This window comes from Paenarthrobacter histidinolovorans (assembly GCF_014647595.1).
In the GTDB taxonomy this organism is placed as follows: Bacteria; Actinomycetota; Actinomycetes; order Actinomycetales; family Micrococcaceae; genus Arthrobacter; species Arthrobacter histidinolovorans.
In genome coordinates, this window is the sequence record NZ_BMPM01000004.1 from 229,161 (window position 1) to 286,157 (window position 56,997).

Here is a 56,997-nt window from a genome sequence, read left to right on the forward strand (position 1 = left end):
TGCTCTTCATTGAACTGGGCGGGCTTCTGCTGGGCCTGCGGGCCATTCATCTGCATGGGCATACGACCGGTACCAACCTGGAAGTCAACCGCAGCAGCACCAACACCGACCAGCGAGGGTCCGTCCTGGGTTCCGCTGGCACCCATGCCGTGGCAGGTGGCGCAGTTGGCGGCGAAAAGCTTGCCGCCCTCCTCTACGTCACTGGCGCTGTAGCTTGTGGTGTCGGCCTTGGCCTGGTTGACAGATGTGGCAACGGCGTACAGCCCACCAGTGAGGAGGAGGCCCATCAATAGCAGCGCAATGGCTGCCAGTGGGTGACGTCGCTTCTGCGAGAGTGCCTTCACGTGGTGGTTCCTTTATTCGATCCTGCGTCGGCTCCGTGAGCCGCTTCTTGAAATTCTGCCTCTTGTAGAAAAAGAGTCAAGCCGGGCTTACTTGAGGACGTAGATGACCAGGAAGAGGCCAATCCAAACAACGTCAACGAAGTGCCAGTAGTACGAGGTGACGATTGCCGACGTCGCTTCAAAGTGTCCGAACTTCTTGGCCGCAAACGCACGACCGATGATGAAGAGGAAAGCGATCAGGCCGCCGATGACGTGGAGGCCGTGGAAGCCCGTGGTCATGTAGAAGGCGGAGCCATAGGCATTGGAGGACAGGGATACGTGCTCGGAAACGAGCATGGCGTATTCCGTCGTCTGCCCGGCAACGAAGAAGGCACCCATGATGAAGGTGAGGGTAAACCATTCGGTCATGCCCCAGCGGGTGAACTGCAAGAGCCCGCCGGTGCGGCGGGGTTCGAGCCGCTCGGCGGCAAAGACGCCCATCTGGCAAGTAAAGGAACTTGCCACAAGGACGATGGTGTTGACGAGCGCAAACGGGAAGTTGAGCTTGGCCGTCTCCTCGGCCCACATCAGTCCTGATGTGGAGCGCAGGGTGAAGTACATGGCAAAGAGGCCGGCGAAGAACATCAACTCACTGGACAGCCAAACAACGGTTCCAACAGAAACCAGGTTGGGGCGGTTCAGCGTCGGGTGCGCCGGGGTACTGGGGGCATGGGTCGCAGATGTCACAAGGACATTATGTCTGTAAAAGTCCAGAGTTCCCAATGCAAACCACCGATTCGGGAGACTTTTTCTACAAAGACGCGAAATCGCGCGGAAAAGTTCCCGGCGCGGTTCACATTGGTCATCGGCGTGGCTGGCTCGATAGCATCAGGGAGTGACTTCTCCGGCATCGGCACCTGCAGCCAGCAATACCTGGCCAGGGCTCATCTCAGCACTGATCAACGGCGACGACCTTGCAGTGGGCAACACAGAGTGGGCCATGAACACGATCATGTCCGGAGAAGCTACTCCATCTCAGATCGCCGGCTTCCTTGTAGCACTGCGGGCCAAGGGCGAGACTGTGGAGGAGCTTGCCGGCTTGGTCGAAGCCATGGTCCAGCATGCCAATCCGATTTCGATCTCGGGCGAAAAGCTCGACATTGTCGGAACCGGTGGGGACCGGCTCAACACTGTGAATATTTCCACGATGGCCGCCCTGGTTGCCGCCGGTGCCGGAGCCAAGGTTGTGAAGCACGGCAACCGTGCTGCTTCATCGACGTCGGGCTCGGCTGATGTCCTGGAGGCGCTCGGGGTTCGACTGGATCTTTCGATCGACCAGGTGGCGCGCAACGCTGAAGAAGCCGGCATCACGTTCTGTTTTGCCCAGGTTTTCCACCCATCGTTCAGGCACACGGCTGTGCCTCGACGGGAACTGGCCGTTCCTACAGCGTTTAACTTTTTGGGTCCCATGACCAACCCCGCGCATGTCCAGGCATCCGCTGTGGGCGTGGCGAACGCGCGGATGGCGCCCCTTGTTGCCGGCGTCCTGGCCCGGCGTGGAAGCCGCGGCCTGGTGTTCCGCGGAGATGATGGGCTCGATGAACTCACGCCGACGGGACCATCCACGGTGTGGGAGATCAGGGATGGCTCCGTGACCGAACAGGTGTTCACTCCTGCGGAGCTCGGCATCAAACCGTCCACCGTGGCGGACCTTCGTGGCGGGGATGCCACAGTGAATGCAGGCGTCGTCCGTGAAGTGCTCGACGGCAAGCGCGGTCCTGTTAGGGACGCTGTGCTCCTCAATGCGGCTGCAGGTTTGGTGGCCTTCGACCTCCACGCTGACGGCAGCCTTTTGGACCGGATGCGGGCTGCTCTCGGCAGGGCGACTGAGTCGATCGATTCCGGTTTGGCTGCTGGAGTGCTGGCCAAATGGACGGCCCTGAGCCGAAGCTGATTCGGGTCACATTCCTGGCTGACGCACGCTCAGGGTTTATTCAAAGCCGAGGGCAAATGCGGCATCGAGGTCGTGCTGTGAGTAGGCGCGGAAGGCGATATGCGTGGTGGTATGGACCACTGAGGGCACCTTGGACAGGCGATCGGCAATGACGTCTGCCAGATCCTCGTGCTTGGACACCCGTGCAACAGCGATGAGGTCCCATTCGCCGGTGACTGAATAGACCTCGCTGATGCCTTGAATGGCCGAAATTTGCTCGGCCGTTTCCGGGATGCGTGAGGCATCGGTCTTGATCAGGACAAAAGCGGTGATCACGTAGGGCCTTTCCGGAAAAGCATCGTTGCGGACGCTTCCCAGCCTAGTGCATCCACTCCCTGAACGATCGGTTCACGCTCGGCGTTGCCGCCTTGCCGATACCCGACGAACCAAAGCAATCACTGCTCGGAAGCCGAGCAGGAAAACGCCCAGGCTGATCAGTGCCACAATGACAAAAGGCAGGACCACGGTCTGCCCTGTTGCGGCCCTCAACAGCATGCCGACGATCACAGCTGCGAGCCACACGGCCATCCCGGACGGCCAGATGGCGAACGGCGCACGCCACACGCGCAGGACCAGCCAACCAAGTAATGCGCCGGCCAGGAAAGGCCAGGCTGTCATGAAGGCGCCGGAGACTATGTCTCCGCGGGCATGGGCATCGCGGCCGATGGCAGCGAAGGCGAGTATCAGCACAAGGTCGCCTGCTGCGGCTGCAAGCCAGGTTTTCGAGGGTGAAGGCATGATCCTGACAATATCGGGATCAATGGCCCACCGCGAAGTCGCAGGAATCCGCTGGGCTATTGCGGATAGTGCGCCCTGCAGCCACGATGACTGACAGGGGCCAGAACGCCCCGCTTTGGAGGACGAATGAAATTGCTCCAGGTGGCCCAGCATGCCGATGACCTGCAACGGGCAGCTGCCTTTTACGCTGCATTGTTGGGCTCTGAACCCAGGGCGCTTTTCGACCCTCCCGGCCTCCTGTTTTTCGACGTGGGCGGTGTTCGGCTTCTCTTGGAGAAGGCCGCGCCTTCGTCGCTTCTGTATCTGGAGGTGGGTGACCTCCACGGTTTGGTGTCAGGTCTCAAGGCCCGCGGTGTCCGGGTCATTGCCGAACCCCACATGATTTTCGCCCACGAGGACGACCTTTTAGGCCCCGCAGAGTCTGAGGAGTGGATGGCGTTCATCGAGGACAGTGAGGGCAATGCTGTCGGGCTGGTCAGCCGGGTCAGGCCGTTGGGCGACTGACCGGTTTTGCTGGTGCGCCGCTGGTTTGCTGGTGCGCCGCCGGCGCGGTGGGACCCACGACCCTGTCTCCACCCGCCGTCGGGCATTGTTTGAGCGAAACGGGACCACTAGCCTCGTGTGGGGACGCCCGGTTCCCGAGACCTTTGGAGGGCTGGCAGGATGCAGAAGATATCCACATGTTTGTGGTTCGAGAGCGAAGCGGGGGAGGCCGCGGAGTTCTACACATCGACGTTCGACAATTCGTCCCTGGGGCAGTCAATGGCAGGTCCCGACGGCACGGTCATCATGGTGGATTTCGAAGTTGAAGGCCGGCAGTTCATGGCATTGAACGGGAGGCCTGGCTTCGGGTTCAACGAGGGGGTGTCCCTGGTGGTGAACTGCGAGAACCAAAATGAGGTGGACCGGTACTGGGACGCGCTGGTCGATGGGGGAGAGGAGGGCCGGTGCGGGTGGCTGAAGGACAAGTTTGGCGTCTCCTGGCAAATCATCCCGACCGCAATGCCCGAGTTCTTGAACGGACCGGACGAGGCCGGATCCCGCCGTGCCATGGAGGCCATGATGAAGATGGGCAAACTGGATCTGGCGGTGCTGAAAAGGGCTTACGACGGCGACTGAAAAGTTTGGGGGACAGGCGCCATGGGGCGCTGTTAGCATGGCCGCACGGTGACGTGCGCACCGACCACAATCATGAGGAGAACAGACTGATGACAACCCGCCTCAATCCGTACATCTCGTTCCGGGATAATGCCCGGGACGCGATCAATTTTTACGAATCCGTCTTCGGCGGCGAAAAGACCCTCAGCACCTTCGGGGACTATCAGGCCAGCCAGGATCCGGCAGAAGCCGACAAGGTCATGCACGCCCAGTTGACGACGCCGAACGGCCTGACGCTGATGGCGGCAGATACGCCCAACGGCATGGAATACAACCCGGGCAACAATATGTCTGTCTCCTTGAGCGGCGAAGCAGCGGACGAACCGGAACTGCGCGGCTATTGGGACAAGCTGGTCGACGGCGGCACCGTCGCCATGCCGCTCGAGAGCGCACCGTGGGGCGACACCTTCGGTATGTGCGTCGACAAGTTCGGCATCGCATGGCTGGTCAACATCGCAGGGGAGCAACAGGCCCAGTAACACCACTCGAATGCCTGCTGCGGCTATGGCATAGGAGGCCAACACAGGATGCCCGTCCGGGTTACCGGACGGGCATCCTTTTTGATTGCTGCTCCGGACAAGACTGACTCGCTTGTCACATAGTAAGTTGATAATGTCATAACAGACTCAGTACGGTCATAAATGAGATAACACTGTCAAGTAAATAACGCGCTAACTTCCTGTAACTGGGGCACTTGAAGCTTGTTTGGGTAGTCGCACGATGATACCGTTTCGCTGGCTGGACATATGGGGGATTCGGCAAAGCATTTGGGTAAAACTTTTACAGGCCCAATCATCACTTGAATTTCTTCATTCACCCAGGGGAAGCAAATGAAAAGAACTATTGCAACAATTGTGCTCGCAGGAACTGTCATGTTTGCTGGAGCCACGTCCGCCATGGCCAGTACCTACCCAGCGCCCGGCGATGAACAGGGAACCGTTTCGGACGGCACAATCGATCGTGGGGAAACGATCACTTTTTCCGGCAGCGGATACGTCCCAGGCGAGACCGTCAACATCACTTTTGAGAAGAGAGGTGGCCCGCGGGGGAGCGCCCCAGCCAATTTCAGCGTCATTGCCGACGGTAACGGCGCTATCTCGGCCAACATCACCTTTGAAGACGCCGGCAGCTACACGATCGCGGCCGTAGGCACCAAGTCCGGAAATGTTCGCTCGGCCCGGGTCGCCGTGAACAACGGCAATCACGGGCGCGGAAACAACGGCAACGGCAAGGGTGGTTCCGACTTCGTCGCCGTCTCCAGTGTTACCGATGCCGGGACAGTGGTCGGTGCGGCGGGCGCTGGTGCTGACTCCGGCATGGTCATATGGGGGCTGGTTGGTGGCGGCGTCCTGGCGGCAGGCACGGCTTCCGTGGTGGTCGCGCGTCGCCGGGCTGGTACCGGCGCGACAGACTAGAAGACTTTCATGACGCAGGGTGGGTGTTCCTCGAGGGTCACCCACCCTGCTCACTTTCTATTTTGGATCTAATTCCCACTTTTTGATTCTATTAATGCGTTCGTGCGAAGGCCCTTGGTGCACACTCTTAATTATTACTGATTCCGTCAATATGACCGGACGACTGTAGTGCCGTGCGAACCTGTGGTTGCCCAGCGTCGACTCAATGCGGCGCCTGGTGTCCCTGAACTTATGGTGGAACGGCCCGCTCAGTCCGCTTGCCACGAAGTCTATGAAAGGGCGTAACGGTAACTCCGGAGGTGCGGCACAGGCGCGATGATCGGAGTCGGCGGGGAGTGGAGAATCGTGGTCTTGCCGGACCCTCAGAGTGCTTACTTTACATAATGTAGATTATCGGCGTTAATGATGGGCTGATGGAAGTAGTTGAGGACGTCGCCAATGATGGCCTCTGAAACTGGTTTGTTCCGGGGCAAAAACTTCTCTAGATCCATTGGCCTTCCGCCAGCTCAGACCAGAAATCCACACGATGGCTGGGTGATTTTCGGTCGGGAATATTGAAGAACTCGCTTTGGAAGTCGGCGGCAAGATCGCTGCCGTAGTAGATCACATCGGCTTGATGCACGGAAAAGACAGGGCTGCCGGCGGGCGCAGGAGCTGCCGGCATGAAACGGTGCGAATAGATCGGAATCAGGGTTGCCACGGCGTCCAACTGCTCACGCGCTGTCTGAACGGCTTCCCGGACGTCAGGCGGCCGTTCGCCCCATCTCTCGGGCCAGAAAGCGTTCTCCCGAACGTCAAACAAAACGCCATCCCGGGGCCAGTCGAGCCTCTTCTGAATCCCAGTGGCATCGCCCAGCCAGTCAACCCATTCCGGGCCGATAGGCATAGCCAGGCTCAGAAACTGCGCATGATCAGGACTGAATTCGAACGAAAACCGGTCTTCAATCTCTTCGATTCGCCATGGTGATAGACCGGGAGCCAGCGGAACCTTGGCTGCGTATAGGACCTCTATGGCGGTTTCAACAATGGAACTTACACCATGAATCTAGCCGGTAGGACTACGGGCCCCATGCGGACGCCCGCCGCACGTCTGGGATGGGGAACCATCCACGCACTGAACTCGCACCCGTGGACATGGTCTATGGGGCCGGGTACTCCCCCGGAAACCTCGAACGATACGACACGAACTCAGCCGCCTACGCCCGCAAACCTCCACGGTGCTCCCCTAGCCGGCCTTGGCCCATTGGGAAGTGGTTTCCGAATGCCTGTCTGCAACACAAACTCCGATACTGCTCCACTAATCCTTTGGCGGTATTGCTGTGGTGACGTTGAGGAGATAAGTACGGTGGAAAGACAGCTGGTCGGAGACATTCTGCACATCGGGGTGTTGGTTCCCTGATGACTCGAGTTCTGGAATCAGGTCCACGAAACCATCTATGGGTTCGGCTCAGTGAATCTGTGGGTGCGTTGCTATGGCTGTTGTGGCGGCCGTCGTCCGTAACGATTCTCTTGGCATTGCTGGCGTTGCTGTTTCGCGTCTACGGCGTCCAGCAAGCCAATGATGTCTTCATTGACGAAGTGACGTACGCCGAGATGGCCCGGCAGATGGCAGACGGCCAACTTCCGTCCATCCTGGGGTCCCCATTCTTCCTTCATCCGCCCGGATCGTTTGCCCTCAATGCAGTCTTCATCCGGCTGTTTGGCCTGACGGGGACCTCGATGGATTTGGCGCTGCAGCTGCGGTGGGTCAACGCAGTTCTGGGAGTCCTGACCGTTGTGGTCTGTGTTGTGGTGGTGCGTCGCCTGGTAGGTCTGGCTCCCGCAGTGTTCGCCGGAGCCATCCTTGCAAGTGATCCGTTTGTCCTCCGGATGGATGGCCGATTGATGATGGAGACACCCGCGGGATTGGCCGTGCTCACAGGGTGGCTGATAGTCCTGCAGGCTTTGGGTCAATCGCCAGGTCGCCGGCGTGTGCTGCTGGAAGTCGCCGGTGGATTGGTCTTTGGACTGGCGTTGGTCACCAAGGACATGACGGTTATGTTCACAGTGGTTCCAATGCTGGCAGCCGTGCTGTGGCGCCGCTCGCTTCAGCCGCTGACTGCCGTGAGAGTGATTGCCTGCACCCTGGTCCCCTACCTGGTGTATCTCAGTGTGATTACGTCCGCAGGGTTGCTTCCTGACTTCGTGGACCAGAAGGCGGTAGGCGTGCTCAGGATTACTGGCGCCATGCAAATGACTGGCTTCAACTCAGTGACTGGTACGGACCTGGTTGGACGTCTGGTGGAACTCTCCGATCGCTTCGGCACCAGTTACATACTCCTGGCACTCTCGGTGGTTTCGGGCGCGCTGGCCGCCACGTCGCGGGTCCACATTCGCCGCGTTGTTGGTTTGTACTCGTTGATCAGCGGACTTGTTGGCACATATTCAGTGCTCTTCGGGGCCGCCGAGGAGCAGTTTGGCTATTGCGTGGTGCTGGCAGCCGTTGTTTCGACTCCAGTTGCCGCATTAATGGTGCTCGAACGGCGATACTCCGCCCGACGCCTTCTCGTCTCTGCAGCGGGTCTCATGACCGTCGTCAGCCTTGCCCTGGGGTTGCAGGCAAGGCTGGCTGTCGATGACGGGCTGCTGCGTGCACGTGACTTCCTGACCACCCGGCTGCCTCCCGACTCAAAAGTGGGGTTGACCACCGTAACAGGAGAATTCGCACTGCTGCCGCACGAAAGCTGGGAGGTCGCCCCTTCGCTGAAGTCACTGAGGGCCAAGGGTGCAGAATATGTGCTCACGCAGGGCAGGCAACTGCGCGAGGGCTACGGGTTCGCCGCTCCTGAGCTCATGGAATGGCTGCAGGCCAACGCCGAACCGGTCTACTCGTTCACTGGGGCGACCTCGGGCGACACAGTTGTCTGGCGCCTCGACCGATCGAAACTCGACGCGGCCGTAGAAGCCGGGCATACGATCCCTCCCGTAACTGGCGGGTATCCGTAGTACGGCAGGGCTGCGCCCAAGATCATCCGCCTACATAGGCGGCAAGGTGTTTGCCCGTCAGCGTTGCTTTTCCTGCCACAAGGTCAGCCGGCGTTCCCTCGAAAACTATCCTGCCGCCGTCGTGACCCGCTCCAGGCCCGAGGTCAATGATCCAGTCGGCGTGGGCCATGACTGCCTGGTGGTGTTCGATCACAATGACGGATTTCCCGGACTCGACCAAGCGGTCCAACATGCCCAGCAGGTTCTGGACGTCAGCCAGGTGCAAACCCGTGGTGGGCTCGTCGAGAATATAGATCTCGCCCTTCTCGGACATCTGCGTGGCCAGCTTGAGCCGCTGTCGTTCGCCACCGGACAACGTGGTCAATGGCTGCCCCAGCGTCAGGTAACCAAGTCCGACGTCGGCGAGCCGGTCCAGAATCTTGTGGGCGGCGGGCGTCCGCGCTTCTCCCTCGCTGAAGAAGCCTTCAGCCTCGTTGACCGACATTGCAAGCACTTCTGCAATATTGCGGTCCCCCAGCTTGTACTCCAGAACGGATGCCTGAAAGCGCTTTCCCTCGCATTCTTCACAAGTGGACTCCACAGTCGCCATGACCCCGAGATCCGTGTAGATAACGCCGGCACCGTTGCACGTCGGGCATGCGCCCTCGGAGTTCGAACTGAAGAGAGCAGGCTTCACTCCGTTGGCCTTGGCAAACGCCTTGCGGATTGGCTCAAGGAGGCCGGTGTAGGTGGCGGGGTTGCTCCTTCGGGACCCCCGGATGGCACCCTGATCGATGACCAGCACACCATCACGTTTGGCGACAGACCCGTGAATCAATGAGCTCTTCCCGGACCCAGCCACACCAGTCAGCACGCACAGGACACCGAGCGGAATATCCACGTCCACGTCCTGAAGGTTGTTGGTGGAAGCACCGCGGACTTCCAATTGTCCTTTTGCGCTACGGACGGTGGCTTTGAGGGAGGCGCGATCATCGAGATGATGCCCGGTAATGGTCTCACTCCCCCGCAGTCCGTCCAGGTCACCCTGGAAACACACCGTGCCGCCGCCGGTTCCAGCGCCCGGGCCAAGATCAATGATGTGGTCCGCAATCGCGATGGTTTCCGGCTTGTGTTCGACCACCAGCACGGTGTTGCCCTTGTCCCGCAGCTGGAGCAGCAACTGGTTCATGCGCTCAATGTCGTGTGGGTGCAGCCCGATGGTTGGCTCGTCGAACACATAGGTGATGTCGGTCAGGGACGAGCCCAGGTGCCGGATCATCTTGGTGCGCTGGGCCTCGCCGCCTGAGAGAGTCCCTGCCGGGCGGTCCAACGAAAGGTACCCCAAGCCGATGTCCGCGAAGGAGTCCAGGAGATGCTGGAGTCCTTTGAGCAGCGGTGCCACTGAAGGCTCATCGAGCTGGCGGATCCACTCAGCGAGGTCGCTGATCTGCATTGTGCACACGTCAGCTACGCTCTTGCCTTTGATCTTGGAAGACCTGGCCTCAGGGCTCAGCCTGGTGCCCTCGCATTCAGGACAGGTGGTGAACGTGATGGCCCTCTCCACAAACGCGCGGACGTGGGGCTGCAGAGCGTCAACATCCTTGGAAAGCATCGACTTTTGGATCTTCGGGATCACGCCCTCGTAGGTGAGGTTGATTCCCTCCACCTTGACCTTTGTGGGCTCCCGGTAAAGGAGGTCGTGGAGTTCCTTTTTGGTGAATTTGGCGATCGGCTTGTCCATGTTGAAGTAGCCGGTCCCGCTGAAGATGCGTCCGTACCAGCCGTCCATGCTGTAGCCGGGAATGGTGAGCGCACCTTCGCTGAGCGATTTGCTGTCATCGTAAAGAGCAGTGAGGTCGAAGTCGTTGACCGAGCCCATACCCTCGCAGCGTGAGCACATGCCGCCGAGGCGGTTGAAGGTAGCTTTCTCCGTCTTGGTCTTGCCTTCCCCGCGGTCAACGGTGATTGCCCCACTGGCCTTAACCGTGGGGACGTTGAAGGAGTATGCATTGGGAGATCCGATGTGGGGCTGTCCAAGGCGGCTGAAAAGAATGCGGAGCATGGCGTTTGCGTCAGTGGCGGTGCCCACCGTGGAACGGGGGTTGGAGCCCATACGCTCCTGGTCCACGATGATCGCCGTCGTCAGTCCTTCAAGAACGTCCACATCAGGCCTTGCCAAGGATGGCATGAAGCCCTGGACGAAGGCGCTGTAGGTCTCGTTGATCATTCGCTGCGATTCGGCAGCAATGGTGGCGAAAACCAAGGAGCTTTTGCCCGATCCCGAGACACCGGTGAACACCGTCAGCCGTCGCTTGGGAATTTCGACGCTGACATCCTTCAAATTGTTTTCGCGGGCGCCCTGGACCCTGATGAGGTCGTGGGTATCGGCAATGTTCATCACGGGCGATTGCGTGTCCGAACCGGCAGCAATAGTCATGGTTTCTCCGTCCGTTGGGCGACACAGTCCAACAGTCCCCCGTCGGCGTCGCCTGGCTCTCCTTGACCGACCTCGGTCAATACGATTGATTCTGCCATTGTCTTCACAGCTTTACTCACTAAGAATGAAGCATGCCGGTATACATGAGGTCCCTCGAAACCGCAGTTCCCCCTACGATTCTGGTCCAGGAGCAGGCGCGCGAGGTGTTTGCTGCCCAGCCAGGCCTGACCCGGCTGGGTACCCGGCTTGTCACCACATGCTTTGACTCAGCCGCGATCGACACGCGCTACACCGCCGTCGAAGAACTCAGCCTCGATGCCAACCCGGAAAACCCGAAGTTCTTTGACCCGGAAACCAACAGGGTCTTAAGTCCCAGCACCAAGGTCCGTAACGAAATCTTCGCGACGGAAGCGACCAAGCTGTTCATCGAGGCCGGCAAGACAGCCGTGGCGCAAGCCCAAGGCATTGACCTTGATGACATCACCCACGTGATCACCGTGTCCTGCACCGGATTCTTCAATCCGGGACCCGACTACAAGGTGGTCAGGGCGCTTGGCCTCAACCCGGCAGTTCAGCGTTACCACCTGGGCTTCATGGGCTGTTACGCCGCATTCCCTGCCATGAAGGCTGCAAAGCAGTTCTGCCTGGCTGATCCGGAGGCGGTTGTCCTGGTGATCTGTGTTGAACTCTGCTCGCTCCACGTCAGGACGTCGAACGATCCGGACACCATTATGGGGTCGGCCATCTTCGGCGACGGAGCGGCCGCGGCAGTCATCTCCGCCAGGGAACCGGAAGGCGACGAGCCGGTGATCCGGCTGGATCACTTTGAGACGGTCCTGACGCCCGTTGGCGAGGAAGCCATGGCGTGGAACATTGGCGACGAAGGTTTTGAGATGGTCCTGGGCTCCTACGTGCCGCACATCATCGAAGAACACATCACCGGTGCGCTGGAGCCCTTGCTGGCGAAGGAACCGGAGCTGGCTGGTGTGCCCTACCGGGAAATCACCCACTGGGCCATCCACCCCGGCGGCCGCAGCATCCTTGACAAGGTCGAGTCCAAATTGGAATTGACGCAGGAACAGCTGGTACCCGCACGGGAGACGCTCAGGGAATACGGCAACATGAGCAGCGCCACAGTGTTGTTCGTCCTGAAGTACATGCTGGGACAGGCGGCCAGCCAACGGGAGGAGCGGATCTGCTCCATGGCGTTCGGCCCGGGCCTGACAGTGGAGACCGGCCTCTTCACGTTGGTCTCCCCCGGTCTGTGAGTCCCTGGGGGTCCCTCAGGGAAAGGGACCTGCACAGCGTAGAGGACATGGACAGGCCTGACTGCGATCCGCTGCTGCTCAGCCGAACCTATGCCAGGTTTCCTGTCGTCAACAGGCTGCTTTCGGGATGGCGGCGGACCTACAAGCGCCGAATCCGCCCGCTGCTGTCGGAGACGGGTCGTGGATCTTTGCTGGACATAGGAAGTGGCAGCGGTGATGTGGCCCGCAGTCTTGCCCGGTGGGCGCGACAGGACGGATTCGCGCTGGACGTGACGGCGGTCGACCCGGATGAACGTGCCCATGCCTTTGCGACCCACTTACCCAGGGACGAAGGGGTGACCTACCGTCAGGCCCACAGTTCCGAGCTCGTGGCGGAGGGGCTGGAATTCGACGTGGTCATTTCCAACCACATCCTTCACCACCTCGATGCGCAGCAGTTCGCCGGGGTTCTGCGCGACTCGGAACTGCTCTGCACGCGATTGGCATTGCACAACGATCTGCAACGAAGCAACGTCGCCTATGTACTGTTCCTGGCCGGCTTTTGGCCTCTGGGCTGGGGCTCTTACATCGTGAGGGATGGCTTGCTGTCCATCAAGCGCAGCTACACGTTGGCCGAACTGCGGTCCGCCATCCCGCCCACGTGGGCGGCCGAAAGCAACGGCCCGTGGCACAACATGCTGGTCCACGAGCACCGACGATCGGGGAACCCTCACCGTGCTTGATGTTGTGATTGTCGGAGCCGGGCCTGTGGGTTTGTTCATGGGCCTGCGGCTCCTCCGGGCCGGCCACAGAATCCGCATCCTGGAACGCAGGAGCACCAGAAGTGTGCGTTCGCGCGCCATCGGGATCCATCCACCAGCCCTGGCAGCGCTGGAGCGTGCAGGAGTCTCCGGGCAGCTGGTGTCGTCCGGGGTCCGGATCAAACGCGGCGTCGCCTACAGCCGGGGCCGCAAAGTTGCCGAACTTCCCTTCTCTGGAGACGCCGCATTTCCTTTCATTCTGGCAGTTCCGCAGGCGACCACGGAGAAGGTGTTGGAGGACGCGGTGCTGGAAGCCGATCCGGCGGCGATCATCCGCGGCATCGACGTACAGGAAACCCGTGACGACGGCACCACCGTTCGCGTCCTGGCCCACTCGACGTCAGGGAACCGGGAATTCGGCGCCCGGTTGGTGATCGCCGCCGACGGTGCGCATTCGTCCCTCCGACGACTTCATGTTCCGGACACGGCTCCACGGACTTATCCGGACTCGTATCTCATGGGCGACTTCCCGGATGCCACTGGACACGGTGCTGATGCGGTGCTGTACCTGGAACCAGACGGCATCGTTGAATCCTTCCCCCTGCCGGCAGGTGTCCGCAGGTGGGTGGTGAGGCTCGGCGCGCCAGCGAGGGGTGCGACGGCGGCCGGGCTGGCTGAGTTGGTCGGAGCCAGGACGGGTGAGGTGCTGGAGGCGGCCGGCAATACGATGCTCAGCGCTTTCGAGGTTCAGTCGCGCCTGGTCCGGCAGCTGGTCCACGGGCGGGTGGTCCTCCTTGGGGATGCCGCCCACGAGATCAGTCCCATCGGCGGCCAGGGCATGAACCTCGGGTGGCTGGATGCAGCAGCCCTGGCTCCCATAGTCGATGCCTCATTGGCCGGCACCGAGGTGGGGAAGGCGCTGCGGGATTTCGAAAGGTCGCGGCGGAAAGCTGCGGTCCGGGCGTCGCGGCAGGCCGGGCTCAACATGGCCTTGGGACGGCCGCTGCCACCAGCGGCCATGGCTGCAAGGAACAGGGTGTTCGCGGGCTTACTGGAGATGCCCGGCGTGGCCGGGGTGGTGGAGCGGCGCTTCACCATGCGTTAGCTATTCCGGTGCCGTGTAATAACAGTCGTAGGTGTCCTGGCTGATGATCAGGCCCTCCCGTAGCTGGAAGATGGCTGTGCTCCTGGCGCGGATGGTGTCGCCCCGGTCCCAGTGCGGGAGGTCCAGGAGCAGCGTTGCCGACCAATTCATCTCGAGGACCACCCGGTCTTCCTCGGTGGTTGTGCGGACAACCTCGAAGCGCTGGTCCGCCACGATGTCCTGGCTGTGGTCGGCCCCGGCGAGGGTTTCGGTGAGGTTCCGTGTGGAGCCTGTCTTGGACAGTGCATGCGGCCATTCGGTGAGTTTGAAGTCCTCAGACAGGAAAGGCCGCAAGGCAGCTGATCCACCGCCGGCTTCAACCGTTCGGACGAACCCGAGCACGTGTTCCAGAGGCGTGGGATTGGTCATTCTTCGAGCCTAGCCCACTGACAAAGAGACCCTTGGATATAGGCTCGTTCCATGACGCATCAACCCCATCCCGGAGCCTCAAGCCCCGCTGCAGACTTCAATCCCCTCCAGATCCGGGATGCCGTCCGAAGGTTGCTTGATACCGAGGATCTCCCGGCTATTGTCCAAGCGGGGCACCCGGTGCTGCGCCAGCATGCCGCGCCGTACGAGGGCCAGCTCGACGACTTCGAACTGCTGGCGCTGCTGGAACGGATGCGCGAAGCCATGCATGCGGCGCCGGGAGTCGGCCTGGCCGCACCCCAGGTGGGCATCCCTTTGCAGCTGGCCGTTCTGGAGGACAAATACGAGATCGATCCCGTGTCCGCCGCCGTGCGGCACAGGGAATCGTTGGATTTCTTCGCCATGGTGAATCCGAAGTACCGTCCCCTCGGCACGGAGACCTCGGCGTTTTACGAGGGGTGCCTGTCAGTCCCGGGATACCAGGCAGTGGTGGAACGACACAGTAATGTTGAGTTGTCTTTCGTGACGCCCGCCGGCGAGCCTGTGGAGGAATGGTTTTCCGGATGGCAAGCCCGCATCGTGCAGCACGAGACCGACCACCTGCACGGCGTCCTCTACCTGGATCGGGCCGAGATCCGCTCGCTGGCCAGCAACGCCGAGCACACGGCGCGTTGGGCCTCACCGGAGATTGATGAGGCACGCCGGTCGCTCGGTTTCCTCCTCTGAGGCCGGTGACCCGGCGCTCTCCTACTCCGCGGCCTTGTTTCCAGCGGTGGGTAGGTACTTGGCCCACCAGCTGAGTATGTGCTCGAAGCGCTGGCGGCGGTGGTGCGGAGTTCCGGAACGGGACAACTCGTGGTCCTCACCCGGAAAGACCAGCAAGGCGGTCTCAACTCCCTGGGCTTTCAACTGTGCATAGTAGCGCTGCCCTTGTTCGATGGGGCAGCGCAGGTCATTTTCGGAATGCACCACCAGCGTGGGTGTCTGAACGTCGGTGATGACGGCCATGGGACTTTGGGCCAGCATCTGCTCCGTCGATCCTCCGATGTATTCACCGCCGAAGAACCAACCAATGTCCGAAGAACCTGCAAAGCTGACGGGATCCAGGAAACCACGCTCCACAATCGCAGCCTTGAACCGGTGATGATGCGCGATGGTCCACGCCGTCAGGTATCCCCCGTAGGAACCACCCATGATGCCCACATTCTCCGGGTCAAGGGACGTCTGCGAAGCCAGGGAAGCGTCGAGGAATGCCATTACGTCCTGCATGTCCAAGGTGCCCATGCGCCCCTTGATGGCACGCCCGTGTTCCTGGCCATAACCCGACGATCCGCGCGGATTGCACATCACCACCGCGTACCCGGCCGCAGCGTAGACCTGGGCCTCGTCGAAGAATGCTCCCGTGTATTGGGAGAACGGGCCGCCGTGGATGTTCAGAAGGACCGGATGCGGTCCAGGGCCTTCCGGTATGACGAGCCAGCCGTGGAGAGCGTGTCCGTCGCTGGATTCGGCGTTGAAGTCCACGGGCTCAATAACAGTGGAGTTGTTTCGGAGGGCCCCTGAGAAGTCCGTCAACAGCCGAAGCTCACCACGTTCCAACGTTGCGACATCGCCGGCAGTGGACGCATCGGACAGGCACACCGCGACTTCTCCGTTGGCGGCAACAGAAGCTCCGATGACCACCCGGGCACCGTGCACAAGAGGCGTGATGTCGCCGTCGGCTGAGACCTCGAGAAGCTCAACGCTGCCCAAGGCCGTGTTGAGGACAAGGACACGGTCCGCTCCGCTGGGTTCCAGCGGTCCAGACACGTCCAGGTGCTCCACGTCGGTCAGCGCTGAAGCCTCTCCCCCGGCCACAGGCATCACATGAAGCACGGAGTTCCGCGCCACAAAGTCCCTGCCGCTTTCTCCCAGTTCCTGGGCGATGTAGAACAACCACTTGCCATCGGCCGAGGGGCGCACATCCGTGACGGTCTGCGGTGTCCGGTTCGAGGCCTCGACGACGGCGGGCTCGCCACCTGCGGCATCGACCCTGTAAACGGAGGCGACCAGATCGTCGTCGTGTCCTTCATGCAGGGCGGCAACGAAGTAAAGCCGGGTACCGTCCGCGGAAAAGGCCGGCGACGTGTGGTCAGAGTCCCCGAAGGTGACCTGCCGGGCAGCAGGCAGGCCGGGAAGCTCCGGAGTCTGCTGATCGTGGGCAGCCCTGCCGCGCGGAAGGACTGCAGGCTCCCCACCCAATTCCGGGACTTCGACGACAAACAACTGCTGGCGCTGGTCGGCGGTGTATCCAACCCCGTTCATCATGTATTGCTTTGCGGTGATGAGTCGGGCATCTTCGGCGCCCGGAGTCACGTCGTCGACCGTTCCATAACGTCCGTGTTCGGGGACCCGCGCCTGGAAGGCGATTCGGTGCGAATCCGGCGCCCAGACGAAGCTGTCCACCCCCGCAGCCTGGTTCGTGATCCGCTGTGGTTCGCCGCCGGCGGATTCCACGACGAACAGTTGGGGTTTACCGCCTGGATCGCTGCGCAGGAAAGCCAGGACCAGCCCATCCGGTGAGAACGACGGCGAAGTGTCCCGGAACCCCCGGGTGATACGGCGAGGGTACTTGGTGTTGTCCAAAGGCACCGACCAAAGCTGGCCAACATAACTGTCGGCATCAAAATCCGGCCTCGTGACCGAGACCACGGCCTTGGTCCCGTCGGGGTGGATCGCAGGGGCGGACACGGAGTTCAACAGGGGCAGCTGCTCGGGTTTCACGTTGGTGAGCCTAGCCCGGTGCGCCGTCAAGCGGCCCCAGACACTCCGTCCGCCGTAGGATTGAAGCCATGTTGCCCGATGCCGTCTCTGCCCTGCGCTGCCCCGTATGCCAAGGAGTTTTCGAGTTGCGGGAAGGCCGGCCGGCCACGCTTGCTTGCCGGAATGGGCATTTGTTCGATGCCGCCAAACAGGGCTACTTCAACTTCCTGACCGGGAAGGGCACCGTCTTCGAAGCTGACACGGCGGATATGGTCGCGGCAAGGAACAGGTTCCTGGAAGGCGGACACTATTTGGGTTTGGCCACGGCGTTGGCTGACTTGGCGGCGGAAGCACTCCACCGGCCGGACGCGCTGGTTCTCGACGCCGGAACAGGCACCGGCCACTATTTGCACAGCGTTATCGAAGCGACAGGCGCAACCGCCGTTGGCATGGATATATCCAAATTCGCGCTTCGCCGTGCTGCCCGCCTCAACCCTCAGGCGGCGAACCTTGTATGGGACATCTGGCGTCCATTGCCCATGGCGGACAGCTCGGTGGACGTGGTGACGGTTGTGTTCGCGCCGCGGAACCCTGCGGAGTTCGCGCGGGTTCTGCGTCCCGGAGGAAGCCTCCTGGTGGTGACACCGCGGCCCGGCCACCTGCAGGAGGTCGCAGCCCGGGCGGGGATGCTCAGCATCGAAGAAGGCAAGGAGGAACGGCTGGCAGAGTCCATGAGCCGGTATTTCGGTGCGTCCGAGACACACTCCCTGGACCTGCCCTTGGTGCTGGGCGGAAACGCAGTAGCCGACCTCGCCTTCATGGGCCCGGCCGGCCACCATTTGCAGCAGGAAAAGTTGTCCGGCCTGGCAGCTTCGGAGGAGCCGGTGGCCACGACTGCGAAGTTCCGGATCAGCGTGTTCACTGCGTCCTGACGCGTCACAGCGCGTCGGGCTAGGATGGAGGAACAGCGACTGTGATCCCTTTCCCGGGATCCGGGACCAAGGGGGAACGATGTTTGAATGGCTCGGCGAAAATTGGTGGGCTCTCTGGCTCACGGTCTTCCTCGCGTTCGCGGTGGTGGAGATGCTCACTCTCGACCTCTTCTTCATCATGCTGGGTGGCGGCGCGCTTGCGGGGCTGATCGCGGACTTCTCGGGCGCCGACTTCTGGCTGCAGATCGTCATTTTCTGCGTTGTTTCCCTCTTGATGATCGTTTTCGTGCGGCCAGTGGCTTTGAACCACCTGCGCAAAGGACCCGCGGAACAGCTTTCCAACATAGACCGGCTCATCGGCCAGCCTGCCCTCGTCATTGAAGCCGTGAGCAGCACCAGCGGGCTGGTAAAGATCGGCGGCGACGTGTGGAGCGCCCGCAGCGCCACCGGCGTCCTTGACGCCGGGGCTACTGTCCAGGTCACCAAAATTGACGGAGCGACGGCGGTGGTCGCCCCGGCTTCCGACAACAGCCCCCGCTGACGTTGGTCGTACCCGGAATTCAGGCCGCTGCCGGTCAAGGGCAACCTGCCCGCGCACAGCCTCATCAAACCACGCAATTGGGGAACGAAGGAGATGTATGGACGGCTTAGGAGGAACAGCAGCGGCAATTGTGCTGATTGTTCTCGTTATTTTTGTCATCATCGTGTTGGTCCGCTCGGTTAGGATCATCCCGCAGGCACGGGCCGGCGTCGTTGAACGGCTCGGCAAGTACCAGCGCACGCTCAACCCGGGACTGACCATCCTGATTCCGTTTGTCGACCGGCTGCTGCCGTTGCTCGACCTGCGCGAACAGGTAGTGTCCTTCCCGCCGCAGCCCGTCATTACCGAAGACAACCTGGTGGTCTCGATTGACACCGTGGTCTACTTCCAGGTGACCGATCCGAGGGCGGCAACGTACGAGATCGCCAACTACATCCAGGCTGTTGAACAGTTGACCACCACCACGCTCCGCAACGTGGTGGGTGGACTCAACCTCGAAGAAGCCCTCACGTCCCGCGACCAGATCAATGGTCAGCTGCGTGGCGTATTGGACGAAGCAACGGGCCGCTGGGGAATCCGGGTCTCGCGGGTGGAACTGAAGGCGATCGATCCGCCCCACTCCATCCAGGACTCGATGGAAAAGCAGATGCGTGCAGAGCGTGACCGCCGCGCAGCCATCCTGACCGCCGAAGGCACCAAGCAGTCGCAGATCCTCACCGCAGAAGGACAGCGCCAAGCCGCGATCCTCGCCGCTGAAGGTGATGCGAAAGCGGCCATCCTCCGGGCAGATGGTGAAGCGCAAGCCATCCAGAAGGTCTTCGATGCCATCCACAAGGGCAACCCGGACCAGAAGCTTCTTGCCTATCAGTATCTTCAGACACTTCCGAAGATCGCCGAAGGCAGCTCCAACAAACTCTGGATCATCCCCAGCGAAGTTGGCGAGGCCCTCAAGGGCATCGGTGGTGCGCTTGGTGGGAACAACTCCGACTCTCCCGTAGCGGGCCTGTTCGACGGCAGTTCGAAGTCCCCGGAGCCGGTGGCGACAGGGGAACCAACACGTCCCACCGAATAGTTTCTGCTCCGTAGTGACAACGCGGGCGGTCAGCCATTCCGGCTGGCCGCCCGCTGCGTCTGCAAGCTTTTGAGTAGTCGGCTTGGATCAGCGTATAATGGGATATTTGTCCGGCTGGTTCAGCGTGGACGGAACATTAAAGCTTGGCCAGGCGTTGCAATTAGTGATGCAAGGTGTGCAGAAGTAGTCCGTAAGGATCGTGAAAACGGCTTACGGCTAGCGCGGAGTTCCTGCTCCGCGAACAGACAGAGGGAGTAATCATGAGCGATCGCAGCCTGCGGGGTATGCGTCTTGGCGCCCAAAGCATGGAAACTGAATCCGGCGTTGAACCGGCACCGCGTCAGCGGGTCGAGTACCGTTGCGAGGATGGCGAGCAGGTCTTCGTAACCTTCTCCTCCGAAGCAGAGATCCCTCCCGTTTGGGTTTCCAAAACGGGGAAGGAAGCGCTCCTGGTCGATGGCGAGCGTCCCGTGGATGCCAACGAGAAAGCCGTCCGCACGCACTGGGACATGCTGCTGGAACGCCGCAGCCTTCCTGAGTTGGAGCAGATCCTTGAGGATCGCCTCAACATCCTGCGTGAACGCCGCGGAGAACGCCGTTCGGCATAGTCTCCCAAGACAAACAGCAAAGGCCGGGCCTGGTTCCTTATGGAACCGGACCCGGCCTTTGCCTGTTAATGCTACTTCGCGGTTTCGGGCGACTTGCGCGTGAGCTTCGCCCAGCGTGCTGCCAGTCCCCACTTGGTGACGTTGATCATGGCTTCCACCACAATGTTGCCGCTCATCTTGGATGCTCCGAGTTCGCGTTCCACGAACGTAATGGGGCGCTCTTCGATGCGAAGGCCAAGCTTGGCCACGCGCCAGGCCAGGTCAACCTGGAAGCCGTAACCGACTGACTCGACTTCGTCCAGGTTCAGTGCCTCAAGCGTGCTGCGGCGGAATGCCCGGTATCCACCGGTGACGTCCTTGATCTTGACGCCAAGCATGATGCGGGCATAGGTGCTGCCGACGCGCGAGATGGCCTGGCGGTAGAGGGGCCAGTTCACGACGCTCCCGCCAGGAACCCAGCGGGAACCCATGGCGAGGTCCGCGCCGTCCCGGACGGCATCGAGGAGGAGGGGCAGCTGCTCGGGCTTGTGCGAACCGTCCGCATCCATTTCGACGAGGACGTCATAGCCGGCGGCCAGACCCCACTTGAAGCCTGCAATGTAGGCAGCCCCCAGGCCTTCCTTGCCCTTGCGGTGCAGGACGTGCACCTGGCTGTCCTCAGCGGCGAAGTCGTCGGCAAGCTTTCCCGTGCCGTCAGGGCTGTTGTCGTCGACCACCAGGACATCCGAGTCGGGTACCGCTGCGCGCAGCCGTCCCAGCGTCACGGGGAGCGATTCCAGCTCGTTGTAGGTGGGAATGATCGTCAGGACACGCAAGAAGAGGCCTTTCCTTGATGGAGCGGTCAGTGTGCCGGACCAGCCTGGCAGCAGGCGTTCTGGCGCAACTCTCCATTATAGGACGACGGCGGCCATGACTTTCGCGCCTGTGGCGCCGGCCACAGGGCTTCAGTCGAGGTCCCGGGATTTCCGCCCGGACCCGAAGGACCGGACCCGAAGGACCGGACCCGAAGGACTATACGCGAAGTGATTCGTGGGCGAACAGTTCACGGCCCTCACGGACAGTCTGCAGGCAGCGGGGGTCCGATCCTGTGTCAAGGGCGGGCAGCAGTGGTGTCCGTGCGCGGGGATCCGTGCTCCAGGACTGTACCCGGCTGTCAGCAACCTGGACCATCAGCTCTTCCACCTCCCACACCGCAAAACTGGCCGGGGCGCCAGGGACCAGCTGTCCCATCAGGGGGTTCCTGTGTTTCGCCGCACGCCATCCTGCGCGTGTGTGCCCCAAAAATGCGGCGCGTGCCGAGATGCGTTGTTCCGGGTTGCTGTGCTCCAGGCAAGCGCGGACGCTGGACCAGGGTCGGAGCGCAGTAACGGGGCTGTCACTGCCAAAGGCAATGGGTACGCCACTGGAGTAGAACGAGGCGAACGGGTTCATGCCGGCGCTCCGGCTCCCGAGACGTTGCTCGTACAGACCGCCGGGCGCGCCCCAAGCAGCGTCAAAGCCCGGTTGGACGCTGACGGTCACGGAGTACTTCGCCAGCCTGTCTATGGAGGACTGGTCAGCCAATTCCACGTGTTCAAGCCTGTGGCCCGCCGCCCGGATGCGCTGCTCCCCCACTTCGGCCGCTGCGGCGTCCAGCGCGTCCAGGACGGCTGCCAGGCCGGCGTCACCTATGACGTGGAAACCTGCCTGAATACCCAGCGCCGACGTGGCGGCGAGGTGTTTGCTTGCCTCGTCCACCGAGAGGTAGAGGCTGCCCCGCTGCCCGGGGGCATCGGAGTAATCGTCCAACAAGGCAGCTGTGCGCGAACCGATAGAGCCGTCCACATTGAGGTCGCCGGCGAGGCCCAGGACGCGGGTGCCCAAACCGTCCAGAATGGCCTTGGCGTGCTCCTGGGACGAGGCCAGCTCGCCCCAGTAAGGGAGCACTTCGGGTTGGTCTCCCCTGTCGTTCCAGGACACGGCTGACAAGAGGTCCTCGGGGCCGCAGATGTGCGGCGCGGACATCTCAGCCAGGGCGACGTAGCCGTGCGAAGCGGCCTCCTGCAGCGCTTGCTCCTGGTACCTGCGCCGGTCATGCCCGGGGAACTTCCGCGCAGTCAGGCGGGCCGCTGTGTGAGCTGCCCGCACCACGCGTGCGCTTCCTGTGAAGCCGTCGAGTCCTTCGAGTCCTGCGGCCGCGGCCAGTGAAGGTGACACCAGGGCGGAGTGGACGTCGACGCGCGACAAATAGACCTGACGGTCACCGGCTGCCCGGGAAATTTCTTGAAGGCTGGGCAGTGTGGGGTCGTTCCACGTCGTCTCATCCCAGCCATGGCCAAGAATGGTGCCCGTACCACCCACGGCGGCAACGGCGTCGAGCAGTTCTGCAGCGGAACGAACGGTACCCAGCTGGAGGCCGGCGAGGGCCACTCCGGTTTCCGTCAAATGGACGTGGGAGTCCACAAATCCAGGAGCAAGCAGGGCGCCGCGGAGATCGATGATTTCCATGGACGAGTCGGCGATGGAGGTCGCAGCTTGTTCGGACCCCACCCATGCCACTGTGTCTCCGTCCACCACCATGGCCGTCGCAAAGGGATCGGCCGCCGTGTAGATGGAACCATTGCGGTACATGGTGACCTTGCGGCCGGATCCGTCGGGGTGCTGGCCGGCTGACGCGCCTGGCTGGTTCATGCTTTGGGCTCCTTGAGCGTTGACAACAAATCAATCATGGGACAGCCGGCTAGGCCACCGTGGAGTATGCCACCACGCCCCGGCGGACCAAATCGATGGCCTCACGGCAAATTCGGGCCAGCCGGGGGTCGAGCTGTGGGATCTTGGCGAGCTGGTCCAGGAGGTCCACTACCTGCTTGGCCCAGCGGACAAAGTCTCCAGCCGCCAGGTCCGTTCCACTGAGAACCTCCTGCAGGTGGCGCCCCTTGGCCCACTTGTACATGGGCCACATCAATCCGAGTTCGGGTTCGCCTGTCAGCGGGAGCCGGTGTTGCTCCTCGGTGTCCTCCAGCCGGGACCACTCCCGGACAACCACGTCCACGGCCGTTTCCAGCGAAATGGTTGGCATCTTCGGACGAAGCCCACGGTCTTCACGTTTGGCCTGATAGACCAAGGTGCTGGCGAAGGAAGCCAGTTCCGCCGCATCGAGGTCGTTGATGGCACCTTGCCGTATGGACTGGGAAATGAGCAGGTCCTTCTCACCGTAGATCCGGCGGAGACGCTGCCCGTCGGCACTGATGATGACGTCACCGGCGTCGTTTGTTTCCAGGTATCCGTAAACGGAGAGGACCTCGCATACCCGGTCGAAGGTCTTGGCGATCGTGTTGGTACGGCCTTGAATCTGGCGGACCAGTCCGTCGGTTTCCTTACGGAGCTTCCACCAGCGCTCCGACCAGCGCGCGTGGTCCTCCCGCTCGCTGCAGCCATGGCACGGATGTGCCCGCAGTGCGCGTCGGAGATCCGCGATCTTCTTTTCCTGGTCCGGCAGCCGGGAGCCCAAGCCAAAGTCCTCGTGCCGGCTGTTCCGGTGGCGTTGCGGCGCGTCCTCGCTGATGGCATGGCGCATGGACGATGCGAGGTCGCGCCGGGATTTTGGCACCTTGGCATTGAATGACTTGGGAATGCGGATGCGGGTCACCGGGGACACGGGACCGTCGAGGTCGTGGACACCGATCCGGCGGAGCTGGTTGTCCTGGGTCAGGACCGATGGCCGTGGTTCGCGGGCGTTGGGGTCAACATCCAGAACCACCGCGTGCCCCGCGAGCCGGCCGCTGTAGACGCTGATGACGTCGCCCGGAATCAGCCTCGCCAGGGAATCGGCGACGCGTGACTTACGGGCACGCTGATGGTCACGTGCCGCGAAGTTTTCAGCGTCTGTCAATTCCCGCCGGAGCTTGGCGTACTCGGTGAAGTCGCCCAAATGGCAGCTCATGGACTTGGCGTAGCCCGCCAGCGATTCTTCACGGCCACGGACCTGGCGGGCAAGGCCCACGACGGATCGGTCAGCCTGGAACTGCGCGAAGGAGGACTCCAGGATTTCGCGTGCCCGCACCCGCCCGAACTGGGCAATGAGGTTGATGCTCATGTTGTAGGTAGGCCTGAAACTGGAGTTCAAGGGGTAGGTGCGCCTGGAGGCCAGGCCTGCCACTGCCGCTGGGTCAGTCCCGGGTTGCCACAACACAACGGCATGGCCTTCGACGTCGATCCCCCGCCGCCCGGCACGACCCGTCAGTTGGGTGTACTCCCCCGCTGTGATGTTGACGTGCGCTTCACCGTTGAACTTCTCCAGCTTCTCCAGGACCACGCACCGGGCGGGCATATTGACGCCCAATGCCAGCGTTTCGGTGGCGAAGACCGCCTTGACCAGGCCGTCCGCGAAGAGCTTTTCCACCACTTCCTTGAACGTGGGAAGCATTCCGGCATGGTGGGCCGCGAAGCCTCTGACCAGGCCGTCACGCCAACCCCAGAAGCCCAGAACGTCCAGGTCGTCGGCGGGTATTTCGTGGCTCGCTTCATCAACGCGCTGGGCGATGATCTGTTGCTCCCGTTCCGTGGTGAGCCACAGGCCGGAGGCAGCGCACTGGGCAACGGCTGCATCACAGCCTGCCCGGGAGAAGATGAACGTGATGGCAGGAAGGAGGTCTTGCCGCCGGAGGCTCTCGATGACCTGCGGGCGGCTCGCCTTGCGTACCGGACTGCGCTGTTCGGACTGCTGGCGTTCGTCACGGTAACGGTCCTGACGACGACGGCTCCGTCCGCCGTGGCCGAACCGTCCGTTCATGTTCATGCGGCTCTCGGAACGTGCCATGGCCAGAAGATCAGGATTCACCTCAAATTCAGGACCGGTGACTGCCTGGCGCACTTTTGTGGTGGCCGAGCCCTTGGCTGATGTGCGGCGGCCGCCGCTGGGTTCCCGGGTTGGCTCTGCGGCCTCGGAGAGGTCCGGCACGTCGGTTTCCTGCTCGCCCGGCGCAACAGGAGCAATCTCGTCGAAGGTGGTATCGCCGGCAAAAAGGTCAACAATCTCCCGGCCCACCATGACGTGCTGCCAGAGTGGCACGGGACGGTGCTCGGAGACGATCACATCAGTGTCGCCCCGGACGGTATCGAGCCAGGCGCCGAACTCTTCTGCGTTGGATACGGTCGCGCTCAGCGAAGCAACCTGCACTTCGCTGGGCAAGTGGATGATGACTTCTTCCCACACGGCACCCCGGAAGCGGTCAGCGAGGTAATGAACTTCATCCATCACAACAAAGCCGAGGTCACTGAGAGTCTCGGAATCGGCGTACAGCATGTTCCGCAGGACTTCGGTGGTCATCACCACTACTGGTGCTTCACCGTTGATGGTTGTGTCGCCCGTCAGCAGGCCAACGTTGGCCGCGCCGTACTTTTCTGCCAGTTCCGAATACTTCTGGTTGCTCAGGGCCTTGATGGGGGTGGTGTAGAAAGCCTTGAGTCCCCGTTGAAGGGCCAGGAAGATGGCGAATTCGCCGACGATCGTCTTACCGGCCCCGGTGGGTGCTGCCACCAATACACCACGGCCCTCCTGCAAGGATTTGCAGGCTTCGCGTTGGAAATCATCCAGCTCGAAGTTCAGTGATCCGGCGAAGGCACCGAGATAGGTTTTGGCCTCGGCCGCCCTCTTGGCTGCCGCCTGGTAACGCTCTGATGGAGAAGGAGACCCGGGAAACGAAGACATGCATCAAGCCTAGTGGCCCAAGGTCTAGAGATTCTCCAGATCCGAGGCCGGGGTGGCGATATCCGCAGTGGCTTCCGTCTCGGCCGCACGCTTGATGGCGCGGCGTTCACGGCGACGGTCATTGAGGAGGCACACCCCAATAGCTGCGAAAAAGAGCAACAGCATAGGTGCTGCCAGGTAGAACATGCTCATGGCATCAGCGCCGGGCGCGGCCATGGCGGCGAACAAGCACACCAGGAAAATGGTGATACGCCAGCTCTTGATGAGCTGCTTGCCTTTGACGATGCCGGCCAGGTTCAGGCCGACAAGCACCACCGGAACCAGGAAGGCAATGCCGAACGCCAACAGGAGCCGGAGGACGAACGCAAGGTAGATTTCAGCGCTGATGAAGTTTGAGCCGCCAACGGGGGTGAAATCCGTCAGGACCCGCACGGCATTGGGCAGGACAAGCCAGGCAAGAAGAACGCCACCAATGAACAGCGGTACCGCCGCTGCCACGAACGACAACGCGAGGCGACGTTCCTTCTTGTGCAGGCCGGGCACAATGAAAGCCCAGAGCTGATAGATCCAGACCGGGCTCGACAGCAGAACGCCAAGGAATACCGAGACCTGGACCATGAGGTCGAACGAACTGGCTACGCCATCGAAGTTCAGTGTGGCGGCGCGACCCTCTTTTTCATTGAGGTCTTTGATCGGCTTGATCAACGCCTCCAGGAGCGGTTGGTAGACAATGAAGCCCACCACGGTTCCGAGGATAACGCCGATTGCAGCCTTGAAGAGCCGGTTCTTCAGCTCCTTGAGATGGTCAAGGAGCGCCATCCGGGCTTCGGGGTTGGCCTTGCGCCCCTTCGTCTCTACCACTTCTCTTTAGACGCGGTTGGAGGGCGGAACGTCGGTCTCGCCGGTGTTTTGTGCCTTCATGTTCGGCGTCTTCGCGTCCGGGTGGCCTACGACCTTGCCTTCCACGGCGTCGGAACCGTCCTGGGAGTCCTTCGCATCGGAAGAACCGTCCTTTTTCATTTCCCGGACTTCAGACTTGAAAATACGCATCGACTGCCCAATGCTGCGCGCCATGGACGGCAGTTTCGGTGCGGCAAAAAGCACCAGAGCCAGGACGATGATGATGATGAGATGCCAGCCTTCGAGCCTCATGTGGGGAGGTCCTTTCCTTTTGGATACATCCTACGTCTATCTGAATTCAATGTCGTGCAGGGATTGCGGCTGACCCCGCTCCGCTTTGCGTTGAACACGCTTTTGGCGGCGAACTTCCTGCCGGAAGGCTTTGGCCGTCAGGTAATCATGACGCATCTGATCCGGGGAGGCAAAAATTGCCGATCCCGGTGCGGCGCGGTCTTCGGCGACCTCTGCGTCGGAGGTTTCCGCGGCAGGAGAAAGGTTGCTGAAACGTTTCCCGGCGTCGCCCAGTTCATGAACAGTGGCCATGAATTTCCGGAACAAGCGATAACCCAGCGTCAAGTGAAGGAGCAGGGCAAGAGCTACGAGTGCGATCCACAACAGGATCCAGAACCACCAAGGCATCTGAGTAGTCTAGCCAGCCTGGACGTCTGCAGCAGAGTCGTACTGGGCCAAAGCAGCCTTCACCCATGTGATGGCGTCGTCCTGAAGTGACCTTGGTTGGAGGATCCGTACCGTCCCCCCATGCTGTGCCACGAACATGGGCAACCACCCTGGGTCGCCGAACCGGACCTCGGCCAGCAGGCCGCCGTCGGGCAGTTGGGCCGTGCGCTCGGCGTAGTAGTCATCTGCGAGCCCGGCGCCCTGTCGGGTCAACTGCAGCACAACCTGGAGGTCGTCCTCGTTTGGAGTGAACAGCCGCGCGGGAAAGTCCTGGCCGGTCGGGGCGGGGCCCGTCACGGGCCGGCCGTTCGGTTCCAGCGCCTCCACCCTGTCCAGCCTGAAATTCCTGATTCCGGCCTTGCTGTGGCAGTAGGCCTCGAAGTACCAGGTGTTGTCCATGGAGTACAGCCGCAAAGGGTCCACGTCCCGCTCACTCACCTCGTCGCGCTGCAGGGACAAATACCGCAGCCGCAGCTGGTGCCCGTCCCTGATGGCCTGCGTGATGGTGGCAAAGGCCTCGGACTGTTCCGGTGCCACCGACTGGCCGGCCACTGAACCGGCCAAGCGGCCGGCCTGTCCTGCGGCGCCGGTCAGCTTGATGGTGACCGATTCCAGAGCACTGCCGGCCTCGTCGTCGGCCATCCCTGCCAAGGCGGGCAGATCACCCAGCATTGCCAGTCCGGTCAGCAACGCCGCGGCCTCGTCCTCGCTGAACCGCACCGGCCTGTTCAGGTCCAGATGCTCGGAGATGTACACATGGTCGTTTTCCCATTGGATGTCCAGCAGGTCATCCGGGTAACCTTCGGGAAGCCCGGAGCAAATGAGGATCTTGAGGTCATCGATCAGGTCCTTGCGGGAGACGCCGAAACGGTCCGCCACCTCCTGGATATGCAGGCCCTGGTGATGGACCAGGAACGGCACCAACTGCAGCATCCTGGTCAGCTGGTCTTCCGACGTACGTTTCCGGGCACGCGGTGCGCGGCCTGCTTCGGGGAATTCCACCGCCACTGCCGGTGCGGTGCCGAAGTCTTCGGCGGCCTGAAGGCGTCGGACGACGGCGTTGCGCAAGTCGGCCGGTTCTGCCACCTTCACGTGCGGACCATAGGAGGCAAGCTCCTCGGCGAGTTGTTCGGGGTCCCTGAAATCGACCTGGATCCGGTCACGGCCGCCCTTGTCAGGGGCCGGTCCGGTGACGACTGCCCTCTTGCGCAGTGCCAGCAATCGGCCCGCATCCACGTCCAGGACGGCTTTTTGAAGCGGCAGCTCGTTGAGCGCAGCGAGCTCGGCCTTGGCATTGAAGCCTTCCGGCGGTTCAAAACTGCCGCCCGCCACCACGGTCAGTGCCGTGGTCATCCGTGAGAGCCGGAAGATTCTCTTGGCGCCCCTCCCCCGGTCGAAGCCCACCAGGTACCACTGGCCGAAACGGCTGCCGAGCCCCCAAGGCTCCACCTCGCGGGTTTCCTCACGCCCGGTGCTGACAGCCAGGTAGCCGAAACGGACGGGGTGCCTGCCGTGCATGGCTGCAACGACGTCGTCGAAAGCCTGTCCGGCAGGTTTGATCCGCGGCTGAACCCCGGCAGGAAGCTCGACGTCGGTGAATCCGCCTGCTGCCTGCAACTTGCGGACGGCATTGGCGGCAGCATTTCCCAAGGCGGCGCGCTCCCACAGCTGGGCGGCCAACAGGAGGACCGTGCACTCAGCCGGAGTCAGCTTCACTTCCGGAAGCCGGTTGGAGTCCTTGCCGATCCTGTAGCGCGCTGAGGCGGGGTCATCGGCGCCGAAACTGCTGGGGTCCATCAACGTTTCCACCTCGAAGCCGAACTGCTTGAGGTCGGCCTTGTCCCGCTCAAACATGCGCCCAAAGGCGACATCATTTCCGGCGGTATCGTGGTAGACCTTTTCGCGCAGGATGGAGCGCGAAAGCCCCACCTTGGTGTTGAGCAAAGCAAGGAGAAGGTTCAGGAGTCGTTCAGTGCGGGATGCGGACACGGTTGCTACGTTACTAAAGTCCAGCGGGAAACCAGCAAGGCGCGTCACCGGCCGGTTGCACCGGAAGATGACGCGCCCTGCAGAACAGCTGGATCCTAGCGGACAGCCACGAGGTCAACCACGAAGATCAGTGCTTCGTTCGGCTTGATGGCGCCACTGGCCCCGCGGGAGCCGTAGGCCAGCTCCGAGGGGATCTCCAGGCGACGGCGGCCGCCGACCTTCATGCCCAGGAGGCCCTGGTCCCAGCCCTGGATAACCTGGCCAACTCCGACGCGGAAGTCCAGAGGAGCTCCGCGGCCCCAGGAGGCGTCGAACTCTTCGCCCGTGGACCAGGCAACGCCAACGTAGTGGGTGGAGACAGTGTCTCCGGCCTGGGCTTCACGGCCCGTGCCCTCGATGAGGTCCGTGATGACGAGGTCCGTGGGGACGTCGCCTTCGGGGAAGTCAATCTCCGGCTTGGTGCGGTCGAAGTCACGCTGACCAAATGACATGGATACTCCTTGGTGTCAGTGATGAATTGGTGTCAGGAACCAGCCTAAGCCAGTGCCTGCGTTTTCCTGTGTGGTTACTTAACGCCCAGGATGTCCACGACGAAGACGAGGTCGCCCTTGGCTTCTCCCTGGCCGGCGGCGCCGTAAGCGAGATCCTGCGGAATCACCAAGAGAACGCGGGAGCCAACAGTCTTGCCCTCCAGCCCCTGGGTCCAGCCCTTGATCACGCCGGTGAGCGGGAAACTGGTGGACTTTCCGCGGTCGTAGCTGGAATCGAACTTGGTGCCGCCAACGAGGTTCACACCTACGTAGTTCACGGTCAGTGTGTCGGTTGCCTTGACGACGGCGCCCTTGCCCTTGATGAGGTCCTGGGAAATCAGTTCCTTGGGAGCAGCAACACCGTCAACGGAGATCTGCGGAATACCCTTGTCGTCTTCCTTCACTGTCGGCAGACCCGCGGGAGGAGTCACAGTCTCGCCCTCCGGCTTGTCCAGCACCGGGGCCGGGTCCTTGGCCGAGAGTAGCTTGAAGACGACCAGCTGCGTGGAGGCGGCCGGTGAAGCCGAAGCGTTGCCCGGAGTTGCGAAGGCAATCTGCGAGCCGATCTTGGCTCCAACGATTGCGTTGTAGATCTGCTGGTTGCCGGATTTCAGTTCGTCCGTCAAGTCGATCGGCTGAGGCCCGTTGGTGTAGGCGTCTTCCACGGTCTTGCCGTCGTTGCCGTCGACGGCCACGTAGACGAGTTCGGCTGTCTGGCCGGCCTTCACACGCTCCCCGTCACCTTCGACAACCACCTTGACGGTGGGCTCGGTGACGCTCAGCGGCTTGGCGAACTCAACGCCGGGTGCTTTGTCGTTGCCGTTGTCCGTCACTTTCACGGAGTCGAGCTTGGAGGTATCACCGGCGGACTGGCTGGTGGGCTCGGCGGCCGGGTTGCTTCCGCCGCACGCGGTCATGAGCAGCAGGGCGGGAAGAAGAATTGCTAGGAGTCGGCGCACAAAAAAGACACTTTCGTCGGGGCAAGGGACACTCGGAACAGCGCAGAGCGCCTCCAAGCAGGTTGTCTCCTGGAAAGAGACCACTATCCAGAATAGCCCGTAAAGCTGGGAGCCAGCTTATAGAAAGCTTCAGCCCATGGAGTCCAGAAGCGCGTCCACCCGTTCGTCCTCGCTCCGGAAGGGGTCCTTGCAGAGAATGGTCTGGTGGGCGCGGTCGTTGAGCTTCAGGTGGACCCAGTCGACGGTGTAGTCGCGGCCAAGTTCCTGTGCCCGACGCACAAAATCCCCACGCAACTTAGCCCGGGTGGTCTGTGGCGGTGCATCCACGGCGTCCTTGACGTCAGTCTCCGTGACCAGCCTGCGTGCAGCTCCCCTGGACTGGAGCAGGAAGAACAAGCCCCGCTGCCTTGAGATGTCATGGTATGTGAGGTCCAGCTGGGCGATCCTCGGCGAATCCAGGCTCAGTCCGTGCCGCCGCATGTAGCCGTCCATGAGCTTCTTCTTGATGGCCCAGTCAACCTCTGTGTCAATGGTGCTGGTGTCACCGGTCTCGATGGCATCGAGCGTCCGCTTCCACAAGTCCAGGATCAGGGGAACATGGGCATTGTGCGCACCGTTCGTAGCTACAAAGTCCGTCACTTTCGTGAGGTACTCGCGCTGGATATCCAGTGCAGTAAGCTGCCTGCCGTTGGCCAGGCGGACCAATGCCCGGCCGCTCAGGTCGTGCGAGATTTCGCGGATGCTTCGGATGGGATTTTCCATGCGCATGTCCCGCATGATGACACCGGACTCGATCATGCGGAGGATCAGGTCTACGGTGCCGACCTTGAGCAGTGCCGATGTCTCGGACATGTTGGAGTCGCCCACGATCACGTGAAGGCGACGGTAGAACTCGGCATCAGCGTGCGGCTCGTCGCGCGTGTTGATGATGGGACGTGACCGGGTTGTCGCCGATGACACGCCCTCCCAGATGTGGTCGGCACGCTGGGAGAAAGCAAAGGTGGCCCCGTGCGGAGTCTTCAGAACCTTGCCCGCTCCTGCGATCAGCTGCCGGGTGACCAGGAACGGAATCAGGATCTCCGCCAGGCGGGAGAATTCCCCGCGGCGCGGAATCAGGTAGTTCTCATGGCTTCCGTAGGAGTTGCCCGCCGAATCCGTGTTGTTTTTGAAAAGGTAGACGGTTCCGTTGAAGCCCTCCGCGGCCAGTCTGGTCTGGGCCTCGTCCACGAGGTCGTCAAGAATGAGTTCGCCCGCCCTGTCGTGGGCGATGAGTTGGGCGAGGTCATCGCACTCGGCTGTGGCATATTCCGGGTGCGAGCCGACGTCAAGGTAAAGCCGGGAGCCGTTGGTCAGGAAGACGTTGGAAGACCTTCCCCAACTGACCACTTTCCTGAAGAGGTACCGCGCCACCTCCTCCGGCGCCAGCGGACGCGAATCCGGGCTCGAATAGGAGATCCCGAATTCTGTTTCGATGCCGAATATTCGTTTGTCCATCTCAGGCCTCCTCGTTGAGCAACCGGGTCATGTCCTCGGGCAGCAGGCGTCGGAACGCCCTGCGTGATCCGCGGTGGCTCTCCGACGCGCGGTAAAGGACTGCGGCCTCGACGGCGGTGGCAGGCAGGGCTTCCACTTCCTTGTCTGCTGCCAGGGCGCGCAGGGCCAGGCGCATGGCCCCGGCCAAAGTGAGCTCGGATTCCCAAGCCCCGCGGACGACGTCGGAAATCTGATCTGCCAGGCCGCCCATGACCACGAAACCGTTCTCATCGGCGATTGAACCATCGAAGGTCAGTCGGTAGAGGTGGTCTTGCTCCTGTGCCGGTCCGACCTCAGCCACCGCCAACTCCACCTCGAAAGGCTTTTGTTCTGCGGTGAACACAGCTCCCAGGCTCTGTGCGTAGACGCTGGCCAGCCCGCGGGCCGTGACGTCTTCCCTGTCGTAGGAGTAACCACGGACGTCGGCATAGCGGACCCCCGCCTGGCGCAGGCTCTCGAACTCGTTGTACTTGCCCACGGCAGCGAAGGCGATTTTGTCGTAGATCTCGCCGATCTTGTGCAGGGATGGTGACGGGTTCTCCGCGATCAGGGCGATGCCGTCGGCGCAGCTGATGACCACTACGGACCGGCCCCGGGCGATGCCCTTGCGGGCGAAGTCCGCGCGGTCCTTCATCAGTTGTTCCGGAGAAACGTAGAACTGCTGCGTCATGTCAGGCCTCCCGTCCGGCGATGGCCCGCGATTCGACGATCGCTCCGGCGATTGCTGCAAGGTCGCGTTCGGGGATTCTTCGGTTACCGGCCCGGTTCACGGTATAGACCACAGGCCAGAGTTGGCGGACGGGGTCCGGTCCGCCGGTAGCGGAATCATCGTCAGCGGCGTCGTACAGGGCTTCGACCGCAACGGCGACGGCGTCTTCCTCCGAGAGGTTGGGCCTCCACAGCTTCTTCAATGCGCCCCTGGCAAATACCGAGCCCGAGCCCACAGAGTGGTGTTCCTGCTCTTCATAGCGACCGCCCGTGACGTCGTAGGAGAAAAGCCGCCCAACGCCGCTGACGTGGTCGAATCCGGCGAAAAGCGGGATCACGGCCATCCCCTGCATCGCCATGGGAAGGTTCCCCCGGATCATGGCGCCCAGGCGGTTGGCTTTGCCCACCAGGCTCAGGAGCGTTCCCTCGATTTTTTCGTAGTGCTCCAGCTCCACCTGGAACAGACGGGTGATGTCGATGGCCAGGCCCGCGGTGCCGGCGATACCCAGCACCGAAAATTCATCGGCCGGAAACACTTTCTCGATGTGGCGGCTGGCGATGACATTGCCCATGGTGGCGCGGCGATCGCCCGCCATCAGCACGCCGCCGGCAAACGTCAGGGCAACGATCGTGGTGGCGTGCGGCGATGACGGCACGGTGCCGGCGGGAAGCGCCTGGCTGAAGGGAAGGAGTTCAGGACGCGAGCGTTGGAGATGCTCGGTAAATGAAGACGTTGCCTGGGTGGCCAGGGGGCCGTTTGATGGGTCCTGCATTGCTGCACTCCTTCGACTCTGCGTTCCGGTGCCCGGCGGCCTCACGCCGTCCGGGTTGTGAATCCTTGTTCGGGGCCGGTTACTGGCCGCCCTTTTGGACGAAAGCCCGGACAAACTCTTCGGCATTGGATTCCAGAACGCCGTCAATTTCGTCGAGGAGATCGTCCACGCCCTGGGTTGCCTCGGACGCCTGGGCTTCGGGCGCTGCAGGCGGAGCCTCCGGGACGTCCACTTCTGCTTCGGTTTCCCGTGACTGTGGTTGTTGCTGTTCCTGAGCTGCCATTTTCTTTCTCCCTACTGTCAGTCCCCTGATATTGGAGACTTCCTACTGCCATATTGCCACGCTGCGGGCCGCTGCGTACGGCTTTGGGCAGGTACGAATGTTGCTGTGGCGGATACCTCTCAGGCCCTTGGCGCCGGCGGGTTCTGGCCCAGCAATTCGGCAAGGAATGCACCGGCATCCTGATGGCGGTCGAACAAAGCACCGGTCAGCGCTTGCGTCCCCCGCAAGGGTTCGCGTGTTGGTACCCGTTGGAGCTTTCCCAGCCCCGGAACGTCGAAGATGACCGAGTCCCAGCTTGCCCCGACAACGTCCCTGCCGAACCTCGAAACGCATCGGCCGCGGAAGTACGCACGGGTGTCCGACGGCGGTTCCGTCACCGCCCGGGCGATGTCGCCGTCGTCCACCACGCGCATCATGCGGTTGTTGGACAACAGCCGGTAGTAAAGGCCTTTCTCTGGCCGGATATCGGACCACTGCAGGTCCACCAGACCGAGCCTGGCATCGTCCCAGCCCAGTCCGTCCCGGTTCCGGTAGCCTTCCAGGATCGATTTCTTGGCCACCCACTCCACGCAGGACGACGCTGAACCGGCATCGGATCCCAGCGCTGTCAACGTGGATTCCCAGCGCACCAGGACGTCGTGGGTGTGGCCGTCACCGGACACCGAATCCGCAACTCCGGTTTCCTGGGCAAGTTTCGCCGCGGCTTCGTAGTACATCCATTGAAGATCCAGTGCCGTCACCCTGCGGCCGTCCAGCAGCCGGACTGTGGCAGCAAGCGTGGTGTCATGGCTGACGGCTTGAAGGGCCTGGACAGGCTCATGGACCTCGATTTTGGGGGCCTGACCGGCCTCTATGAGGCTCAGCACCATGGCTGTGGTCCCGAACTTGAGGTAGTTGGAGGCCTGGCTGAGGTTCGCGTCCCCGATGATGACGTGCAAGCGGCGGTATTTGTCCGCCGTGGCGTGCGGTTCGTCCCGGGTGTTGATGATGGGGCGGCGGATGGTGGTCTCCAACCCCACCTCCGCTTCGAAGAAATCGGCACGTTGGCTGATCTGGTAGCCGGGGGTGGAACTGTCCTGCCCAAGGCCCACGCGACCTGCACCGCAGGTCACCTGCCGGGAGACGAAGAACGGGGTCAGGCCCCGGATGATGTCGCCGAAAGGAACCGAGCGTGGCATGAGGTAGTTCTCATGGGAGCCATAGGAGACCGACTTGTTGTCGGTGTTGTTCTTGTAGAGGTTTATGGCAGGCAGACTGGTGTCCGCAGCCACCTTCCGGACCGTGGCAAGCGCTACGACGTCGCCGGCGGCATCCCAGGTAACGGCGTCCCTGGGGTTGGTGACCTCCGGGCTGGAATACTCCGGGTGCGCATGGTCCACGTAGAGACGCGCACCGTTTCCCAGAACCATGTTCATCAACAACGAACCGGTCTCATCCGCGCCGTCCAGTTCCAGCTCCTGCCGGCCGTACGCCAAGGCGACGGCCTCGGCGTCGAGAACCGGTGGCTGGTCGGTGAGTTGACTTGGATCAGCGGCCGCACGGTCCACTGTCCAGCCCCGGGCGTCGTGAAGCGGCTCTTCGTCGGTGTAGTCCCAGCGCGTCTCCGCCCCTCCGGCTGCACGCTGCCGGGTCACGGTGGCGTAGGCCTGGATGATCCTGGCGGACATCATGGTGGCGTTGGCGCCGGGCGCCGACGGTGCGTGGATACCGTATTCAGTTTCCGAGCCCATGACGCGCATGGCACCGCCTGCAGGCAAGCTTCCGGCCTGTGTACCTTCGGGTCTTGCTGTCACAGGTACTGGCCCGTGTTGGCGGTGGTTTCGATGGACTTACCCGGTTCCTGACCGGCTTTGCCCTGGACGATCGTACGGATGTAAGTGATGCGTTCACCCTTCTTGCCGGAAATCCGGGCCCAGTCATCAGGGTTGGTGGTGTTCGGCATGTCCTCGTGCTCGCGGAACTCATCCACCACTGCGCGCAGCAGGTGCTCGATCCGAAGACCCTTCTGGTTGTTGGTCAGGAGGTCCTTGATGGCGTACTTCTTGGCCCTGTCCACCACGTTCTGGACCACGGCTCCGGAATTGAAGTCTTTGAAGTAGAGCATCTCGGTGTCACCGTTGGCATAGGTGACCTCAAGGTACTCATTGGACTTCTCGGTGGAGTACATGGCCTCCACGGTGCGCTGGACCATGGCATCCACCGTTGCCTGGACGTCTCCCCCGTACTCGGCAAGGTCCTGGGCGTGGAACGGCAGGTCCGTGGTGATGTACTTGCCGAAAATATCCGCCGCTGCCTCCGCGTCCGGCCTCTGGATCTTTACTTTTACGTCCAGCCGACCTGGCCGGAGGATGGCGGGGTCGATCATGTCCTCGCGGTTTGAAGCCCCAATGACAATCACGTTGTCCAAACGCTCCACGCCGTCGATTTCACTGAGCAGCTGCGGCACGATGGTGGTTTCGACATCGGATGATACGCCGGTGCCGCGGGTGCGGAAGAGGGAGTCCATCTCATCGAAGAACACGACGACGGGGCTGCCGTCCGAGGCCTTCTCGCGGGCCCGGGCAAAAATCAGGCGGATGTGCCGTTCGGTCTCACCCACGTACTTGTCCAGGAGCTCAGGGCCCTTGATGTTCAGGAAGTAGCTCTTGAGGTCGGTGTTGCCGGCGCGTTCTGCCGCGCGGGCCGCGAGGGAGTTCGCCACCGCCTTGGCAATGAGGGTCTTGCCGCAGCCCGGAGGGCCGTAGAGCAGGATTCCCTTGGGCGCCTTCAAGCCATGTTCGCGGTAGAGGTCCGGATGAAGGAACGGCAGTTCGACGGCGTCGCGGATCTGTTCGATCTGGGGACCCAGGCCGCCGATGTCCTGGTAGGTGATGTCCGGAACTTCTTCCAGGACAAGGTTCTCCACCTCGGCGCGCGGGACCTTCTCCAGGGCGTAACCCGTCCGGGAGTCCAGCGACAAGGCGTCGCCCACCTTCAAGTGGATTTCCTGGAGGGCGCCGGACAGCCGGACCACCCTTTCTTCGTCGGCGCGGCCGACCACCAGGGCGCGGTCCTTGCCCAGCAATTCCTTCAGGGTGACCAGCTCACCGGCCCGCTCGTACCCGAGCCCCGCCACGATCAGGAGTGCCTCGTTGAGCAGGACCTCCTGTCCCACTGCCAGCTGGTTGAGGTTCACCAGCGGGCTGACGCCCACACGCATCTTCCGGCCTGCATTGAAGATGTCCACTGACTCTTCGGTGGCTGCCTGCCCGGAGTTGCCGGGTGCCGGCTGCTTGCGGGGGTTGATCTGGAGCACGGTGCCGAAGCTGTAGGGCGGCTGCCCTTCCTGCTCCAGTGCGCCCTTCAAGCGGAGTATTTCGGCCTTGGCCGTTTCGAGCATGCTCACGAGTTTGCTGTTGTTCTGCGTGGCGGCAGCCAGCTGGCGGTCGATGTGGCGCAGCTTGTCCCGAAGGATGTTGATCTGCCGTTCGGCAACAGTCAGGTCCGTCGAAGCTTCCTGCGGTTGAACTGGGGCGGGACCCCGGCCCGCCCTTTCCTCAGCCGCTGTGTTTGCATCCTCCGGCGTCGGCCGTCCAAGGTCGTTGTTTGGCGTATCCACGATTCATCAGCCCCTTCCTGCGCTTAACAAGACCTTAGTCCCGAAAAGCTCAGGGTGCTGGGTGACATCCGGAATACGGACCCTATTGTGACCTTTTCAGTTTGTGACCGTGGGGTCGTCCTGGACGTTGGTCCCGGCGATGGCGTCACGGGCGGCCCGGCGGAGCTTTTTGTCCGATACGGAACGTTCCCCGACTGCGCCGGGGGTCCAGGCGTTGAGGTCCTCTTCGCTGAATTCGGTCTTGGAAGGACGACGCTTTACGGAAATGCCCGTCACGCCATCGGCCAGCCGGCGGGTGACCAGCAGGAAGCCTGTGTGGGCAACCATCCGGTGGTCGGGACGGACGGCGAGTCCTTCGAGGTGCCAGCCGCGGACCATGGATTCCCAGGCGTCCGGCTCGGTAAAGCGGCCATCAGCGCGGATGGCCTCGGCCGTGCGCGACAACTGGGTGACGGTGGCTACGTAGTTGATCCAGACGCCACCGGGGGCCAGGACTGTTGCTACTGCGTCCAAGCACTCCCACGGGGCGAGCATGTCCAGGACCACGCGGTCAACGGACCCGGGTGCTTCGGCCTTGACGACTTCCTCCTGGAAGTCGCCGAGGGAGATCTGCCACGCAGGGTGCGGGCCGCCGAAAATGGTTTCGACGTTGCCCCTGGCGATGTCCGCGAATTCTTCCCGGCGTTCGAAGGAGTGCAGGTAGCCGCCATCGCCTACTGCACGGAGCAGGGAGATGGACAGCGCGCCGGATCCAACGCCGGCTTCCACAACCCGGGCGCCGGGGAAGATGTCGGCCATGGTGACAATCTGACCGGCGTCTTTGGGGTAGACAACGGCCGCGCCGCGGGGCATGGACAGGACGAAGTCCGAGAGCAGCGGCCTCAGCGTCTGGTACTGCTGGCCGACGTTGTTGGTCACCACCGAGCCGTCCATCTTGCCGATGATCTCATCGTGGTTCAGGAAACCGCGGTGGGTATGGAACGCGCCGCCGACCTCCAGCATGATGGTGTTCATCCGGCCGCGTTCGTCCGTGAGCTGGACCCGCTCGCCCACGCGGAAGGGTCCGCGACGCCGCGCAGCGCCCGTCGGCTGCAGGGTGGAGCCTGTGGCTGCCTCGTCAGGGCCTGCGTTGGCCTCGGGGGCGGCGGTTTCGCTGCTCATGTGGTGTTCCTCGCTCTTGTACGGCTGGGCCGCGACGTGTTGCTGGCTGGTGGCGCCAGAGACAGTGGGTTCTTTGCTTTGACGGCCGGCATGTAACTCTACCGGGCGTTGAGTCAGGGGCGACCGCTCCGGCGGGCTTCCTTGCCTGTTATGGCTGTTACGACGGCCTCCTGGCGGAGCAGGCCGGTGACGATTCCGTTGTGGTCCACCACAGCGTATTCGCCGCCTTCCAGGCGCGCCAAGTACTGGATCAGTTCCTGGCCCTTGGACCATTCGGGGACGTAAGCACCTGCTGCCAGGGCGTGGGCGACCGCGGTGACGGGCGTCGTCGTCGCCGCTTCCGGCGGGACGCTGGCGGTGGCGCCGCTGTCCACCACCCCTTGGGGCCTGCCGTCGGGTCCGAAGATCACGACGGCGGGACTCCCCGCGGGTGCGATGGCGAGGACATCAGCCACGGTGGCTGTGTTGGGCACTCCGACGGCGGGCTCTGCCAGGCCGGCGGCGGTGACGAGATACAGCCGGCTGCGCAGTTTCGCGTGATGGATGGAGCTTGAAGCGCTCATCCACAGGAAACCGCAGACGAGGACAGTAATGACGGTGTACATCAGGTTGGGCAGCTGCCCTTGCAGGAAGGGCACAACGATGAACCAGATGACCAGGGCAACCACGATGATCCGACCCGACCAGCCGGCTGCAATGGTTCCCTTGTCCTGGCTGCCGGTGGCTTTCCATACAGCGGATTCCACCAGCCGGCCGCCGTCCAGCGGCATGCCGGGAAGGACGTTGAAGATACCGATCACGAGGTTTGCCAGTCGCAGGATGTCCGCGAGCATGGCGGGTACGCCGGTCAGGGTGTGTGTTGACAGAATCGCCCACATCACTCCGGCGATGACGAAGTTTGAAGCCGGTCCGGCGAGGGCAACGGTGACGGAGCGGCCGGGGGAAGCCGTGAAGTTCTCGAACTGCGTGTGACCGCCCCAGAGATTGAGGACGATTTTCTCGCTGGGCCACCCGAACGCCCGGGCGCTCAGCGCGTGTGCCAGTTCGTGGATCAGCACCGACACAGCAAGCAGCAACGCGATGGCCAGCCCAACCAGGTATCCCCAGTTGCCAATGCCCGGGAACAAGTCAATGACAACCGGGCCGTAGAAGACAACAGTGATGGCGGCGATAACGAACCACGAATACGCCAGGTAGACAGGAACGCCCGCGATCCTGCCCAGCGGGATGCCTTCCCGCTTTGTCACAACATGGTGCGGAGTGGTGGGACTGCTCACCTAGTTGGCCCCTTCAAGCAGGTTCGCTGTGGCGAAACGGTCATTGACCAGCTGATGCAGATCCGGAGCCGTCCGGCCCACCAGGGTGGGCCACATGATCATGCGTGGGTCCTCCGGCAGGGGAACCTGATGGGGAATGCCTACTGTGACCACCCCTGAAGCGATGGCGGCCGTTGCACCGGGTACGGAGTCTTCCAAGGCCACGCAATGGTGGATGGTCAGGGCGGGATCGTCCAGCCTGAGGCGTTCGACCGCGGTCAGGTAGGCCTCAGGGTGTGGCTTGCCGTTGGTTACGGTATCGCCGGTGACCATGAACTCGAAGTAAGGCTTGGGGAGGCTCTCCACCACCACTCCGGCGAGGGGGCCTTCGGACATGGTCACCAGCGCACAACGGATGCCTGCTGTGTGAAGGTCATCGAGAAGTTCACGCGCACCGGGCCTCCACGGGACCTCCTTGCGGACCTCGGCGATGACCTGAGCGCTGAGGGTGTCCACGATTTCACGGGCCTCAAGCCGGACGCCGGCGGCCTGCAGGACGGCTGCCGAATGAAGCAGGGACTGACCCACCAGCTGCATGGCTTGATGGTGTGACCAACTGCCGCCATGCGATTCCACCAAGGCGCGCTCGGCAGCGATCCAATAGGGTTCGGTATCCACGAGTGTGCCATCCATATCCCAGAGCACGGCTTTGAGGAGGGGCTGGCTGGGTAACGAATGCATGGTTTCCAGTCTACGTGGAACCTGGTGGTCGATAGTCCTGGCGTTGTGCTGTGGGCGAATATGGGACACGCGTTGACACGAAATGCCATGCATCCATCAGGGTCTTCGACGTAGGGTGAGTGGATGAACAGTGTGGACGGGACCCCCGAAGGGCAGGACATCACCGCGGAGCCCGAGCGTTTCCTCAAGGAACCCGCGGAAGGCCAGCGCGTCACCGTAATGATCGCTGCCTTCGAGGGCTGGAACGACGCCGGTGAAGCCGCCAGCGATGCCCTGCACTACCTGAACAAACTATGGGACGGCAAAAAGGTTGCCACGGTGGACGCCGAGGAATATTACGATTTCCAGTTCACCCGGCCCACCGTGCGGCGCACTTCATCCGGCGCCCGAAAGGTTAAATGGCCATCGACACGGATCTACAAGGCCTCAGTTCCGGACAGCAACGTGGACGCCGTTTTTGTCCTTGGAACGGAGCCTTCCTACCGTTGGCGTGCCTACACCACCGAACTTCTGGTGCACGCTGAAGCGCTCAAGGTGGACGCCGTCATCCTGGTCGGTGCCTTGCTTGCCGACGTTCCGCACAGCCGCCCGATTCCGGTCAGCACCACGACCGAAGACAACTCCTTGCGGGAGCGCCTCAACCTGGAAGCGTCACAGTATGAGGGCCCTGTAGGCATCGTGGGGGTCCTTGCTGAATTCGCCCTGCTGGCGGGCCTGCCCACGGTATCCCTGTGGGCCGCTGTCCCCCACTATGTTGCCCAGCCGCCATCGCCCAAAGCCCAGCTCGCTATCCTGCACCGGATCGAGGACCTGCTCCAGGTTCCGCTGGACAGCCATGCTCTTGCCGAAGAGTCCGAGGCCTGGGAGCGCGGCGTGGATGAGCTCGCAACGGAAGACCCTGAAATTGCCGCATACGTGCGCCAGCTGGAGGAAGCGAAGGACACAGCAGACCTTCCGGAAGCGTCGGGCGAGTCGATTGCCCGGGAATTCGAGCGCTACCTGAAGCGGCGCGGCAAAGAGCGCCCGTAAGGACACTGGACTGCAGAATGTGGAACGGCCCCGACTTTCGTCGGGGCCGTTCCACATTCCACGGGGATTGCGGGCTTAGAGCTCCACCCCGAGCAAAGCGTCGATGGCGTCAGAAACCAGTGCCGCGTCCTGGGCGGACGCTTCGGCACCACTGCTGACGGACTCCTTGGCCCATTGGTCGACGGCGGCAAGGGCACCAGGGGCGTTGAGGTCATTGGCCAGCTCCTTGCGCATGGCCGAGACGAGGGTGCCCGCCGAACCGGCCGGGGCCTGTTCCACGGCTGCCCGCCAGAGTGCGAGCCTGTCCTTGGCTGCGGCGAAACCCTCGTTGGTCCAGGACCAGTCGGAGCGGTAGTGGTTGGCAAGGATTGCCAGACGGATGGCGGCAGGTTCCTCACCGGCGGCGCGGAGCTTGGAGACGAGCACCAGGTTTCCCTTTGATTTGCTCATCTTTTCTCCGTCCAAACCCACCATTCCGGCGTGGCAAAAGTGGCGGGCCAGTGGGACGCCGGAGAGTGAGTAGGCGTGGCCGGCTCCCATTTCGTGATGGGGGAAGATCAGGTCAGATCCCCCACCCTGCACTGTGAACGGCGCCGGAAGGTACTTCTGCGCGATCACGGTACATTCGATGTGCCATCCTGGCCTGCCGGCTCCGAGACTTGCTCCCGGCCAACTGGGCTCGCCGTCACGGGCGACACGCCACAGGAGGGGGTCCAGTGCGTTGCGCTTCCCTGGCCGTGCGGGGTCTCCCCCACGCTCGGCGAACAACGTGAGCATTTCGCTTTCGCCAAGGCCGGAGACCTCACCGAGCTTCCAGGCGTCAGTGGCGCTGGAGCGCTTTCCGGCGGTTTCGACGTCGTAGTAGATGTCGCCGTCGGGTTCTCCGTCGCTGCCCTGGACGCGATAAGCCACGCCGTCGGCGATGAGTTGCTCGATGGCCGGCACGATGTCCGGGATGGCCTCGACGGCACCGATGTAGTGGTTTGGCGCGAGAACGTTCAGGGCGTCCATGTCGGTCTGGAACAGCTCGATCTGGCTTTGTGCCAGTTCACGCCAGTCCACGCCCGTTGCGGTGGCCCGTTCCAGGAGGGGGTCGTCCACGTCCGTAACGTTCTGGACGTAGGAGACCCGGACGCCCGCGTCCCGCCAGGCCCGGTTCAACAGATCGAACGACACGTAGCTTGCGGCGTGGCCCATGTGTGTTGCGTCGTAGGGCGTGATGCCGCAGACGTACATGGATTGTTCCGCCTGCCGCTCCACCTCCACGACTCGACCCAGGGCGGTGTCGTACAGCCGGATGGGCGGCATGCTGCCGGGCAGCTCAGGGACAGGGCGGGAGATCCACGATTTCACGACTCAACCTTAGTGCTAGGCACTGATCACACCGAAACCGAGCAGGACATACAACGCCAGACCAAGGAGGATCCTGTACCAAACGAAAAGCCGGTAACTCCGCGTGGACACGAATTTCAGGAACCAGCCGATGATGACGTAACCCACAACGAAGGCGATGACCGTTGCCAGGGCTGTTTCGGGCAGACCGTAGGGGCCGGCCAGGCCTTCGTTCGAGACGGTCTTGTAGAGCTGGTACAGCCCGCTGCCGAACACGGCGGGAATGGCAAGCAGGAAGGAATAGCGTGCTGCTGCTTCACGGGTGTAGCCCATGAGCAGGCCGGCTGTGATCGTGCCGCCGGAGCGTGAAACGCCTGGTATCAAGGCCATGGCCTGCGCGAAGCCATAGAGAATGCCGTGCTTGTAGGTCAGTTGCGTCAGGTCACGCTCCTGCCGTCCAATGGCGTCCGCGACGGCCAGGATCATGCCGAACACAATCAGCATGGTGGCAACGATCCACATGCTGCGAAGCACCGACTCGATCTGGTCCTGGAACAGCAGCCCAAGAACGATGATGGGCAAGCTGCCCAGGATGACCAGCCAGCCCATGCGGGCGTCGGGGTCGTTGCGCTCCACCTTGCCCGTCAGGGAGCCGAACCAGGCCCGCACAATGCGGACGATGTCACGCCAAAAGTAGACGATGACGGCGGTCTCGGTTCCCAATTGCGTGATGGCAGTAAAGGCTGCCCCTGGATCGGCTGCATCCGGCAGGAATGAGCCGACGATCCGCAGGTGCGCGCTCGAGGAGATCGGGAGGAATTCGGTGAGGCCCTGCACAAGGCCCAGCAAGGCTGCTTCTATCCAGTTCACGTGAATAGACCCTACGTCATGAACACTGGTAACTGCCCGTAAGCTAGCTGCTATGCAGCAGCGTTATGTCGGGAACAGTGGGTTCCGCGTGTCCTCCTTGTCCCTTGGAACCATGTCCTGGGCGCAGGAGACCGATGAACAAGACGCTGCCGAATTGCTCCACGCGTTCGTTGCGGCCGGTGGAACGGTTGTGGACACGGCGGCGTCCTATGCGCAAGGCCAGGCCGAGGCAATGCTGGGATCCATGCTCGGTGATGTTGTCGCCCGGTCGGAGGTGGTGATCTCCACGAAAGCCGGCGTGTCGTCGTCAGAGACACGCCGCAGTATCAACGCTTCCCGTGGCGCGTTGCTTTCTGCTTTGGATGCGAGCCTGGCCAGGCTCGGAACGGACTACATCGACATCTGGTTTGCCCAGGAATGGGACCCCAATGTGCCCTTGGATGAAACGCTCTCGGCTTTGGAACTGGCGCAGCGTAGCGGGCGGGCGCGCTACGTGGGCATTTCCAACTACAACGGCTGGCAAACCGCCAAGGCTTCGGCCGTGGCCGGTTTCACCTTGGTGGCCAACCAGTCCGAATATTCCCTGGTCCACCGCAAGCCCGAAGAAGAACTCATCCCTGCCGTAGAGGACGCCGGCCTTGGATTGATGGCTTGGGCTCCGCTGGGACGCGGGGTGCTCAGCGGAAAGTACCGGGGACAGATTCCGGCCGACTCCCGTGCAGCCCAGGGCAGGCTGGCTGGGTACGTTGAGCCTTATTTGGAGCCCCGGGAGTCAAGGGTTGTGGAAGCAGTGGCTATGGCTGCGCGTGGCCTGGGCCGGACACCGCTGGATGTGTCGCTGAGCTGGTTGCTCTCCCGGCCGGGTGTTTCCACTGCGATAGTGGGACCCAGGAACGCCGTCCAGCTCAAGGAACTGCTTGACGCGCAATTGTCCGCGCTCCCGTCGGAGATTGCCCGGGCCCTGGAAGACGTTTCGGCTGCTTAGCGCGCTCAGCGTCGGTCCAGGATGTCCAGCAGATAGCTTCCGTAGCCGCTTTTGGCGAGCTTGGCGGCCTGCCGGCGCAGTTCGTCGTCGGTCAGGTAACCCATCCGCCATGCCACCTCCTCCGGAGCCCCGATTTTCAAGCCCTGCCTGTTCTCCGTGGTTCGGACGTAATTTGAAGCATCGTTGAGGTCGCTGAAGGTTCCCGTGTCCAGCCATGCTGTCCCCCGCGGGAACTTCTGCACATGCAACCGTCCAAGCTCCATGTACTTGCGGTTGATGTCAGTGATTTCCAACTCCCCGCGCGGAGACGGCTGAAGGTCTTTTGCCATCGCCACCACATTGTTGTCATAAAAGTAAAGGCCGGGCACCGCATAGTTGCTTTTGGGAACAGCGGGCTTCTCTTCAATGGAAACAGCCAGGCCGTCGTCGTCGAATTCCACCACACCGTAAGCTGATGGGTCCTTGACCCAATAGCCGAAAATCGCGCCGCCGTCGACGTCGGCGTAATGACGGAGCTGGTTGCCCATGCCGGGGCCGTTGAAGATGTTGTCACCCAGGATGAGCGCCACCTTGCCGCTTCCAATATGTTCTTCCCCCAGGATGAATGCCTGGGCGAGTCCATCGGGCGTGGGCTGGCGGGCGTACCGCAGATTAACGCCGAATTGCGAGCCATCCCCCAGGAGATTTTCGAATTGGTGGCCGTCGGCAGGCGTTGTGATGATCAGGATGTCCCGGATTCCCGCCAACATCAGGGTGCACAGCGGGTAGTAAATCATCGGTTTATCGAAGACCGGAACCAATTGTTTACTGATGGCGAGCGTAATCGGATGAAGCCGGGATCCAGTGCCACCGGCAAGAATAATTCCGCGCATCTAGCTGTCCTCTCCCGCTGCACTTCCCCGTCCCGGACGGTTACGCTATGGCCATGCAGAGAATCCTTGTCACCGGCGGGGCCGGATTCATCGGATGCAATTTTGTTCACTTCATCATGGAGCACACCGGCCTCCATGTCACTGTCCTGGACAAATTGACCTACGCCGGCAGCTTGGAATCACTGTCCGGATTGCCCTCCAGCCGTTTCGATTTCCAAAAAGGCGATATTTGCGATGCCGGGATCGTGGACCCGCTGACATCCTCGGTGGACGCAGTGGTCCACTTCGCTGCAGAGTCGCACAACGACAACTCCCTGGCCGATCCCCGTCCCTTCATTGACACCAACCTGGCGGGAACCTTTACCCTCATCGAGGCTGCCCGCAAGCATGGAACACGTTTCCACCACATCTCCACCGATGAAGTGTATGGAGACCTCGCCTTGGACGAACCGCGCAAATTCACCGAGGACTCCGTTTACCGGCCTACAAGCCCCTACTCCGCCACGAAGGCGGGCTCGGATATGTTGGTGCGGGCCTGGGTGCGTTCGTTCGGCCTGCAGGCGACCATCAGCAACTGCTCCAACAACTACGGCCCGTACCAGCACGTTGAGAAGTTCATTCCGCGGCAAATCACCAACATCCTGGACGGCGTGCGCCCGCGGCTGTACGGCCAAGGATTGAACGTCCGGGACTGGATCCATGTGGAAGACCATTCCTCCGCGGTTTTGACGATCCTTGAACGCGGCCAGGTGGGTGAAACCTACCTGATCGGGGCAGATGGCGAGCGGTCGAACCGCGAGGTGGTGGAAATGCTCCTCACCCTCAACGGACAACAACCTGATGCTTACGACCTGGTCAAGGACCGGCCCGGACACGATCTGCGATACGCCATCGACTCCACCAAGCTGCGCACGGAACTTGGTTGGACGCCGCGGTTCTCCGACTTTGCCTCCGGCCTGGCAGAGACCGTGCAGTGGTACAGAGCCAACGAAGACTGGTGGCGCCCGCAGAAGGCGGTCACCGAATCAAAATACGCAGGCCAAGGGCACTAGCCGTGGACCCGCGGGAGTTGGCCACCACTCCAACCACGATTCCGGGATTGATACTGCTGGAACTCCCGGTTCACACTGACAGCCGCGGCTGGTTCAAGGAAAACTGGCACCGCGGCAAAATGGTGGCTGCGGGGCTTCCGGACTTTGGGCCGGTGCAGAACAACATATCGTTCAACGCCGTACGCGGTACGACGCGGGGCATCCATGCCGAGCCCTGGGACAAGTTCATCTCCTTGGCCTCCGGGCGTATCTTCGGGGCCTGGGTGGACCTCCGGGAAGGGCCGACCTTCGGTGTCTTGTTCACTGCAGAGTTGACGCCGGGCAAGGCAGTGTTCGTGCCCCGTGGCGTGGGCAATGCTTTCCAGACCCTGGACCCCGATACCGCCTACACCTATCTGGTGAACGACCACTGGAGCCCCGAGGCCCGGAAGAACTACACCTTCCTGAACCTTGCAGACGAACAAGTTGCTGTGCCCTGGCCGATACCGCTCAGCGAAGCCACCGTGTCGGAGGAGGACAAGAACCACCCGCGCCTGGCCGGCGTCACCCCGATGCAGAAGCGGCGCACGCTGGTGCTGGGCGCCGATGGCCAGTTGGGCACTGCACTCCGGCAAGCGTTCGACGGCGACACCACCGTGGACTTCGCCGGTCGCCAGGATTTTGACATCACCTGTGCAGATTCCTACCGGTCGCTGAGCTGGCGCGATTACTCCACGATCATCAACGCCGCAGCGTATACCGCGGTAGATGCAGCCGAAAGCCCTGAAGGCCGTGCAGCTGCCTGGACAATCAACGCAGCTGCCGTCTCCCGGTTGGCGGCCGCCGCCGTCGATCATTCACTGACCCTGGTCCATGTATCCAGCGATTACGTCTTTGACGGGACCGCCAAGCCCCACCGGGAGGACGAGGCTTTTACGCCCTTGGGCGTGTACGGGCAGAGCAAAGCCGCCGGTGACATCGCCGTGGGTACCGTGCCGCGGCACTACATCGTCAGGACGAGCTGGGTGGTGGGCGACGGCCGGAACTTTGTCCGGACCATGGCCGGCCTCGCTGCCAAAGGTGCGTCGCCGGGCGTGGTTGATGACCAGTTCGGCCGCTTGAGCTTTGCCGTGGACCTTGCGGCGGGGATCAGGCACCTGCTTGATTCCCAAGCCCCCTATGGCACTTACAACATCAGCAACAGCGGTGGCGAGCAGAGCTGGGCAGATGTTGCCGCAGACGTCTACCGGCTGTGCGGAGCGGATCCCCGGCTGGTGCGTCCGGTCCGCACCGCCGACTACAACAAGCCGGACATGGCGCCGCGCCCGGCCAACAGCGTCCTGGACCTGGCCAAAATTTCGGCAAGCGGGTTCGCTCCCCCGGACGCGTCGCAGCGTCTTGCCGGGTATCTCCAACACAAGTCAGGGCAAAAGCCCTCCTGAACGTGGGCCCGCACCCAGGTCAATTGACGACGGCGGGTTACGGATTCGCGACGCTGGTGCCATCCTTTGAGGTACTCATCCTTGGGTTGCGGAAGAAGATGACGCTATGAGGGTTCGCTACTTCACCACGATGGCTTTGACACTGGGCCTGCTGTTCTGGGCGAGCACGATCCCTGGCACCGAACCGAGGACAACCGCGCTTCCGCAGCCGGAGCCCACAGCAGCCCCGGTGGTGCGTGCGGACGCGCTCCATGAGCTTCCCCGCATTCCGTGGGAAGGCGGACCGGCATACTGGAAGCAGTTCGCCAAGGCCACCGCAGCCGGCTGGAGCGATCCGTCGTTCTTACCCATCGCGATCTGGTACGGATCCCCTGGCAGCGATGCGCAACTGGCCTACGACAAATCCCTTGGCATCAATACCTACGTGCAGGGCAATCCTGACGCCTCCAGTGCAGCCATCGCCGCCCACGGCATGTTCACCCTTTTCGCTACCAAGGACGCACCGGCCGGCTGGGACCGGCAGGTAGGAAGTGTCCTGGACGACGAAGTGGACGGCAGATATGACCCCGTAGCCGGGCTGGCCCACATGAAGCAACTGGCAGCCCAACACGATCCCGCAGCAACGGGCAGGTTCACCTACTCGAACTGGACCTCGGGGATCGTCACCTACGACGTACCCATGCAGTTGTCGATGGACTACTTCGGAACTGCGAACGTGAACTCCGTGGACCAGTACTTCTACGCCGTCCCCCAGTGCGACTGGGGTGACGGGACGCTGCGCTGGCGGACGCCCACGGAACAGAATCCCATCACCCAAGCGAACTGCCGGACGGCGTCCAGCTACGGGAAGATCATGCAGCTCCAGCAGGAAATCAATGCAGCGCGGGGTGTACAAGCGCCTCTCTGGGCACTTCCGACCGTGATCAGCACCGGCGGTTCCACCGGTGGTTACAAGCAGTTGGGCCCCGAGCAAGTTCAAGCCCAGGTGTGGGCGTCGATCATCCACGAGGCACGGGGCATCGTGTGGTTCAGCCAGTCCCCGGACCAGCAAAACGTCAACGATTGCATCAGCGGCGACGCTTTCCAGGACGCCCGGATACACAGCGCTGCATGCTTGAAGGACCAAGTGGCTGCGGCGGGGGTCGTAAACCATGCCATCACTGCCTTGGCGCCGATCATCAACACCCAGTCCTATGTGTGGGATTTTGGCCAAGGGACGGACACGATGCTCAAAGCCAAGGACGGAAGCGCCTATATTTTCGCGATGACTGACGACGGGATCACCGGAACCAGGACGTTCACTCTCCCCGGCGGGATCGCCGGATCCACGGTGGAGGTGCTGGGTGAGAACCGTACGATTCACATCCAGGGCGGGAAATTCACTGATGCTTTCGCGAACGAATACACGCACCATGTCTATCGCATCAGCCTTTAGCGCGTACCCGGACGGCAAAGTGCGGCCGAGCTCTGGCGGACTCCGGAAAACGGGCCTAAAGTAGCCCTACGGCAGCCTCTGGCAGGAGGCCGGGAGACAACTCAAGTGAACATGTCGATGTGGCGGCGTTTGTCCGCCACCCACGATCCTGGCAGTGCAGCAGCCATGGATCGTGGGCCACATGGTTATGCCTTGAGCTTGACCCGAGCCTGGAGCCAAGAATGCTGCTACCCAAAGTCCGGCCCACCCGGAATGCCCTCCACCGTGTAGTCCCCCACCGCACCCTGACAAGCGGGCTCAGTGGCCGCAGTCTCCTTCTTCAGAGGCCCATGGACGACGACGGGGCGACCACGACCGCAACCACATCCCCGGACCGTTGGGTCTCCATGGGCGGCGTCCCGGTAAAACTCATGGAGTTCGGCCCGGCGATCGAGGAGATCCTGGGCAGGGCCGGCGATACCGGCGCCCCTCCCTTGGGAGTGTGCTCGGCCAATCTGGACCACATTCGTCATTTCGGCTCTGGCGGCCGTTGGGCGGAGACCCTGGAACAGTCCCGCTCCCTGGAGTGGTTGACGCTTATCGACGGCGCGCCGCTGGCCACTGAGGCCCGGCGCCTGACAGCCAAGGCCTGGCCGAGGCTGGCCGGCAGCGACCTTGTGGGCCCGTTGCTGGATGAGGCAGAGCGCAGGGGCCTCAGCGTCGGGTTCCTTGGCGGATCGGTTGAGACCCAGGAGCAGATCCGGACCAACTTCGAGGTGGCGCGCCCAAAGCTGGCGGTCGCTGGATGGTGGGCGCCACCACGGTCCACCCTCGGCGACGATTCGGCGTCCCGGGAGCTGGCAGCCACGATTGCCGGGGCTGCTCCTGAGATCTTGATCGTCGGTTTGGGAAAACCCCGGCAGGAACTTTGGATATCGGAATACGGAGCCCTGACAGGGGCCAAGGTATTGCTGGCTTTCGGTGCCGTGGTGGACTTCCTGGCCGGCCACATCAGGCGGGCACCATCATGGGTGAGTTCCCACAGCCTTGAGTGGGCCTGGCGGCTTGCCTTGGAACCACGCCGGTTGGCCCGCCGGTACCTCGTGGAAGGCCCGGAAGCCTACCTGCGGTTGCGGAGGGACAGCGGCTTGTCCCCCACGCCTGCCAGGCGCTTGCCATCCATGGATGTCCCGGAGCGTGCGCCCAGCCGCGCTCCGGGGTCCTTCCTCCCGGCCGGGGCGGCAGCCGACGTCGCCGTCGTCGTCGTCACCTATAACAACCACGACGACATCGGCCCTTTGGTCCTCGGCCTGCGGAAGGAGGCCATGAACCAGTCGATCAAGGTGGTGGTGGCCGACAACTCCCCCGACGACCACACACTCAACGCCCTGGCGCAGTATCCCGACGTCATTGCCATCAGGACCGGGGGGAACCTCGGATACGCCGGAGGCATCAACGCCGCCCTTTCAGCAGCCGGAGAAGCCGGCACTTACCTCATCCTCAACCCGGATCTCAGGATCGAGGAGGGCGCCATCAGCGCAATGCGCAGTCGACTGGCGCAAACCGGCGCCGGAGTGGTGGTCCCCGTCCTGCTGGACGACGACGGCAGCATCTACCCCTCGCTGCGCCGCGAGCCGGGAATTCTGCGAGCGCTGGGTGATGCCGTGTTGGGCAGCCACGTGAGGAAACGTCCTGGGTGGTTGTCCGAGATGGACTTTGATGAGGAGAGTTACCTGCATGGACACCGGGTTGAGTGGGCAACCGGTGCGGCGCTTTTGCTGGATGCGGGGGCGGCGAGGGCCGTGGGTGCCTGGGATGAAAGGTTCTTCCTGTATTCGGAAGAGACTGACTACTGCCACCGTATGCGTCAGGCGGGGTATTCCATTTGGTTTGAGCCGTCCGCACGGATGTGGCATAAGCGCGGTGGTTCCGGGGCTTCGCCGCAGTTGGTTGCGTTGATGTCCGTGAACCGTGTCCGCTATGCGGAGAAACATCTTGGGCGGGGTCGGGTTGTGGCGTTTCGCGGCGTTGTCCTCGCCGCGGAGGTGGCCCGTCTGGGCAAGCCTGGTCATCGTGAGGCCGCCTGGGCCCTGGCAAGCCGCCGGCGGTGGGATCAACTGCCCCATGCCGTGCCCGATGGTGGCGGGGATCTCTGATGGCCGGGGCGTTTCCCTCGGGCGCGGTGATCATTCCCGCTCACAATGAGGCTGCCGTCATTGGGCGTACCCTTGGGTCGCTGCGGGAGGTCATTGGATGGGGAACTGTGGATGTTGTGGTGGCCTGTAACGGTTGCAGTGATGGGACGGAGGCGATCGCGTCCCGGTGGGAGGGTGTTTCGGTACTCCATGTGCCGGAGGCGTCAAAGACGGCGGCGCTCAACGCCGGCGACCGATGCACCCGGTTATGGCCTCGCCTCTATCTGGACGCGGACATAGAGGTCAGCGCCAGGGCCCTGGCAGAGGTGTTCGCGGCGCTGCAGGATGGCACTTTGCTGGCTGCCCGGCCGGCGTTCCGTTACGACACACAGGGTGCTTCTGTACCTGTTCGGGCCTACTACCGTGCCCGCAGCCGGATCCCTGCCAATGCGCAGGGTTTGTGGGGTGCTGGTGCCTATGCCCTGAGTCTTTCAGGGCATCTTCGCATGGGTGTCTTTCCGGCGCTCACGGGTGATGACTATTTTGTGGACAGGCTCTTTGATGAGCGGGAAAAGGCGGTTCTTGCCACGGAGCCGGTGGTCGTTCGGACCCCCAGGACTTCTTCAGCCCTCCTGGCAGTCCTGCGGCGCACCTACCGTGGCAATGCCGAGCAGGATCTGGTGACCGGTGGGGCGTCCTTGTCACGGACCGTGCGGCAGTTGCTTGCCTCGGTGCGGGGGCCCAGGACGGCTTTTGATGCGGCTGTCTATGCGGTGTTCGCGGTGGCGGGTCGTCGTCGTGCGCGTGTGTCCGGCGCGTCGTCTCACGTGTGGGAAAGGGATGAGAGCCGCCGCTAGGCAGTTCCCTGGGCTTGCTTCGGTGTCAGGTGTCCCCAGCGCTTGCTGCCTTTTCCTGGATCTGTGCCTCTGCCGCTTCCCGACGCGATATGCGCCATAGCGCTCCGGAGATGCCCAGCATGAGGAACAGGAGGCTGGCTGCCATGGGGAAGGCGAAGGCGTCGAAGAATCCGAAGGCCAGTGCGGCCGCGGCGACGCTTGCGAGGACTGATTGGCTCAGTTGGCGCAGTTCGCTGTCCTTGGCCAACCTCCTGGCCTGCCAGGCACAGAGGATGCCGGCAGACACCAGCAGCAAGAAGGCAATCAGGCCTGCAATGCCGAGTTCGACCAGGAGCCCAAGGTATTGGTTGTCAACGATGACGTAGGCGGGAAGGAAGGTGCCGAACCCCCGGCCCAGCAGCAATTGCTGGCCTGCCATTCCGAAGGCGGTGGAGTAGCCGTTGGTTCTTGAACTGATGCTGGGGTCGTCGGTTCCAATGGTGAAAAGCCCGAAGAGGGTTCCGATCATGCCTGGAGTCACTACGTAGATCACCGCCACGAGGAGGGCCGAAACCATCACGGCCCTCCGCCGGAGCTGCTTGGGCCATACCGGCAGCAGGATCAGGAAAGCCAACGCCATGCAGATCAGCGCGGCCCTGGAGACGGAGAGCATGGCAGCTACGGATATCAGGCCAACGGGGATCCACCAGAGGAGCCTGCGCTTGGCGGTGTCGTTGAGGGCGAGGGTGATGGCGATCGGCAGGGAGGTGGAGAGGACTACGCCGTATTCAAGGGGGTGCAACGACATGCCGGCTGCGCGGACAAAGCCTCCCCGGGAATCGATGTTTGCCAGTTCCGAACTGACGCTGAGGCCCGGTATTCTGATCCATTCGATGAGGGACGAGCCGGTGGCGAACTGGAGCAGGCCAAGAGCTGCTGTCAGTCCCCCTGCCAGAGCTATCCTTCGGAGCAGTGTCCTGGCACTTTCCCGGGTTGTCAGGCCATCCGTTGCTATAAGCAGGATCCCTGCCCAGCCCGCGAGCCGCAGGAGGCCGGCGTCGGCGGGGCTGGCTTCGCTTTCCGGCAATCCCCTGACCATGGCGTAGGCGTAGCTGGACGCTGCGACGATGAGGAAAGCGGTCAGGGCTACCCGCAGGGGATGCGAGCGCCGGATGGATGGTGTTGTGCGCAGCAGCTGGTGCAGGATCCACCATGCCAGGGCCAGGAGGGCGAAGAGCGTGCTGGGACGACCAATGGATCCCAGGGACGCTATCACCATGTTCGATGGCAGGGCACATGTCAGCACCAGGTAGATGGTGAGGAACAGGGGCGCATCGGACTTCCGCGTGGCCCCTTGTATGCCATCGCGATGAAGCAGCCCGTTAGCCCGGTACATGGGAGGTCACCTTTGTTCGGTGGATGCCTGGAGGCCGGGCGTTGGAAGCCCGCTTGGGCGGGTTCCGGCGTCGACGTGGCCGTGAATCAACGATCACCGCCGCCAGTATGGACAGCGTGGCGGCTATGCCAACCCAGAAGACGGCGCCTTTCACGCGGTTGATTTGGGTTCCTCCGCCGAACACGATTTCAGGGCTGGACGGAGACGTGAGGGTGGTGATGAGGGCTTGTTGGACACCTGCCTCTTGTTGGAGGACCACGGATGCCTCATTGATGCTGTCGACAACGTTTTTGAGGACGTCCTTCACCTTTTGGGCACTGGAGTCGACCACCTGTACGGACAGGACCGGCCAGCGGAAACTCTTGGCCCATTGGCCTCCACTGTTGAGCAGGGTCACTGAGTAGCCGTGCCGGACCCCTGCACCATAAAGGGTGCCGCTGGACAGGGTGAGGTCCACAGATGCTGAGTTGTAGTTGGCACGCCGCTCCACCATGGCTGCGAAATCCACCAGCGATGCGTAGTCGTCACCAGGTATCCAGTAGGCCGGTTCGCGGTCCGGCGCGACGAACGTGACTTCCGCCTTTGTCCAGTAGACGGGCTCGGCGGACCGGACGGCGCCCAGGGACGCCAGTCCGATGGCGATCCCGATGGCTACGATGTACCAGCGCCTGCCCAGGATGCGGAGAAGGATGGCTGCGGTCATGGTTATCCCGGCCTGTAGGAGCTGGGAACTACGCTGGCAGTTTCACCTGCGAGGTATGCCGGTTCGTCCGCTGTGGGCCGGTTGCCGGGCACCCGGTCAGCGGAGGAGGGTTTTCTCTGCCTGGTTGCAGGCGGCGCGGGTGGTTTTGGTCCGGCCGGCTTGTCGGTCGGTTCCTGGCTTTTGCGTTGTTTCCTGGACAGGAGCAAGCCGTCGATGAGCACGGTGAGCATGACGCTGAAGGCGACGCCACCGGCAGCGGTAACGAGGAGCAGCTGCGTCCGGGCTTTGACCTCGGGGACTGCTTTGCTGTCTTCCAGCAATTTCATCGTGGAGATGCGGGACGTGGTTGGCACGTTGAGGACGTCCTGCAGCTCAGTCAGGGCCACGGGTGCCTGGTTCATCACAGAATCAAGGATCTTGAGTGCTTGGTCGGCGTCCCCTGAAGAGGCTGTGATGAGCAGGATGGCACCGCTGGTTCCCTTGTCGGCTTCAGCGGTGAAGGTGCTGGCTCCGCTTTGCTCACGGATGGTTTCCTTGAATTCCTCGGAGGACATCTTGCGGGTGAGGATGTCCAGTGCCTCGCTCATGCCTCCCAGCCCCAGATACGGGTTCCCGGCTTCTCCGACGCTCTTGGTAGAGGGCAGGAGGACCAGGCTCGCCTGGGCTTTGTAGTTATCGGGCGCGTTCTGCTGAAGGTAGAAGCAGGCGCCTGCGGTCACGGCAAGTCCCAGTACGACGATGAACCATCGGCGTATCAGGCTTTTCAGTATCTTTTGTACCTGCATGTCCTGCTCTTACCTTTCGTTGAGTGTCTTTGGGTGAGGACCAGGCGTACGGCTCAGGTCCTGGACACTGTGCTTTTCCGGTGGGCAACCAGCGTCTTGACCCGATCGATGCCCTGCGTGCCCAGCAGTGCAATGGTCACGGCCTTGGCTGCCCTCCGGGCGAGCTCCCGCAACGCACGGAGGGGAGATTCGTACACCCGGTCCGCCACGATCGACCTGGCAGTGGGGATGGGGGCGTCGGACAGAAGACCCGGGAAAAGTCCCTTGTACGGTCCGGGGGAAACGCGCCGGCCGCGGATTCTGTTGCTGACGTTGTGGTCGTGGACCAGCTGCAGCCAGCCAGGTGAGCCCCGGAGCGTTGTGACGTCCATGGATTGCCCCAGCCGGTTGTGCCACGCCGCCCAGCACGTCACAGGATCGGACCAGGGGGCGCTGACCGAGCAGAACGCGTTGCGGGGGTCGTTCCTGAGGTAAACCGAACCATCCCCCATCACCAAGCCGGACACCAGGTAGATCGCGGTGGTACCCGGGTTCTCGGCCGCTTTCTGCACCCGGTCCACGAAATCGATGGACAACCCGTCATCGTTGTCCAGATTGGTGGTCAGGAGCGTGCCACGTTCGCCCCCTGTGACTGTCCTGATGTCTTCAAGCAATTCGGAGGGGCTGACCTCGGTCCTGAACAGGGGAACGAAGGTGCCGTCCCGGTTCAGGTCCTGCACGCGGTCCAGCAGCCAGGCGGGACTTTCCGGGTCGAAGTAGATGATCCACCGGAAGTCCTGGTTGGCCTGCGCTTTAACGGAAGGCAGACAGTAGTGCTCGAATAGCGCTATCCGGTCCCTCAGCCACCCTTCCTTGGCCCGTACAAGGCTTTCAAAACCCCGGGAAGGAAGATTGAATCTTGTGAGCAAAACGTGGTCAATACCCG

General features: G+C 62.4%; 54 protein-coding genes (2 of these 54 running past the window's edge). 21 read left to right on the forward strand and 33 right to left on the reverse strand.

What is annotated here, in order from left to right; all coding sequences use genetic code 11:
• Positions 1–344, reverse strand: partial view of a cytochrome bc1 complex diheme cytochrome c subunit gene (gene qcrC, locus IEY62_RS11765; protein WP_018777678.1) — the 5' end (the start) only. Its footprint begins 445 nt before the window's first position; 344 of the gene's 789 nt are visible here — the first part of the coding sequence; it begins with the start codon at positions 342–344; the stop codon falls past the left edge of the window.
• 87 nt (positions 345–431) lie between these two features.
• Positions 432–1,070 (reverse strand): aa3-type cytochrome oxidase subunit III, encoded by a 639-nt coding sequence (gene ctaE, locus IEY62_RS11770; protein ID WP_079581410.1) that lies wholly within the window; start codon positions 1,068–1,070, stop codon positions 432–434.
• Between the two features lie 148 nt (positions 1,071–1,218).
• Between ctaE and trpD the strand changes: the two genes are divergently transcribed.
• Positions 1,219–2,277: an anthranilate phosphoribosyltransferase gene (gene trpD, locus IEY62_RS11775; protein WP_189017834.1), complete on the forward strand. Its 1,059-nt coding sequence runs from the start codon at positions 1,219–1,221 to the stop codon at positions 2,275–2,277.
• Positions 2,278–2,313: 36 nt separating this feature from the next.
• On the opposite strand, the gene IEY62_RS11780 is transcribed toward trpD, so the two are convergent.
• Both IEY62_RS11780 and IEY62_RS11785 read right to left on the reverse strand, forming a co-directional pair.
• On the reverse strand, positions 2,314–2,592 hold the full coding sequence (locus IEY62_RS11780) for an Lrp/AsnC family transcriptional regulator (protein WP_018777675.1): 279 nt from the start codon (positions 2,590–2,592) through the stop codon (positions 2,314–2,316).
• A 72-nt stretch (positions 2,593–2,664) separates the two neighbouring features.
• Complete coding sequence (locus IEY62_RS11785; RefSeq protein ID WP_189017837.1) at positions 2,665–3,054, reverse strand: DUF3054 domain-containing protein; 390 nt, start codon at positions 3,052–3,054, stop codon at positions 2,665–2,667.
• A 126-nt stretch (positions 3,055–3,180) separates the two neighbouring features.
• On the opposite strand from IEY62_RS11785, the gene IEY62_RS11790 reads away from it, so the two are divergent.
• The 4 genes from IEY62_RS11790 (at position 3,181) to IEY62_RS11805 (ending at position 5,627) form a co-directional block, all read left to right on the forward strand.
• Positions 3,181–3,558 (forward strand): VOC family protein, encoded by a 378-nt coding sequence (locus IEY62_RS11790; RefSeq protein ID WP_189017840.1) that lies wholly within the window; start codon positions 3,181–3,183, stop codon positions 3,556–3,558.
• A 117-nt stretch (positions 3,559–3,675) separates the two neighbouring features.
• Positions 3,676–4,173: a VOC family protein gene (locus IEY62_RS11795; RefSeq protein ID WP_308424487.1), complete on the forward strand. Its 498-nt coding sequence runs from the start codon at positions 3,676–3,678 to the stop codon at positions 4,171–4,173.
• Between the two features lie 89 nt (positions 4,174–4,262).
• Complete coding sequence (locus IEY62_RS11800; RefSeq protein ID WP_189017842.1) at positions 4,263–4,691, forward strand: VOC family protein; 429 nt, start codon at positions 4,263–4,265, stop codon at positions 4,689–4,691.
• Positions 4,692–5,042: 351 nt separating this feature from the next.
• Entirely contained in the window at positions 5,043–5,627 is a 585-nt protein-coding gene (locus tag IEY62_RS11805; protein WP_189017845.1) for an immunoglobulin domain-containing protein, read from the forward strand.
• 481 nt (positions 5,628–6,108) lie between these two features.
• Here IEY62_RS11805 and IEY62_RS11810 read toward each other — a convergent pair whose 3' ends face one another.
• Complete coding sequence (locus tag IEY62_RS11810; RefSeq protein ID WP_189017848.1) at positions 6,109–6,327, reverse strand: hypothetical protein; 219 nt, start codon at positions 6,325–6,327, stop codon at positions 6,109–6,111.
• 698 nt (positions 6,328–7,025) lie between these two features.
• On the opposite strand from IEY62_RS11810, the gene IEY62_RS11815 reads away from it, so the two are divergent.
• Positions 7,026–8,612, forward strand: a complete 1,587-nt coding sequence (locus tag IEY62_RS11815; protein ID WP_229785239.1) for an ArnT family glycosyltransferase — start codon at positions 7,026–7,028, stop codon at positions 8,610–8,612.
• A 22-nt stretch (positions 8,613–8,634) separates the two neighbouring features.
• Here the strand turns inward: IEY62_RS11815 and IEY62_RS11820 are convergent, their stop codons facing one another.
• Positions 8,635–11,028 carry an ATP-binding cassette domain-containing protein gene (locus IEY62_RS11820; RefSeq protein WP_189017851.1) on the reverse strand — a complete coding sequence of 798 codons (2,394 nt, stop codon included), beginning with the start codon at positions 11,026–11,028 and terminating at the stop codon, positions 8,635–8,637.
• 131 nt (positions 11,029–11,159) lie between these two features.
• Between IEY62_RS11820 and IEY62_RS11825 the strand changes: the two genes are divergently transcribed.
• The 3 genes from IEY62_RS11825 to IEY62_RS11835 are packed head-to-tail and all read left to right on the forward strand — an operon-like array spanning position 11,160 to position 14,141.
• Positions 11,160–12,296 carry a type III polyketide synthase gene (locus tag IEY62_RS11825; RefSeq protein WP_189017854.1) on the forward strand — a complete coding sequence of 379 codons (1,137 nt, stop codon included), beginning with the start codon at positions 11,160–11,162 and terminating at the stop codon, positions 12,294–12,296.
• Positions 12,293–13,018, forward strand: a complete 726-nt coding sequence (locus tag IEY62_RS11830) for a class I SAM-dependent methyltransferase (protein ID WP_189017857.1) — start codon at positions 12,293–12,295, stop codon at positions 13,016–13,018. The genes IEY62_RS11825 and IEY62_RS11830 overlap by 4 nt, the downstream gene beginning before the upstream one ends.
• The gene (locus IEY62_RS11835; RefSeq protein WP_189017860.1) at positions 13,011–14,141 is read left to right on the forward strand and encodes an FAD-dependent oxidoreductase; all 1,131 of its coding nucleotides are present in this window, start codon (positions 13,011–13,013) and stop codon (positions 14,139–14,141) included. Before IEY62_RS11830 ends, IEY62_RS11835 begins: the two co-directional genes overlap by 8 nt.
• Here the strand turns inward: IEY62_RS11835 and IEY62_RS11840 are convergent, their stop codons facing one another.
• Positions 14,142–14,549, reverse strand: coding sequence for a nuclear transport factor 2 family protein (locus IEY62_RS11840; protein ID WP_189017863.1), 408 nt, complete (start codon positions 14,547–14,549; stop codon positions 14,142–14,144).
• Between the two features lie 51 nt (positions 14,550–14,600).
• Between IEY62_RS11840 and IEY62_RS11845 the strand changes: the two genes are divergently transcribed.
• Positions 14,601–15,275 carry a peptide deformylase gene (locus tag IEY62_RS11845; protein WP_189017867.1) on the forward strand — a complete coding sequence of 225 codons (675 nt, stop codon included), beginning with the start codon at positions 14,601–14,603 and terminating at the stop codon, positions 15,273–15,275.
• 21 nt (positions 15,276–15,296) lie between these two features.
• Here IEY62_RS11845 and IEY62_RS11850 read toward each other — a convergent pair whose 3' ends face one another.
• Positions 15,297–17,312: a S9 family peptidase gene (locus IEY62_RS11850; protein ID WP_189017870.1), complete on the reverse strand. Its 2,016-nt coding sequence runs from the start codon at positions 17,310–17,312 to the stop codon at positions 15,297–15,299.
• 68 nt (positions 17,313–17,380) lie between these two features.
• On the opposite strand from IEY62_RS11850, the gene IEY62_RS11855 reads away from it, so the two are divergent.
• The 4 genes from IEY62_RS11855 to IEY62_RS11870 all read left to right on the forward strand — a co-directional run bounded on the left by IEY62_RS11855 (position 17,381) and on the right by IEY62_RS11870 (position 20,444).
• Positions 17,381–18,223, forward strand: a complete 843-nt coding sequence (locus IEY62_RS11855) for a methyltransferase domain-containing protein (protein ID WP_189017873.1) — start codon at positions 17,381–17,383, stop codon at positions 18,221–18,223.
• A 79-nt stretch (positions 18,224–18,302) separates the two neighbouring features.
• Positions 18,303–18,764 (forward strand): NfeD family protein, encoded by a 462-nt coding sequence (locus IEY62_RS11860; RefSeq protein ID WP_189017876.1) that lies wholly within the window; start codon positions 18,303–18,305, stop codon positions 18,762–18,764.
• 97 nt (positions 18,765–18,861) lie between these two features.
• Positions 18,862–19,836 carry an SPFH domain-containing protein gene (locus tag IEY62_RS11865; protein WP_189017879.1) on the forward strand — a complete coding sequence of 325 codons (975 nt, stop codon included), beginning with the start codon at positions 18,862–18,864 and terminating at the stop codon, positions 19,834–19,836.
• 260 nt (positions 19,837–20,096) lie between these two features.
• Complete coding sequence (locus tag IEY62_RS11870) at positions 20,097–20,444, forward strand: RNA polymerase-binding protein RbpA (protein WP_011774875.1); 348 nt, start codon at positions 20,097–20,099, stop codon at positions 20,442–20,444.
• 71 nt (positions 20,445–20,515) lie between these two features.
• Here IEY62_RS11870 and IEY62_RS11875 read toward each other — a convergent pair whose 3' ends face one another.
• From IEY62_RS11875 to IEY62_RS11960, 18 genes are all read right to left on the reverse strand, one after another.
• Positions 20,516–21,259, reverse strand: a complete 744-nt coding sequence (locus IEY62_RS11875; protein ID WP_189017882.1) for a polyprenol monophosphomannose synthase — start codon at positions 21,257–21,259, stop codon at positions 20,516–20,518.
• Positions 21,260–21,455: 196 nt separating this feature from the next.
• Positions 21,456–23,114, reverse strand: coding sequence for an amidohydrolase (locus tag IEY62_RS11880; RefSeq protein ID WP_189017885.1), 1,659 nt, complete (start codon positions 23,112–23,114; stop codon positions 21,456–21,458).
• A gap of 49 nt (positions 23,115–23,163) precedes the next feature.
• Positions 23,164–26,133, reverse strand: coding sequence for a DEAD/DEAH box helicase (locus tag IEY62_RS11885; protein WP_189017888.1), 2,970 nt, complete (start codon positions 26,131–26,133; stop codon positions 23,164–23,166).
• Between the two features lie 24 nt (positions 26,134–26,157).
• Positions 26,158–26,994, reverse strand: coding sequence for a twin-arginine translocase subunit TatC (gene tatC, locus IEY62_RS11890; protein WP_189017891.1), 837 nt, complete (start codon positions 26,992–26,994; stop codon positions 26,158–26,160).
• Positions 26,995–27,000: 6 nt separating this feature from the next.
• A complete protein-coding gene (gene tatA / locus IEY62_RS11895) occupies positions 27,001–27,285 on the reverse strand; it encodes a Sec-independent protein translocase subunit TatA (RefSeq protein ID WP_189017894.1) in 285 nt (94 codons plus the stop codon).
• 36 nt (positions 27,286–27,321) lie between these two features.
• Positions 27,322–27,672, reverse strand: coding sequence for a hypothetical protein (locus tag IEY62_RS11900; protein WP_189017897.1), 351 nt, complete (start codon positions 27,670–27,672; stop codon positions 27,322–27,324).
• A 9-nt stretch (positions 27,673–27,681) separates the two neighbouring features.
• The gene (locus tag IEY62_RS11905) at positions 27,682–29,700 is read right to left on the reverse strand and encodes a helix-turn-helix transcriptional regulator (RefSeq protein ID WP_189017900.1); all 2,019 of its coding nucleotides are present in this window, start codon (positions 29,698–29,700) and stop codon (positions 27,682–27,684) included.
• Between the two features lie 95 nt (positions 29,701–29,795).
• A complete protein-coding gene (locus IEY62_RS11910; RefSeq protein ID WP_189017903.1) occupies positions 29,796–30,191 on the reverse strand; it encodes an FKBP-type peptidyl-prolyl cis-trans isomerase in 396 nt (131 codons plus the stop codon).
• 74 nt (positions 30,192–30,265) lie between these two features.
• Entirely contained in the window at positions 30,266–31,189 is a 924-nt protein-coding gene (locus tag IEY62_RS11915) for an FKBP-type peptidyl-prolyl cis-trans isomerase (RefSeq protein WP_189017906.1), read from the reverse strand.
• 129 nt (positions 31,190–31,318) lie between these two features.
• Positions 31,319–32,683 carry a Pup--protein ligase gene (pafA, locus tag IEY62_RS11920; protein ID WP_189017909.1) on the reverse strand — a complete coding sequence of 455 codons (1,365 nt, stop codon included), beginning with the start codon at positions 32,681–32,683 and terminating at the stop codon, positions 31,319–31,321.
• Between the two features lies 1 nt (position 32,684).
• Positions 32,685–33,392 carry a proteasome subunit alpha gene (prcA, locus tag IEY62_RS11925; protein ID WP_189017912.1) on the reverse strand — a complete coding sequence of 236 codons (708 nt, stop codon included), beginning with the start codon at positions 33,390–33,392 and terminating at the stop codon, positions 32,685–32,687.
• A gap of 1 nt (position 33,393) precedes the next feature.
• Entirely contained in the window at positions 33,394–34,203 is an 810-nt protein-coding gene (prcB, locus tag IEY62_RS11930) for a proteasome subunit beta (protein ID WP_189017916.1), read from the reverse strand.
• A gap of 79 nt (positions 34,204–34,282) precedes the next feature.
• Positions 34,283–34,486: a ubiquitin-like protein Pup gene (locus tag IEY62_RS11935; protein WP_018777646.1), complete on the reverse strand. Its 204-nt coding sequence runs from the start codon at positions 34,484–34,486 to the stop codon at positions 34,283–34,285.
• A gap of 119 nt (positions 34,487–34,605) precedes the next feature.
• Positions 34,606–36,225 (reverse strand): depupylase/deamidase Dop, encoded by a 1,620-nt coding sequence (dop, locus tag IEY62_RS11940; RefSeq protein ID WP_189018320.1) that lies wholly within the window; start codon positions 36,223–36,225, stop codon positions 34,606–34,608.
• Positions 36,226–36,275: 50 nt separating this feature from the next.
• Entirely contained in the window at positions 36,276–38,084 is a 1,809-nt protein-coding gene (arc, locus tag IEY62_RS11945) for a proteasome ATPase (RefSeq protein WP_189017919.1), read from the reverse strand.
• Positions 38,085–38,180: 96 nt separating this feature from the next.
• The gene (locus IEY62_RS11950) at positions 38,181–39,245 is read right to left on the reverse strand and encodes a tRNA (adenine-N1)-methyltransferase (RefSeq protein ID WP_229785241.1); all 1,065 of its coding nucleotides are present in this window, start codon (positions 39,243–39,245) and stop codon (positions 38,181–38,183) included.
• A 113-nt stretch (positions 39,246–39,358) separates the two neighbouring features.
• On the reverse strand, positions 39,359–40,522 hold the full coding sequence (locus IEY62_RS11955) for a site-2 protease family protein (RefSeq protein WP_189017922.1): 1,164 nt from the start codon (positions 40,520–40,522) through the stop codon (positions 39,359–39,361).
• Positions 40,523–41,335, reverse strand: a complete 813-nt coding sequence (locus IEY62_RS11960; protein WP_189017925.1) for an HAD family hydrolase — start codon at positions 41,333–41,335, stop codon at positions 40,523–40,525.
• Positions 41,336–41,365: 30 nt separating this feature from the next.
• Between IEY62_RS11960 and IEY62_RS11965 the strand changes: the two genes are divergently transcribed.
• Positions 41,366–42,271 (forward strand): PAC2 family protein, encoded by a 906-nt coding sequence (locus tag IEY62_RS11965; RefSeq protein WP_189017928.1) that lies wholly within the window; start codon positions 41,366–41,368, stop codon positions 42,269–42,271.
• A gap of 75 nt (positions 42,272–42,346) precedes the next feature.
• On the opposite strand, the gene mshC is transcribed toward IEY62_RS11965, so the two are convergent.
• Both mshC and IEY62_RS11975 read right to left on the reverse strand, forming a co-directional pair.
• A complete protein-coding gene (mshC, locus tag IEY62_RS11970; RefSeq protein ID WP_189017931.1) occupies positions 42,347–43,624 on the reverse strand; it encodes a cysteine--1-D-myo-inosityl 2-amino-2-deoxy-alpha-D-glucopyranoside ligase in 1,278 nt (425 codons plus the stop codon).
• Positions 43,625–43,639: 15 nt separating this feature from the next.
• A complete protein-coding gene (locus tag IEY62_RS11975) occupies positions 43,640–44,473 on the reverse strand; it encodes an undecaprenyl-diphosphate phosphatase (RefSeq protein ID WP_189017934.1) in 834 nt (277 codons plus the stop codon).
• 52 nt (positions 44,474–44,525) lie between these two features.
• Here IEY62_RS11975 and IEY62_RS11980 point away from each other — a divergent pair, with 52 nt between their 5' ends.
• The gene (locus IEY62_RS11980; RefSeq protein WP_189017937.1) at positions 44,526–45,458 is read left to right on the forward strand and encodes an aldo/keto reductase; all 933 of its coding nucleotides are present in this window, start codon (positions 44,526–44,528) and stop codon (positions 45,456–45,458) included.
• Positions 45,459–45,463: 5 nt separating this feature from the next.
• Here the strand turns inward: IEY62_RS11980 and rfbA are convergent, their stop codons facing one another.
• On the reverse strand, positions 45,464–46,330 hold the full coding sequence (rfbA, locus tag IEY62_RS11985) for a glucose-1-phosphate thymidylyltransferase RfbA (RefSeq protein ID WP_189017940.1): 867 nt from the start codon (positions 46,328–46,330) through the stop codon (positions 45,464–45,466).
• A gap of 47 nt (positions 46,331–46,377) precedes the next feature.
• Here rfbA and rfbB point away from each other — a divergent pair, with 47 nt between their 5' ends.
• The 5 genes from rfbB to IEY62_RS12010 all read left to right on the forward strand — a co-directional run bounded on the left by rfbB (position 46,378) and on the right by IEY62_RS12010 (position 53,209).
• Positions 46,378–47,382, forward strand: coding sequence for a dTDP-glucose 4,6-dehydratase (rfbB, locus tag IEY62_RS11990; RefSeq protein WP_308424488.1), 1,005 nt, complete (start codon positions 46,378–46,380; stop codon positions 47,380–47,382).
• A gap of 2 nt (positions 47,383–47,384) precedes the next feature.
• Entirely contained in the window at positions 47,385–48,803 is a 1,419-nt protein-coding gene (locus IEY62_RS11995) for a sugar nucleotide-binding protein (protein WP_189017947.1), read from the forward strand.
• A gap of 106 nt (positions 48,804–48,909) precedes the next feature.
• The gene (locus tag IEY62_RS12000) at positions 48,910–50,238 is read left to right on the forward strand and encodes a hypothetical protein (RefSeq protein WP_189017950.1); all 1,329 of its coding nucleotides are present in this window, start codon (positions 48,910–48,912) and stop codon (positions 50,236–50,238) included.
• A 221-nt stretch (positions 50,239–50,459) separates the two neighbouring features.
• On the forward strand, positions 50,460–52,373 hold the full coding sequence (locus IEY62_RS12005; RefSeq protein ID WP_189017953.1) for a WecB/TagA/CpsF family glycosyltransferase: 1,914 nt from the start codon (positions 50,460–50,462) through the stop codon (positions 52,371–52,373).
• Complete coding sequence (locus IEY62_RS12010; protein WP_189017956.1) at positions 52,373–53,209, forward strand: glycosyltransferase; 837 nt, start codon at positions 52,373–52,375, stop codon at positions 53,207–53,209. The genes IEY62_RS12005 and IEY62_RS12010 overlap by 1 nt, the downstream gene beginning before the upstream one ends.
• A 25-nt stretch (positions 53,210–53,234) precedes the next feature.
• On the opposite strand, the gene IEY62_RS12015 is transcribed toward IEY62_RS12010, so the two are convergent.
• The 4 genes in view from IEY62_RS12015 to IEY62_RS12030 are tightly spaced (at most 53 nt apart) and all read right to left on the reverse strand, a layout consistent with a single transcriptional unit that may run on beyond the window.
• Positions 53,235–54,584, reverse strand: a complete 1,350-nt coding sequence (locus IEY62_RS12015) for an O-antigen ligase family protein (protein WP_189017958.1) — start codon at positions 54,582–54,584, stop codon at positions 53,235–53,237.
• On the reverse strand, positions 54,571–55,287 hold the full coding sequence (locus tag IEY62_RS12020; RefSeq protein WP_189017961.1) for a hypothetical protein: 717 nt from the start codon (positions 55,285–55,287) through the stop codon (positions 54,571–54,573). The genes IEY62_RS12015 and IEY62_RS12020 overlap by 14 nt, the downstream gene beginning before the upstream one ends.
• Positions 55,288–55,289: 2 nt before the next feature.
• On the reverse strand, positions 55,290–56,072 hold the full coding sequence (locus tag IEY62_RS12025; protein WP_189017964.1) for a YveK family protein: 783 nt from the start codon (positions 56,070–56,072) through the stop codon (positions 55,290–55,292).
• 53 nt (positions 56,073–56,125) lie between these two features.
• Positions 56,126–56,997, reverse strand: partial view of a glycosyltransferase gene (locus IEY62_RS12030; protein WP_189017967.1) — the 3' portion only. It continues 31 nt past the right edge of the window; only the last 872 of its 903 coding nucleotides appear in the window; its start codon lies off the right edge, out of view; the stop codon is at positions 56,126–56,128.

Excerpts from the sequence above, each read along its gene's own strand:
- IEY62_RS11785 (WP_189017837.1), bottom strand. The coding sequence starts at position 3,054 with ATGCCTTCACCCTCGAAAACCTGGCTTGCAGCCGCAGCAGGCGACCTT.
- IEY62_RS11790 (WP_189017840.1), top strand. The coding sequence starts at position 3,181 with ATGAAATTGCTCCAGGTGGCCCAGCATGCCGATGACCTGCAACGGGCA.
- IEY62_RS11800 (WP_189017842.1), top strand. The coding sequence starts at position 4,263 with ATGACAACCCGCCTCAATCCGTACATCTCGTTCCGGGATAATGCCCGG.
- IEY62_RS11805 (WP_189017845.1), top strand. The coding sequence starts at position 5,043 with ATGAAAAGAACTATTGCAACAATTGTGCTCGCAGGAACTGTCATGTTT.
- IEY62_RS11815 (WP_229785239.1), top strand. The coding sequence starts at position 7,026 with ATGACTCGAGTTCTGGAATCAGGTCCACGAAACCATCTATGGGTTCGG.
- IEY62_RS11820 (WP_189017851.1), bottom strand. The coding sequence starts at position 11,028 with ATGACTATTGCTGCCGGTTCGGACACGCAATCGCCCGTGATGAACATT.
- IEY62_RS11825 (WP_189017854.1), top strand. The coding sequence starts at position 11,160 with ATGCCGGTATACATGAGGTCCCTCGAAACCGCAGTTCCCCCTACGATT.
- IEY62_RS11840 (WP_189017863.1), bottom strand. The coding sequence starts at position 14,549 with ATGACCAATCCCACGCCTCTGGAACACGTGCTCGGGTTCGTCCGAACG.
- IEY62_RS11845 (WP_189017867.1), top strand. The coding sequence starts at position 14,601 with ATGACGCATCAACCCCATCCCGGAGCCTCAAGCCCCGCTGCAGACTTC.
- IEY62_RS11855 (WP_189017873.1), top strand. The coding sequence starts at position 17,381 with ATGTTGCCCGATGCCGTCTCTGCCCTGCGCTGCCCCGTATGCCAAGGA.
- IEY62_RS11860 (WP_189017876.1), top strand. The coding sequence starts at position 18,303 with ATGTTTGAATGGCTCGGCGAAAATTGGTGGGCTCTCTGGCTCACGGTC.
- IEY62_RS11865 (WP_189017879.1), top strand. The coding sequence starts at position 18,862 with ATGGACGGCTTAGGAGGAACAGCAGCGGCAATTGTGCTGATTGTTCTC.
- IEY62_RS11870 (WP_011774875.1), top strand. The coding sequence starts at position 20,097 with ATGAGCGATCGCAGCCTGCGGGGTATGCGTCTTGGCGCCCAAAGCATG.
- IEY62_RS11880 (WP_189017885.1), bottom strand. The coding sequence starts at position 23,114 with ATGAACCAGCCAGGCGCGTCAGCCGGCCAGCACCCCGACGGATCCGGC.
- IEY62_RS11885 (WP_189017888.1), bottom strand. The coding sequence starts at position 26,133 with ATGTCTTCGTTTCCCGGGTCTCCTTCTCCATCAGAGCGTTACCAGGCG.
- tatA (WP_189017894.1), bottom strand. The coding sequence starts at position 27,285 with ATGAGGCTCGAAGGCTGGCATCTCATCATCATCATCGTCCTGGCTCTG.
- IEY62_RS11900 (WP_189017897.1), bottom strand. The coding sequence starts at position 27,672 with ATGCCTTGGTGGTTCTGGATCCTGTTGTGGATCGCACTCGTAGCTCTT.
- IEY62_RS11910 (WP_189017903.1), bottom strand. The coding sequence starts at position 30,191 with ATGTCATTTGGTCAGCGTGACTTCGACCGCACCAAGCCGGAGATTGAC.
- pafA (WP_189017909.1), bottom strand. The coding sequence starts at position 32,683 with ATGGACAAACGAATATTCGGCATCGAAACAGAATTCGGGATCTCCTAT.
- prcA (WP_189017912.1), bottom strand. The coding sequence starts at position 33,392 with ATGACGCAGCAGTTCTACGTTTCTCCGGAACAACTGATGAAGGACCGC.
- prcB (WP_189017916.1), bottom strand. The coding sequence starts at position 34,203 with ATGCAGGACCCATCAAACGGCCCCCTGGCCACCCAGGCAACGTCTTCA.
- IEY62_RS11935 (WP_018777646.1), bottom strand. The coding sequence starts at position 34,486 with ATGGCAGCTCAGGAACAGCAACAACCACAGTCACGGGAAACCGAAGCA.
- dop (WP_189018320.1), bottom strand. The coding sequence starts at position 36,225 with ATGCGCGTCATGGGCTCGGAAACTGAATACGGTATCCACGCACCGTCG.
- IEY62_RS11950 (WP_229785241.1), bottom strand. The coding sequence starts at position 39,245 with ATGAGCAGCGAAACCGCCGCCCCCGAGGCCAACGCAGGCCCTGACGAG.
- IEY62_RS11960 (WP_189017925.1), bottom strand. The coding sequence starts at position 41,335 with ATGCATGGCATTTCGTGTCAACGCGTGTCCCATATTCGCCCACAGCAC.
- IEY62_RS11965 (WP_189017928.1), top strand. The coding sequence starts at position 41,366 with ATGAACAGTGTGGACGGGACCCCCGAAGGGCAGGACATCACCGCGGAG.
- IEY62_RS11980 (WP_189017937.1), top strand. The coding sequence starts at position 44,526 with ATGCAGCAGCGTTATGTCGGGAACAGTGGGTTCCGCGTGTCCTCCTTG.
- rfbA (WP_189017940.1), bottom strand. The coding sequence starts at position 46,330 with ATGCGCGGAATTATTCTTGCCGGTGGCACTGGATCCCGGCTTCATCCG.
- rfbB (WP_308424488.1), top strand. The coding sequence starts at position 46,378 with ATGGCCATGCAGAGAATCCTTGTCACCGGCGGGGCCGGATTCATCGGA.
- IEY62_RS12000 (WP_189017950.1), top strand. The coding sequence starts at position 48,910 with ATGAGGGTTCGCTACTTCACCACGATGGCTTTGACACTGGGCCTGCTG.
- IEY62_RS12005 (WP_189017953.1), top strand. The coding sequence starts at position 50,460 with ATGCTGCTACCCAAAGTCCGGCCCACCCGGAATGCCCTCCACCGTGTA.
- IEY62_RS12010 (WP_189017956.1), top strand. The coding sequence starts at position 52,373 with ATGGCCGGGGCGTTTCCCTCGGGCGCGGTGATCATTCCCGCTCACAAT.
- IEY62_RS12015 (WP_189017958.1), bottom strand. The coding sequence starts at position 54,584 with ATGTACCGGGCTAACGGGCTGCTTCATCGCGATGGCATACAAGGGGCC.
- IEY62_RS12020 (WP_189017961.1), bottom strand. The coding sequence starts at position 55,287 with ATGACCGCAGCCATCCTTCTCCGCATCCTGGGCAGGCGCTGGTACATC.
- IEY62_RS12025 (WP_189017964.1), bottom strand. The coding sequence starts at position 56,072 with ATGCAGGTACAAAAGATACTGAAAAGCCTGATACGCCGATGGTTCATC.